The 57,671-nt window shown below is 73.6% G+C and carries 51 protein-coding genes (2 of these 51 running past the window's edge); 16 read left to right on the forward strand and 35 right to left on the reverse strand.

Annotated elements, in window-relative coordinates:
* A protein-coding gene (locus tag GNZ18_RS29605; protein ID WP_156219929.1) for a hypothetical protein crosses the window boundary here: on the reverse strand, positions 1-337 show its start. 704 nt of this gene lie to the left of the window's left edge; the window shows 337 of its 1,041 coding nt (coding positions 1-337); it begins with the start codon at positions 335-337; the stop codon falls past the left edge of the window.
* A gap of 202 nt (positions 338-539) precedes the next feature.
* Between GNZ18_RS29605 and GNZ18_RS29610 the strand changes: the two genes are divergently transcribed.
* Complete coding sequence (locus tag GNZ18_RS29610) at positions 540-791, forward strand: DUF2630 family protein (RefSeq protein WP_156219930.1); 252 nt, start codon at positions 540-542, stop codon at positions 789-791.
* A gap of 13 nt (positions 792-804) precedes the next feature.
* On the forward strand, positions 805-1,707 hold the full coding sequence (locus GNZ18_RS29615; RefSeq protein WP_312874823.1) for an LLM class flavin-dependent oxidoreductase: 903 nt from the start codon (positions 805-807) through the stop codon (positions 1,705-1,707).
* 4 nt (positions 1,708-1,711) lie between these two features.
* Here GNZ18_RS29615 and argS read toward each other — a convergent pair whose 3' ends face one another.
* From argS to GNZ18_RS29645, 6 genes are all read right to left on the reverse strand, one after another.
* Positions 1,712-3,457 carry an arginine--tRNA ligase gene (argS, locus tag GNZ18_RS29620; RefSeq protein WP_156219931.1) on the reverse strand — a complete coding sequence of 582 codons (1,746 nt, stop codon included), beginning with the start codon at positions 3,455-3,457 and terminating at the stop codon, positions 1,712-1,714.
* 46 nt (positions 3,458-3,503) lie between these two features.
* Positions 3,504-4,709, reverse strand: coding sequence for a phosphate acyltransferase PlsX (gene plsX / locus GNZ18_RS29625; protein WP_156219932.1), 1,206 nt, complete (start codon positions 4,707-4,709; stop codon positions 3,504-3,506).
* Positions 4,710-4,828: 119 nt separating this feature from the next.
* Positions 4,829-5,236: a hypothetical protein gene (locus GNZ18_RS29630; protein WP_308166398.1), complete on the reverse strand. Its 408-nt coding sequence runs from the start codon at positions 5,234-5,236 to the stop codon at positions 4,829-4,831.
* 69 nt (positions 5,237-5,305) lie between these two features.
* A complete protein-coding gene (locus GNZ18_RS29635; protein WP_312874824.1) occupies positions 5,306-5,692 on the reverse strand; it encodes a hypothetical protein in 387 nt (128 codons plus the stop codon).
* On the reverse strand, positions 5,689-6,555 hold the full coding sequence (locus GNZ18_RS29640; RefSeq protein WP_312874825.1) for an alpha/beta fold hydrolase: 867 nt from the start codon (positions 6,553-6,555) through the stop codon (positions 5,689-5,691). Before GNZ18_RS29640 ends, GNZ18_RS29635 begins: the two co-directional genes overlap by 4 nt.
* Positions 6,552-7,286, reverse strand: a complete 735-nt coding sequence (locus GNZ18_RS29645) for a DUF998 domain-containing protein (RefSeq protein ID WP_156219933.1) — start codon at positions 7,284-7,286, stop codon at positions 6,552-6,554. The genes GNZ18_RS29640 and GNZ18_RS29645 overlap by 4 nt, the downstream gene beginning before the upstream one ends.
* 394 nt (positions 7,287-7,680) lie before the next feature.
* Between GNZ18_RS29645 and GNZ18_RS29650 the strand changes: the two genes are divergently transcribed.
* Entirely contained in the window at positions 7,681-8,997 is a 1,317-nt protein-coding gene (locus GNZ18_RS29650) for a KamA family radical SAM protein (protein WP_214620240.1), read from the forward strand.
* A gap of 174 nt (positions 8,998-9,171) precedes the next feature.
* On the opposite strand, the gene GNZ18_RS29655 is transcribed toward GNZ18_RS29650, so the two are convergent.
* The 3 genes from GNZ18_RS29655 to GNZ18_RS29665 all read right to left on the reverse strand — a co-directional run bounded on the left by GNZ18_RS29655 (position 9,172) and on the right by GNZ18_RS29665 (position 11,559).
* Complete coding sequence (locus GNZ18_RS29655) at positions 9,172-9,678, reverse strand: YbhB/YbcL family Raf kinase inhibitor-like protein (protein ID WP_156219934.1); 507 nt, start codon at positions 9,676-9,678, stop codon at positions 9,172-9,174.
* Positions 9,679-9,806: 128 nt separating this feature from the next.
* Complete coding sequence (locus tag GNZ18_RS29660) at positions 9,807-10,598, reverse strand: ABC transporter ATP-binding protein (RefSeq protein WP_242891624.1); 792 nt, start codon at positions 10,596-10,598, stop codon at positions 9,807-9,809.
* Positions 10,591-11,559, reverse strand: a complete 969-nt coding sequence (locus tag GNZ18_RS29665; RefSeq protein WP_156219935.1) for an ABC transporter permease — start codon at positions 11,557-11,559, stop codon at positions 10,591-10,593. Before GNZ18_RS29665 ends, GNZ18_RS29660 begins: the two co-directional genes overlap by 8 nt.
* A 152-nt stretch (positions 11,560-11,711) precedes the next feature.
* Here GNZ18_RS29665 and GNZ18_RS29670 point away from each other — a divergent pair, with 152 nt between their 5' ends.
* Together GNZ18_RS29670 and GNZ18_RS29675 are read left to right on the forward strand one after the other, a co-directional pair.
* Positions 11,712-13,259 carry a bifunctional phosphatase PAP2/diacylglycerol kinase family protein gene (locus GNZ18_RS29670; protein ID WP_308166393.1) on the forward strand — a complete coding sequence of 516 codons (1,548 nt, stop codon included), beginning with the start codon at positions 11,712-11,714 and terminating at the stop codon, positions 13,257-13,259.
* Between the two features lie 158 nt (positions 13,260-13,417).
* Positions 13,418-13,642: a DUF6158 family protein gene (locus GNZ18_RS29675; protein WP_156219936.1), complete on the forward strand. Its 225-nt coding sequence runs from the start codon at positions 13,418-13,420 to the stop codon at positions 13,640-13,642.
* A 22-nt stretch (positions 13,643-13,664) separates the two neighbouring features.
* Here GNZ18_RS29675 and GNZ18_RS29680 read toward each other — a convergent pair whose 3' ends face one another.
* The 7 genes from GNZ18_RS29680 to GNZ18_RS29710 all read right to left on the reverse strand — a co-directional run bounded on the left by GNZ18_RS29680 (position 13,665) and on the right by GNZ18_RS29710 (position 20,655).
* Positions 13,665-14,447: a hypothetical protein gene (locus GNZ18_RS29680; protein WP_156219937.1), complete on the reverse strand. Its 783-nt coding sequence runs from the start codon at positions 14,445-14,447 to the stop codon at positions 13,665-13,667.
* Positions 14,444-15,592, reverse strand: coding sequence for a glycosyltransferase family 4 protein (locus GNZ18_RS29685; RefSeq protein WP_156219938.1), 1,149 nt, complete (start codon positions 15,590-15,592; stop codon positions 14,444-14,446). The genes GNZ18_RS29680 and GNZ18_RS29685 overlap by 4 nt, the downstream gene beginning before the upstream one ends.
* Positions 15,592-15,954 carry a hypothetical protein gene (locus GNZ18_RS29690; RefSeq protein WP_156219939.1) on the reverse strand — a complete coding sequence of 121 codons (363 nt, stop codon included), beginning with the start codon at positions 15,952-15,954 and terminating at the stop codon, positions 15,592-15,594. The genes GNZ18_RS29685 and GNZ18_RS29690 overlap by 1 nt, the downstream gene beginning before the upstream one ends.
* Positions 15,951-16,679 (reverse strand): hypothetical protein, encoded by a 729-nt coding sequence (locus GNZ18_RS29695; protein WP_156219940.1) that lies wholly within the window; start codon positions 16,677-16,679, stop codon positions 15,951-15,953. Before GNZ18_RS29695 ends, GNZ18_RS29690 begins: the two co-directional genes overlap by 4 nt.
* Before the next feature lie 10 nt (positions 16,680-16,689).
* Positions 16,690-17,862 carry a glycosyltransferase gene (locus GNZ18_RS29700; protein ID WP_312874826.1) on the reverse strand — a complete coding sequence of 391 codons (1,173 nt, stop codon included), beginning with the start codon at positions 17,860-17,862 and terminating at the stop codon, positions 16,690-16,692.
* Positions 17,859-18,905 (reverse strand): NAD-dependent epimerase/dehydratase family protein, encoded by a 1,047-nt coding sequence (locus GNZ18_RS29705; protein ID WP_312874827.1) that lies wholly within the window; start codon positions 18,903-18,905, stop codon positions 17,859-17,861. The genes GNZ18_RS29700 and GNZ18_RS29705 overlap by 4 nt, the downstream gene beginning before the upstream one ends.
* Before the next feature lie 106 nt (positions 18,906-19,011).
* Positions 19,012-20,655, reverse strand: a complete 1,644-nt coding sequence (locus GNZ18_RS29710; RefSeq protein ID WP_312874828.1) for an ABC-F family ATP-binding cassette domain-containing protein — start codon at positions 20,653-20,655, stop codon at positions 19,012-19,014.
* Between the two features lie 159 nt (positions 20,656-20,814).
* Here GNZ18_RS29710 and proS point away from each other — a divergent pair, with 159 nt between their 5' ends.
* Entirely contained in the window at positions 20,815-22,263 is a 1,449-nt protein-coding gene (gene proS / locus GNZ18_RS29715; protein WP_312874829.1) for a proline--tRNA ligase, read from the forward strand.
* 34 nt (positions 22,264-22,297) lie between these two features.
* Here the strand turns inward: proS and GNZ18_RS29720 are convergent, their stop codons facing one another.
* The 8 genes from GNZ18_RS29720 to GNZ18_RS29755 all read right to left on the reverse strand — a co-directional run bounded on the left by GNZ18_RS29720 (position 22,298) and on the right by GNZ18_RS29755 (position 32,369).
* Entirely contained in the window at positions 22,298-22,792 is a 495-nt protein-coding gene (locus GNZ18_RS29720; protein WP_156219942.1) for a DUF6328 family protein, read from the reverse strand.
* Between the two features lie 40 nt (positions 22,793-22,832).
* A complete protein-coding gene (locus GNZ18_RS29725) occupies positions 22,833-24,839 on the reverse strand; it encodes a SpoIIE family protein phosphatase (protein WP_156219943.1) in 2,007 nt (668 codons plus the stop codon).
* Positions 24,840-24,968: 129 nt separating this feature from the next.
* Positions 24,969-25,868: an ANTAR domain-containing protein gene (locus GNZ18_RS29730; RefSeq protein WP_308166389.1), complete on the reverse strand. Its 900-nt coding sequence runs from the start codon at positions 25,866-25,868 to the stop codon at positions 24,969-24,971.
* 64 nt (positions 25,869-25,932) lie between these two features.
* A complete protein-coding gene (locus GNZ18_RS29735; RefSeq protein WP_156219944.1) occupies positions 25,933-26,391 on the reverse strand; it encodes a CBS domain-containing protein in 459 nt (152 codons plus the stop codon).
* Positions 26,392-26,525: 134 nt separating this feature from the next.
* Entirely contained in the window at positions 26,526-26,936 is a 411-nt protein-coding gene (locus tag GNZ18_RS29740) for an SSI family serine proteinase inhibitor (RefSeq protein WP_156219945.1), read from the reverse strand.
* 154 nt (positions 26,937-27,090) lie between these two features.
* Positions 27,091-27,732, reverse strand: coding sequence for a sigma-70 family RNA polymerase sigma factor (locus GNZ18_RS29745; RefSeq protein ID WP_246250650.1), 642 nt, complete (start codon positions 27,730-27,732; stop codon positions 27,091-27,093).
* A gap of 509 nt (positions 27,733-28,241) precedes the next feature.
* Complete coding sequence (locus tag GNZ18_RS29750; protein ID WP_216651478.1) at positions 28,242-31,262, reverse strand: M14 family metallopeptidase; 3,021 nt, start codon at positions 31,260-31,262, stop codon at positions 28,242-28,244.
* 357 nt (positions 31,263-31,619) lie between these two features.
* On the reverse strand, positions 31,620-32,369 hold the full coding sequence (locus tag GNZ18_RS29755) for a TetR/AcrR family transcriptional regulator (protein WP_156219947.1): 750 nt from the start codon (positions 32,367-32,369) through the stop codon (positions 31,620-31,622).
* Between the two features lie 170 nt (positions 32,370-32,539).
* Here GNZ18_RS29755 and GNZ18_RS42610 point away from each other — a divergent pair, with 170 nt between their 5' ends.
* From GNZ18_RS42610 to GNZ18_RS29770, 3 genes are all read left to right on the forward strand, one after another.
* The gene (locus GNZ18_RS42610; RefSeq protein WP_173390919.1) at positions 32,540-35,047 is read left to right on the forward strand and encodes a SpoIIE family protein phosphatase; all 2,508 of its coding nucleotides are present in this window, start codon (positions 32,540-32,542) and stop codon (positions 35,045-35,047) included.
* A gap of 95 nt (positions 35,048-35,142) precedes the next feature.
* Entirely contained in the window at positions 35,143-35,973 is an 831-nt protein-coding gene (locus GNZ18_RS29765; RefSeq protein ID WP_156219949.1) for a hypothetical protein, read from the forward strand.
* A gap of 696 nt (positions 35,974-36,669) precedes the next feature.
* Positions 36,670-37,671 carry a hypothetical protein gene (locus GNZ18_RS29770; protein WP_156219950.1) on the forward strand — a complete coding sequence of 334 codons (1,002 nt, stop codon included), beginning with the start codon at positions 36,670-36,672 and terminating at the stop codon, positions 37,669-37,671.
* Positions 37,672-37,682: 11 nt separating this feature from the next.
* Here the strand turns inward: GNZ18_RS29770 and GNZ18_RS29775 are convergent, their stop codons facing one another.
* The 6 genes from GNZ18_RS29775 to GNZ18_RS29800 all read right to left on the reverse strand — a co-directional run bounded on the left by GNZ18_RS29775 (position 37,683) and on the right by GNZ18_RS29800 (position 44,544).
* Positions 37,683-38,570 (reverse strand): hypothetical protein, encoded by an 888-nt coding sequence (locus tag GNZ18_RS29775; protein ID WP_156219951.1) that lies wholly within the window; start codon positions 38,568-38,570, stop codon positions 37,683-37,685.
* Between the two features lie 180 nt (positions 38,571-38,750).
* A complete protein-coding gene (locus GNZ18_RS43320; protein WP_156219952.1) occupies positions 38,751-40,466 on the reverse strand; it encodes a sporulation protein in 1,716 nt (571 codons plus the stop codon).
* A 269-nt stretch (positions 40,467-40,735) separates the two neighbouring features.
* Positions 40,736-42,097 (reverse strand): M16 family metallopeptidase, encoded by a 1,362-nt coding sequence (locus tag GNZ18_RS29785; protein ID WP_312874830.1) that lies wholly within the window; start codon positions 42,095-42,097, stop codon positions 40,736-40,738.
* Positions 42,094-43,353 carry a M16 family metallopeptidase gene (locus GNZ18_RS29790; RefSeq protein ID WP_312874831.1) on the reverse strand — a complete coding sequence of 420 codons (1,260 nt, stop codon included), beginning with the start codon at positions 43,351-43,353 and terminating at the stop codon, positions 42,094-42,096. The genes GNZ18_RS29785 and GNZ18_RS29790 overlap by 4 nt, the downstream gene beginning before the upstream one ends.
* 191 nt (positions 43,354-43,544) lie before the next feature.
* Positions 43,545-43,898, reverse strand: coding sequence for an STAS domain-containing protein (locus GNZ18_RS29795; RefSeq protein WP_214620224.1), 354 nt, complete (start codon positions 43,896-43,898; stop codon positions 43,545-43,547).
* Between the two features lie 109 nt (positions 43,899-44,007).
* Positions 44,008-44,544: an ATP-binding protein gene (locus GNZ18_RS29800; RefSeq protein WP_312874832.1), complete on the reverse strand. Its 537-nt coding sequence runs from the start codon at positions 44,542-44,544 to the stop codon at positions 44,008-44,010.
* A gap of 306 nt (positions 44,545-44,850) precedes the next feature.
* Between GNZ18_RS29800 and GNZ18_RS29805 the strand changes: the two genes are divergently transcribed.
* Together GNZ18_RS29805 and GNZ18_RS29810 are read left to right on the forward strand one after the other, a co-directional pair.
* Positions 44,851-45,717: a Sco1979 family transcriptional regulator gene (locus tag GNZ18_RS29805; RefSeq protein ID WP_504919244.1), complete on the forward strand. Its 867-nt coding sequence runs from the start codon at positions 44,851-44,853 to the stop codon at positions 45,715-45,717.
* Positions 45,714-45,998 (forward strand): DUF397 domain-containing protein, encoded by a 285-nt coding sequence (locus GNZ18_RS29810; protein ID WP_242891589.1) that lies wholly within the window; start codon positions 45,714-45,716, stop codon positions 45,996-45,998. Before GNZ18_RS29805 ends, GNZ18_RS29810 begins: the two co-directional genes overlap by 4 nt.
* A gap of 148 nt (positions 45,999-46,146) precedes the next feature.
* Here the strand turns inward: GNZ18_RS29810 and GNZ18_RS29815 are convergent, their stop codons facing one another.
* Both GNZ18_RS29815 and GNZ18_RS29820 read right to left on the reverse strand, forming a co-directional pair.
* The gene (locus GNZ18_RS29815; RefSeq protein WP_156219954.1) at positions 46,147-47,853 is read right to left on the reverse strand and encodes a serine/threonine-protein kinase; all 1,707 of its coding nucleotides are present in this window, start codon (positions 47,851-47,853) and stop codon (positions 46,147-46,149) included.
* Positions 47,854-48,023: 170 nt separating this feature from the next.
* The gene (locus GNZ18_RS29820) at positions 48,024-48,350 is read right to left on the reverse strand and encodes a rhodanese-like domain-containing protein (protein WP_156219955.1); all 327 of its coding nucleotides are present in this window, start codon (positions 48,348-48,350) and stop codon (positions 48,024-48,026) included.
* A gap of 56 nt (positions 48,351-48,406) precedes the next feature.
* Between GNZ18_RS29820 and GNZ18_RS29825 the strand changes: the two genes are divergently transcribed.
* Complete coding sequence (locus GNZ18_RS29825) at positions 48,407-49,018, forward strand: TetR/AcrR family transcriptional regulator (RefSeq protein ID WP_156219956.1); 612 nt, start codon at positions 48,407-48,409, stop codon at positions 49,016-49,018.
* A gap of 46 nt (positions 49,019-49,064) precedes the next feature.
* On the opposite strand, the gene GNZ18_RS29830 is transcribed toward GNZ18_RS29825, so the two are convergent.
* Complete coding sequence (locus GNZ18_RS29830) at positions 49,065-49,247, reverse strand: hypothetical protein (RefSeq protein WP_156219957.1); 183 nt, start codon at positions 49,245-49,247, stop codon at positions 49,065-49,067.
* A gap of 178 nt (positions 49,248-49,425) precedes the next feature.
* Between GNZ18_RS29830 and GNZ18_RS29835 the strand changes: the two genes are divergently transcribed.
* Both GNZ18_RS29835 and GNZ18_RS29840 read left to right on the forward strand, forming a co-directional pair.
* A complete protein-coding gene (locus GNZ18_RS29835) occupies positions 49,426-49,734 on the forward strand; it encodes a hypothetical protein (RefSeq protein ID WP_156219958.1) in 309 nt (102 codons plus the stop codon).
* Positions 49,735-49,907: 173 nt separating this feature from the next.
* On the forward strand, positions 49,908-51,062 hold the full coding sequence (locus GNZ18_RS29840; RefSeq protein ID WP_173390920.1) for a S8 family serine peptidase: 1,155 nt from the start codon (positions 49,908-49,910) through the stop codon (positions 51,060-51,062).
* Between the two features lie 15 nt (positions 51,063-51,077).
* Here GNZ18_RS29840 and eccCa read toward each other — a convergent pair whose 3' ends face one another.
* The gene (gene eccCa / locus GNZ18_RS29845; protein ID WP_446678411.1) at positions 51,078-55,073 is read right to left on the reverse strand and encodes a type VII secretion protein EccCa; all 3,996 of its coding nucleotides are present in this window, start codon (positions 55,071-55,073) and stop codon (positions 51,078-51,080) included.
* A gap of 152 nt (positions 55,074-55,225) precedes the next feature.
* On the opposite strand from eccCa, the gene eccD reads away from it, so the two are divergent.
* A complete protein-coding gene (gene eccD, locus GNZ18_RS29850; protein ID WP_312874834.1) occupies positions 55,226-56,614 on the forward strand; it encodes a type VII secretion integral membrane protein EccD in 1,389 nt (462 codons plus the stop codon).
* Positions 56,590-57,671, forward strand: partial view of a type VII secretion protein EccB gene (eccB, locus tag GNZ18_RS29855; protein WP_156219960.1) — the 5' portion only. It continues 280 nt past the right edge of the window; 1,082 of the gene's 1,362 nt are visible here — the first part of the coding sequence; its start codon is at positions 56,590-56,592; its stop codon lies beyond the right edge, outside the window. Before eccD ends, eccB begins: the two co-directional genes overlap by 25 nt.

The raw sequence follows: 57,671 nt of genomic DNA on the forward strand, positions 1-57,671 counted from the left end.
CCTCGGCCGCGAGCCGGTCCCGGTCCACGACGTCCAGCCGGGTGGGCGCGTCGAAGTCGACGACCGCGCGCAAGCCGGCCTCGTCACGGGCGAAGGCGTCCACGGCGCGCAAGACGACGACGGCGGCGGCCAAGCCGAAGTCGTCCACCGCGAAGTCGTCCACCGCCAAGGCGTCCTCGCGGGCGAGCACCAGCCGGTCGGGGACCACCAGGTCGCGGACGGCGGCGGCCCGCTCCGGCACGTCCCGCGCGAGCACGGCGACCGCGCGGACGAGCGCCGCCAAGCCGAGGTCCACGGCGCGCCGGACACCGGCCCGCCGCACGTCCTCATCCGCCACCGCGTCCGCGACGGCGCCCGCGGCCGAGCCGAGGCCGAGCCCGGGGTCGCTCCAGCACTCGACGAGCAGCGACGGCGGGTTCCTGACCGGCCTGACCAGCGCCGCCGACCGGAGCCGCTGAGCCGAGCCCCCGCCCCGGCCCCGACCAGGGGATCGCGGGACGGGGCTCTGCCGGAGCCCGGCCACGCCCGGAGGGGGGCCGATGGAGGAGAAGGAGATCCTGGAGCGCATCACCGAGTACGTCGGCGAGGAGCAGCGGCTCCGCGACCGCTACCAGCGCGACGAGCTCGGGCGCGAGGAGGAGCACGCGCGGCTGGAGCGGCTGGAGGTCGCCCTCGACCAGTGCTGGGACCTGCTGCGCCGCCGCCGCGCGCGGCTGGAGGCGGGGCTGGACCCGGGCACCGAGGACGCCGGGCCCCGCCCGCCCGACGAGGTCGAAGGCTACCTGCAGTGACGGGCCGCCTCCGGTGACGGGCGCGGGGAGGCGGCTGCGCTTCGGCCTGTCGCTCACGCCCGACGCGTCCCGCCCGCTGCTGCGGATCGCGCAGGACGCCGACCGGTACGGGCTCGACCTCCTCGGGGTCGGCGACCAGCCGTACCGGCGCGGCACCGCCGACGCGCCCGCGCTGATGGCGACCGTGCTGGCCGCCACGTCACGGATCCGGGTGCTCCCGGCGGTGGCGTGCCTGCCGCTGCGCCCGCCCGCCGCGCTCGCCAAGGCCGTCGCCACGATGGACCGCACCAGCGGCGGCCGGGTCCTGCTCGGCCTCGGCGCCGGAGGGCACTGGGACGGCATCGAGTCCTACGGGGGCGCGCGGCTGTCCGCCACCGCGGCCCGCCGGGCGCTGGAGGAGGCCGTCCAGGTCATCCGGCTGCACTGGAGCGACCAGCAGGGCCTGCGGTTCCAGGGCGAGCACTACCGCTTCGCCGCCGGGCAGTCCGGGCCCGCGCCCGGGAACCAGATCCCGATCTGGCTCGGCGTCACCGGGCCGCACGGCCTCGCCCTCGCCGGACGCGTCGCCGACGGCTGGATCGCGCCGTCCTCGCTCGTGCCGCCCAAGCGGCTGGCCGACGGGCGGCGCCGCCTCGACGAGGCCGCCGCCGCCGCGGGCCGCGACCCCGCCGAGATCCGGCGCGTCTACGTCCTGGAGGGGGCGATCGACGGGCGCGGCGCACGCGGGTTCCTGCACGGCCCGCCCCGCCAGTGGGTGTACGAGCTGACCGAGCTCGCCGTCGGGCACGGCGTGGACGCGTTCCTGTACGCCGGGGACCCCGACCAGCTCGGCCCGTTCGCGCTGGAGATCGTCCCGGCCGTCCGGGAGAAGGTCGCGCAGGAGCGGACGGCGACGGCCGCCCCCGCGCACCCCTGACCCGCTACATGCGCTCCGGGGTCGGGACGCCGAGCAGGTCGAGGCCGGTGGCCAGCGTGCGCAGCGTCGCCGCGCACAGCGCCAGCCGCGACGCCCGGGTCGGCTCGTCCGGCGCCTTCAGCACCGGGCAGTTCTCGAAGAACCCGGTGTAGGCCTGGGCCAGCTCGAACAGGTAGCCCGCGAGCCGGTGCGGCTCGCAGGTCTCGCCCGCCTGCGCGACGACCGCCCCGAAGTCCAGCAGCTTCAGCGCCAGCGCCCGCTCGGCCTCGTGCCCGATCACGATGGGGCCCGTGGCCGACTCGGGGTCGACGCCGCCCTTCCGGAAGATCGACCGGATCCGGACCGTCGCGTACTGGAGGTAGGGCCCGGTCTTGCCGTGGAAGGAGATCATCCGGTCGAAGTCGAAGACGTACTCGCTGTCGAGCGCCACCGACAGGTCGGCGTACTTGACCGCGCCGACCCCGACCGCCTCGACGATCGCGGCGCGGGTCGCCGCGTCGAAGGACTCGTCGTGCGGGATCTCGTCGAAGGCGGCGCCCGCCCGCTCGACGGCCTCGTCGACCAGCTCCGACAGCTTGACCGTGCCGCCCGCCCGGGTCCGCAGGATCTTGCCGTCGGTGCCGAGGACGTTGCCGATCTGGGCGTGCACGGCCGCGACGTCGTCGCCGAGCCAGCCCGCCATCCGCGCGACCGCGAAGACCATCTGGAAGTGCAGCGACTGCGGCGCGCCGACGACGTAGACCATCCGGTCGACGTGCTCGGTGTCGACCCGGTACCGGATGGTCGCGAGGTCGGTGGTGGAGTAGTTGTAGCCGCCGTCGCTCTTGCGGATGATCACCGGGAGCGGCTCGCCCTCGCGGCCGGTGAACCCGGGCGGGAACGCGCACAGCGCCCCGTCGCTGACCACCGCGATGCCCTTGGACTCCAGCTCCGCCACGGTCGTCGCGAGCAGGTCGTTGTAGAAGCTCTCGCCCCTGATGTCGTCGTCGGTGAGCGTGACGCCGAGCCGCCTGTAGACGTGGTTGAAGTAGCGCTTGGAGACCTCCACGAGGATGCCCCACAGCCGCAGCGTCTCGGGGTCGCCCGCCTGGAGCGCGACGACCCGGGCCCGCGCCCGGTCGGCGAACGCGGCGTCCGCCTCGAACTTGCCCCGCGCCGCCTGGTAGAACGCGGTCAGGTCGCTGACGGAGGAGTCGTCCCGCGCGGCGGCGTCCTCGCCGAGGTCGAGCAGGTGCTCGATCAGCATGCCGAACGGCGTGCCCCAGTCGCCGACGTGGTTGTCGCGGATCACGTCGTGGCCGAGGAAGGCGAGGATCCGGGCGATCGCGTCGCCGACGATCGTGGTCCGCAGGTGCCCGACGTGCATCTCCTTGGCCACGTTGGGCGAGGAGTACTCCACGACGACCTTCTGCGGCTTGTCCGCGGCGGGGACGCCGAGCCGCTCGTCGCCGAGGGCCTGCTGCGTCCGCGCGGCGATCCACCCGTCGCTGAGCGTCAGGTTGATGAACCCGGGGCCGCTGACCTGGACCTCGGAGATCACGTCCGCGGTGTCGAGGTTGGCGACGATCTCCTCGGCCACCTCTCGCGGCTTGCGGCCCAGCTTCTTGGCCAGCGGCAGCGCCACGTTGGCCTGAAGGTCGGCGAACTGCGACGGCCGGATGACCGGGTCGGCGTCCGCGTACGACGGTCCGAAGGCGGCGCTGAGCGCGGCCTGGACCCGGGCGGCGATGACGAGTTGCGGAACGGACATGCCCCAAGGCTATCGGCGCCGCGCCCCCGACCAGGAACGCATTCGCTCATTCACCCGGGCGTCGCTGCTCGGACGGGGCCTCCCCGTCGGCGGCCCCGGGGGAGGGCTCCTCGGCGGCGCCCCCGTCCGGCGGCGGATCGGCGAGGGCGGGGGTCTCGCCGGTGTCGCGCTCGCCGTGCGTCCAGCGCCCGAAGCGGGACGTGCGGGTCGCGGCGACCTGCTCGCGGATCCGCTCGACGATGTGCCCGGCCGCGAGCCGGTGCGCCAGCTCGCACGCCGAGGTGATCGCGCGGGCGTGCGACCCGCCGTGCGCGATCACCACGGTCCCGTTCAGGCCGAGCAGGACGCCGCCGCCGTAGCTGTCGGGGTCGAGCCGGTCGCGCAGCTCCTGGAGCCTGCGGCGCTGGAGCAGCGCGCCCATCCGCGCGGCGGGGGAGGCGCCCATCGCGGCGCGGATCTCGGTGAACGCCGTCCGGATCGTGCCCTCCATCGTCTTCAGCGCGACGTTGCCGGTGAAGCCGTCGGTCACGATCACCTCGACCTCGCCGGCCAGCAGGTCGTGGCCCTCCACGTTCCCGGCGAACTCGACGCCGTGGTGGCCGCCCGCGAGCAGCTCGTGCGCCCGCTTGGCGACCTTGTCGCCCTTGCCGGGCTCGACGCCGATGGTCAGCAGCCCGACCCGGGGGCGCTCCACCTCCAGCAGGATCCGCGCGTAGGCGGTGCCGAGCGCCGCGAACTGCACGAGTCCCTCGGGCTTGACGTCCACGGTGGCGCCCGCGTCCAGCAGGATCGTCGGGCGCGGGCGGGTCGGCAGCGTCACCGCGATCGCGGGCCGCAGCACGCCCTGCTGGCCCTTCAGCCGCAGCCGCGAGGTCGCCACGACCCCGGCGGTGCTGCCCGCCGACACCAGCGCCGACGCGCGCCCCTGCCTGACCAGGTGGCAGGCGATCGCGACGGACGAGCGGGGCTTGCGCCAGCTCGCGAGCGCGCCCTCGTCCATGTCGAGCGCCTCGTCGGCGTGCACGATCGGGATCCGCCCGACGAAGCCGTGCCGCTCCAGCTCGCGGCGGATCCCCGGTGCCTGCCCCACCAGCACCAGCCGGACGCCGTGCGCGCGGACGGCCTCGACCGCCCCCGCGACGATCTCGCCGGGGGCGTGGTCGCCGCCCATCGTGTCGACCGCGACGGGCAGCGGCCGGACCGCCGCCCGGCGGGCCGCCTCCGGGCGCGACGGCCCGCCCTTGCCGGTCATGGCCGCTCCAGGAGGGTGAAAGGACGTGATGGGCCGCAAGAACGCAGCTCATCGAATGGTAGGACGTCCTGGCACCCGGCCCGCCATCATCCGCGGCGTCCGCGGGCCGACCGCGGTCCTCAGCCGGACTCGTGCGCGCAGTCGGCGCCCAGGCACGGCGCGTTCTGCACCAGCGGCCTGCCGCCCACGAGGATCGTGTAGTACGCCTTGCCGTTGCCGCTGTCGCCGCTGCCCAGCACCCGCACGTCCCGGGCGTCGGTGGTGGTGCCGGTGCAGGCCGCGCGCAGCCTGCTCTTCGTCCAGCCGGGCAGGTCCCCGCACTTCAGCGGGGACCGCAGCGTGACGCCGTGCGACCGGAGCTCGGCGGCGGCCGTGGTGGGCAGCGCCTCGCGCAGCGCCGCCTGCGTCTTGTACTTCAGCTCGTCCCCGCCGGCGAGCACCAGGTAGGCGATGCCCGCGCCCACCAGGGCGAGGACGAGCAGCGCGGCCGGGCCCAGCGTCAGGACTCTCTTGCGACTGATCTCCACACGCAGTAAGTCACCCTGCGTGCGGACTCATATGCGCGGAGTGTCGATCTTTTCCCGGATCATGCGCTCTCATGGGGATCGGCCGCAGCCGTCGCCGAGGCAGTGCTGGTTCAGCACCTGCCGCCCGGCGACGGTGACGACGTAGTTCTCGCGCGGACGGGCGGTGTCGGCGTCGGCCGCGACGCCCCTCACCGCCACCGGCTCGCCCGTGCTCGTCTCGGCCGTGCACTCGACGTGCACCACAGAGGAGCCCGAGTCGCGCGTCTCGCAGTGCGGCCGCGCCCTCAGCTCGATGCCCCGGTCCCGCAGCTCGGTGGCGACCCCGTCGGTGACGGCGTTGTTGTACGAGCCGTCGGAGATGCGCTGCATGACCTTGCAGCCGGGCAGGGCCAGTACCAGCACCGCGACCAGCGGCAGCACCGCGACCGGCGGCGGCCGCCGCGCACCACGGCTCACCCGGCCGCCTCCGCCGGGTGGCCCAGCACCGCCGCGACGGCGTCCGCGACCGCGTCGGGACGGTCGAGCTGCACCATGTGCCGCGCGTCCGGCAGCTCGACCTGGCTGCCGTGCGGGCTCATCTCGGCGAGCCGCCGGTGCCCCTCCGCCCACTCGCGGGCCTTGCCGCCCTCGACGTCGCCGAGCGCGGTCAGCACGACCATCGGGACGGGCGGGAACGGCCGCCGCTTCCGCACGTCCTCCAGGTCGGCGGCCATCTCCCGGTAGGCGGCCTCCTCCGCCACGACCGTGCCGAGGACCGTCCCGCGCCCGTAGACCGAGCGGACGACGTCGCCGGAGACCGGCTCGTCCCGGACGCTGGTGCGCTTCAGCACCAGCCGCCGCCCGAGCGGCCCGACGACCCGGGCGAGCCGCGTCACGCCGAGCAGCGCGCCCGCCGCGGTCGCGACCGGCGCCACCAGCGGCGAGATCCGCACCGGGACGCGGGGCTCGTGCTCGCAGCTCGGGTCGACCAGTACCAGCCCCTGGACGAGCTCCGGGCGCAGCCGGGCCAGCGCCTCGGCGTGGAAGGCGGCCATCGAGTGGGCGACCAGCGTCACCGGCCGCCGCTCCCGCTCGGCGAGCGCGGCGAGCACGCCGGTGTCGCGGCGCAGCGAGGGCGGCGCCTGCGCGGCCGGGCTCAGCCCGAGCCCCGGCCGGTCGAAGACGACCACCCGGTGCCGGTCGCGCAGCAGGTCGGTCGAGGGCCGCCAGTCGAACCAGGCCCCGCCGAGCCCGGAGCCGACCAGCAGCGGCGGGCCGCCGGGCGGGCCCTCCTCCACCACGTGGACCTGCTCCCGTCCGGCATTGACGATCTCGGTCACAGCACCGTCTTCTCTCGTTCGGACGCGGCGGAGGACGCGGCGCTCGCCGCGTCCCGCCGGTCGGTGTACAGGGCCCAGGCGATGGTCAGCAGGCCCAGGCACAGGATGCCGATCTGGATGCGCTGGATGATCCCGAGCCACTGCCCGAGGTACATCGCCAGCAGCGTGCCCAGCGCGAACACGGCCTCGGCGAGGGCGAGCGGCCAGCCCCAGCGGGCGAGGGCGGGCCACCACCCGTACCGGCGGGCGGCCATCGACAGCGTGAACAGCGCGATCACACCGCAGATGATCACCGCGCTGCTCGTCACCGAATGGAACTCGTGCGAGAACGACACGTTCTCCGAGCGCTCCTTGAGCGCGCACCACGTCTGGAGGCTGGGCGCGCAGTCGAGCGGGAACGCCGCGTCGCCGATCGCGCACACGCCGAACAGCCCGAGGAACACCCAGCCGGTCGTGGCGAGCCTCGGGCCGCGCAGCTTGCGCAGCGACCCGATCGACACCATGATCGTCAGTATTCCGGTGACGAGGTCGCCGCCGCCGTAGACCAGGTGGAAGGGCTGGTCGGACGCCGAGAGTTCGCTCACATAGCCGTTCACGACGTCGAGCTTCGGGCTGAGCAGGTGCTCCAGCAGGAACGTCCCGTAGGACACGGCGGCGATCACGGCGAGGACGATCACCCACATCGGGACGGTTCCCGGCCCGCGGCCCGCGGCCTTGTCAGCGTCGTCCATCCAGCCCCCTCACGCCGCCTGGCTCCGCCCGCCCCCTACCAGTAAATCCGAAACCACGCAGGGCCGGTGACCCGAGGCGAGCTTTCCGGAGTATCCCCTGGACGTGGCCCCGCAACAGCCGTACCAGAACCGCGAGGTGAACCGAGCACGGTCGGGGGCCGCGAGGTTGACGTCCCGTAGTCGTTGAACAACCGGCGCGCCGTCCACGATGATGTCGAGGCGATTTGTCGGGATCGTCGTGACCAGCTTCTTCGTACTCTGGAGGGGGTATCAACTCGGAACGAAACAATCCAAATCCGATCAAACGGGGTGCCCGTCGGTCTTGGGATCACCGTCCGTGACGACACGCCCCGGGGGTGCGTCTTCCCCCGCTGACTTCAAGGAGTACCAACACGTGACACTGGTGAACGACGCGGCTCCCGCAGTGCGATCCACAGGTCGCAAGTTCCGCGCCTTCACGGCGAAGCACCTCGACGAGCTCACCGCTCGCGCGGGGCTGTCGCCCGCACAGCAGCTCGCGACCCGGGCGGTGGCCACGGTCCTGCCGTTCCGGACGAACGCGTACGTCATTGAGGAGCTCATCGACTGGTCGGCCGCGCCCGACGATCCGATGTACCGGCTGGTCTTCCCCCAGGAGGACATGCTGCCCGCCGAGGACGTCGCGCACCTGTCCGACCTGCTGCGCCGGGAGGCCCCGAAGGCCGAGGTCGAGGCCGCCGCGCACGCCGTACGGATGCGGCTCAACCCCCATCCGGCCGGGCAGATGGAGCTCAACATCCCGAGCTTCGGGGACGGCAAGATCCCCGGGATGCAGCACAAGTACGACGAGACCGTCCTGTACTTCCCCAAGCAGGGCCAGACCTGCCACGCCTACTGCACCTACTGCTTCCGCTGGGCGCAGTTCGTCGGCGAGGCCGACCTGAAGATGGCGGGCGACGACGTCACCGCCCTGCGCAACTACCTGGTCTCGCATCCCGAGGTGACGAGCGTCCTGTTCACCGGCGGCGACGCCATGATCATGGGCGAGCCGGTGCTGCGCCGCTACATCGAGCCGCTGCTGGACCTGGAGCAGCTCGAATCCATCCGGATCGGGACCAAGTCGCTCGCGTACTGGCCCCAGAAGTTCGTCACCGACCCCGACGCCGACGACATGCTGCGGCTGTTCGAGCAGGTCGTCGAGTCGGGCAAGAACCTCGCGTTCATGGCGCACTTCACCCACCCGCGCGAGCTGGAGCCGCTGATGGTCGCCGAGGCGTGCCGCCGCATCCGCGACACCGGCGCGGTCATCCGCACCCAGGCCCCCCTCATCCGGACGATCAACGACGATCCCGGGGTCTGGGAGACCATGTGGCGAACGCAGACCCGCATGGGCCTCGTGCCCTACTACCTGTTCGTGGAGCGCGACACCGGCCCGCAGGACTACTTCGCCGTGCCGCTCGCCCGCGCCTACGAGATCTACCGGGACGCCTACAAGAACGTCTCGGGGCTGGCCCGCACCGTCCGGGGCCCGTCCATGTCCGCCACGCCCGGCAAGGTCTGCGTGGACGGCGTCGTGGACCTGTTCGGCGAGAAGGTGTTCGCGCTGCACTTCATCCAGGCGCGGGACTCCGAGCTGGTCGGCAAGCCGTTCTTCGCCCAGTACGACCCGGACGCCGTCTGGCTGGACGACCTCAAACCCGCGTTCGCCGACCGCTTCCCCTTCGAGCGGTGACCCCGTGTCCCTTTGAGTCCCGGCCCACGCCCCTCGCCTGGCGGCTCGGGGCGTGACCGTGCCCCGGCGGGCGCGGCATCGCTTCGCGATGTTCCCGGTGGGGCCTCGCCTCCGGCGTCGGCCCCACCGGTCGGCTACGCGCCCGCGCGGCGGTCGAGGTCGCCGGGGCCTGTCCTAGACGCCGTACTCGGGGACGATCGTCGCGCGGGCGAGCGTGTGCCCGGTGATGTTGAAGCCCACGGCGGCGGGGGAGGTGTCGGAGTCGACGCCGAGCGACTCCACGTCCAGCGCGTGGACGGTGAACACGTAGCGGTGCGGGTCGCCGGGCGGCGGGGCGGCCCCGCCGAACGCCTTGGCGCCGTAGTCGTTGCGGGCGTGCACGCCGACCGCGGAGTCCGCCGCGCCCGCGCCCGCGGGCAGTTCGGTGACGCTCGCGGGGATGTCGAACAGCGACCAGTGCCAGAACCCGCTGCCGGTGGGCGCGTCGGGGTCGAAGCAGGTCACCGCGAAGCTCTTGGTCCCGGGCGGGAAGCCCGTCCAGCGCAGGTGCGGGGAGGTGTTCCCGCCGGCGTAGACCTGCGCGTCGGGGAGGCGCTCCCCGTCGGTCACGTCGTCGCTGGCGACGGTGAACGACGGGACCTCGGGCAGGTACTCGTGCGGCAGCGGCGGCTTCGCGGCCATGGCGACCTCCTGGTGGGCGGGACGGCGCGCCGCCCCGACGGCTGGCGTGGTTTCAGCGGCCGAGTCTATTGACGACGGCCGGGCCGTCCTCCCGCAGGGGTGGACGGCCGGGGTCGGGCGCGGCGGGTCTACTTGCCGGTGGCGGCGGTGTAGGCGGCGATGACCTCGTTGGGCTCGCCGTCCATGTGCATGCGGCCCTCGTCGATCCAGATGACGCGGTCGCAGGTCTCCTTCACCACGTCGAGCTGGTGGGCGACCAGGAACACCGCGCCCGCCTCGCGGCGCAGCTCCTCGATCCGGCGCTTGCTCTTGACCTTGAACTTGGCGTCGCCGGTGGCGAGCGCCTCGTCGATCAGCAGCACGTCGTGGGTCTTGGCGGCGGCGATCGCGAACCGGAGCCGGGCGCCCATGCCGGAGGAGTACGTCCGCATGGGGTACTGGATGAAGCCCTCCTTGAGCCCGGCGAAGTCGACGATCTCCTTGTACTTGGCGCGGGTCTCCTGGGGGGACATGCCCATCGCCAGGCAGCCCAGCACGATGTTGCGCTCGCCGGTGAGGTCCTTCATCAGGGCGGCGTTGACGCCGAGCAGCGAGGGCTGGCCGTCGGTGTAGACGCCGCCGCTGTGCGGCGGCAGCAGCCCGGCGATGGCCTTCAGCAGCGTGGACTTGCCCGACCCGTTGGTGCCGATGATCCCGACGGCCTCGCCCCGGTAGACCACGAACGACAGGCCCTTGATCGCGTGCACCTCGGTCATCGAGGGGCGGCTCTCGCGCCGCAGGATGCGGGAGAACGCGCTGGCGGCGTTGCCCTTGCCGCCCGCGCCGAACACCCGGTAGATGATGTGCAGGTCGTCCACCACCACGATCGGCTCGCGGTTCGGGTCGATCCGGACGGCATCGCGGACCTTCGTGTCAGCCACGGCCGTAACGCTCCTCGGCACGGTAGAAGTACAGGAACCCGCCGACCAGCGCGATCACGGCCCAGGCGACCCCGTAGAGCCACATCTGCGACGTCGCCTCAAGGTTCAGCCCCTGGACGTGGTGGCGGTACTTGCCGAGCAGCGCGTTCCGGCTCAGCTCGACGTACACGTAGCCGGGGTTGGCCTTCAGCAGCTCCGCCGCCCACGGGTGGTGGGAGAGCTTGGAGCCGGGCTTCATCAGCGACGGCAGGCTGAAGATCACGCCGGACAGGTACAGCCAGGTCCGCATGATGAACGGCAGCAGCTGGGTGATGTCGCGGTTGAACGCGCCGATCCGCGCCACGACCAGGCTCGCCCCGATGTTGAACATCAGCTGGAGCATCAGCACGGGCACGAACAGCAGCATGTTGAGGGTGAACGGCTCGCCGAAGCACACCACGATGGCGAGCAGCACCACCAGCGACAGCAGCAGCTGCTGGAGCTCGACGACCGCGATCGCCAGCGGCAGCGTCGCGCGCGGGAAGTGCAGCGCGCGGATCAGCGACAGGTTGGTGCCGACCGACTTGGAGCCCGAGGTGATCGAGCGCTGCGTGAACCCGAACATGAACACGCCCGTCACCAGGAACGGAAGGTAGTCCGGGATGGCGCCGCGCCCGCTCAGCAGGACGCCGAAGATCAGGAAGTACACGGCGACGTTCAGAATCGGGGTCAGCAGCTGCCATAGCTGCCCGAGCCGCGATTCGGTGTACATCGAGATGTTCTTGGCCGACGCGAAGGCCCAGATGAAGTTGCGCCGGGCCCACACATCCTGGATGTACTTGCGCAACGTGGGGCGCGCCGCGCTCTGCTTCAGCCCATACCGTGCGGCGTAGGCGGCCAGCGTGTCGTTCACGTGAGGAGGCTCCGCGATCGTGCCGACCGACTCGCCACCCAGGGAACCGAGCCGTTCCGGGTGACTCATGCCGGGAAGCCTATTGCAGTCGACGATGTGTGAGTGACGTTCGCCCGCATGTGACCCCCGATTTGAGATCTTTACGGAATCATGTCGTCCTCACGGGGGATACCCCGGTCATGCGCGTCAACCATCATGGCTCCCCCCGCCGGTCACCGTCCGTGTCGAACAGGCGGGCCCCGCGCGCCGCGCGGCGCCGCCCGTCAGCGCGGAGCCTGCTGGACCGCCTCGGGCGCGCCGACCGGCAGGCCTTCGACCGGGTGGCCTCCGCGCGGCTGCCCGGGCTGGAGTACGTGCTGCCCCGGCTGTCCCGGCTCGCCGATCACGGAGTGTTGTGGTTCGGCACGGCCGGTGCGCTCGGCCTCGGCCGCCGGGCGCCGCACCGGCGGGCTGCGCTGCGCGGGGCGCTCGCGATCGCGGTGGCGAGCCCCGCCGTGAACATCGTCGGCAAGCAGGCGTTCCGCCGCAAGCGCCCGGTCGTCGACCTGGTGCCGCCGATCCGGATCCGCTGGAAGCCGCCGACCTCGCACGCGTTCCCCTCCGGGCACTCGGCGTCGGCCGCCGCGTTCGCGACCGGGATCGCGCTGGAGGCGTCGCCCCTGGTCGCCGCGCCGGTGGCGGTGCTGGCGGCGGCGGTGGCGTTCTCCCGCGTCTACACGGGGGCGCACTATCCGGGCGACGTGCTGGCCGGGGTGGGGATCGGCGTGCTGGCCGGGTTCGGGACGCGGCTGGTGTGGCCCGCCCGCCCCCCGGTGGCGCGGGTGAGCCGGTTCGGGAGCGAGCGGGCCCAGGTCAGCGAGGACGGGCGGGGGCTCGTCGCGGTCGTCAACCCGGGTTCGGGCGACGGCTCGGCCGGCCTCCTGCCCAGCAACGCCGAGATGGCGGTCTCGATGCTGGAGCTCGAACTGCCCGCGGCGGAGATCGTCCGGATCGGGCCCGACGAGGACGTCGACAAGGTCGTCGAGCGGGCGGCGGAGCGGGCGGCGGTGCTGGGCGTCGTCGGCGGGGACGGGACGGTCAACGTGGGCGCGCGGGCGGCGCTGAAGCACGACATCCCGCTCCTGGTCGTCCCGGGCGGGACGTTCAACCACTTCGCCAAGGCGCACGGGGTCATGAACCCCCGGGAGGCGGTCGCCGCCTACCGGGGCGGCCGGGTCGGACGGGTCGACGTCGCCTACGTGGTGCCCGCGTCCGCCCCCGACGAGGAGCAGATCTTCCTCAACACCGCGAGCTTCGGCGCCTACACCGAGCTGGTCGACCGCCGGGAGCGGCTGGAGCGGCGGCTCGGCAAGTGGCCCGCGACGGCGGTCGCGGCCGTCCGCACCCTGCGGCACTCCGAGCCGGTCGAGGTCGTCATGGACGGGCGCGAGCGCCGCGTCTGGCTGGCGTTCATCGGCAACTGCGCCTACGGCTCGCGCGGCGCCGCGCCGAGCTGGCGGAAGCGGCTCGACGACGGGCGGCTGGACGTCCGCGTGGTCGCCACCGGACGGCGCGTCCCGAGGGTCCGCGCGGTCGTGGCCGTGCTGGTCGGGCACCTGCCGCTGATCCCCGGCTACCGTGCGTGGCGGGCGGGCGGCCTGGAGCTGACCTCCCCGGACGGCGTGCTCCGCCTGGCCCGGGACGGCGAGGTCTCGTCACTCCCCGGAGCCGTCCGCCTCGGCAAGCACGCGCGGGCGCTGCGCGTCCTGCGCCCGGTCGCCGGCCCGTGACGTTCGCGCAGAGTTCAGGCCGCCGTCACCTCGCCCGCCGGGGGCGACGGCGGGTTCAGCCCTCCCGCTCCGGGTAAGTGCTGGACCGTATCGACCAGCCTTGTATCGACACGACGCGGAGCAGTACGGACCGCTCCGCCGGGAAGGGGCGCCCTTTCATGACCACGACGGGAATCGACCCTGGCGCGCTCAGCGACGACGACCTGTTCCGCGAGTTGAGCAGCCTGTACCAGACGCGCCTGGACGCCCTCAGGCACGCCGCCGACCAGGCCTACGGGGAGCACACCCGCCGGATGAACGAGCTGGAGGCCGAGTACCTGCGCCGGTATCCGGCCCGCGAGATCGACCCCGAGCGCCTACGTGAAGGCGCCCGCGCCCGCTGACCCCCGTGGTTCGGGGCGCGGCTCAGCGTGCGCGCCGCGCGTGCGCGGCGCGGGCGAACTGGTCGTCGAGGCTGCGGGGGAACGGCACCATCCGGTGCAGGTCCCGCCAGGGCGCGAACTGCCGGACGGCGTTGAACCCGGCCGCCGTGACGATCCGCGAGACGAGCGGGCCGGGCGGGCAGGCCGGGTAGATGTCCAGGTGCGCGACGCCGGGCGGCAGGCGGCGCGGACGGCGCGGCGAGACCAGCGTCATCGCCGGACGCCGGTTCTCCAGCCCGGCCATCTCCCGCGCGTAGGAGACGAGGTCCTGGACCTCCGCCTCCGGCCCGCCGTGGACGATCAGCCAGCCCTCCACGTCCACCGGCTCGGACGGCGGGTCGGTCAGCGTCAGCGGCGCGACCTCGTCCGAGACGGCCCGAAGGTGGGCCTCGTGCTCCGCCTCCAGCGGCTCCAGCACGTAGGTCCGGTGGAAGCGGGGCGGTGCGGCGGGCAGCCGCTCCCGGTAGGCGTCCCAGCGGAGCCGGCGCGCGAGGTGCGTGGCACGGACCCCCTCCGGGAGCCGCAGCTCGCCCTTGAGGCCGGCCGGGAAAGCGTCGACGACCAGCTCGCCCGCGTCGAGGCCGCCGAGCCCGTCGAGCCCGTCGAGTGACCCGCGCACCGTCCAGCCGCCCGCGATCCGGGGGTCGGCGGCATGCGGCGAGTCCGTCACCACGGTGATCTCGCCGTCCCACGCCAGCGTGTGCGCGGCGGCGCGCAACCGCGTCAGGTGGCCGAGCCCGTCCCCCCGCGCGTAGCAGACGATCAACGAACCTCCCGGAGCACCGCCAGGTACCCGGCGGTCTCCTTGGCGGGGGTGAAGTCGCGGCGGATCCGCTCCGCGCCCGCCGCGCCGAGCCTCGCCAGCTCCCCGGTGTCGGCCCGCGCGGCGCGGTCGATCGCCGCGCGGCAGGCGTGCGCGTCGCCCGCCGGGAACGTGTAGCCGATCGCGTCGTCGGCGACGTCGGCGAGGCCGCCCGCGTCCGAGGCCAGCAGCGGGATGCCGAGCGCCGCCGCCTCCAGCGCCACGTTCGGCATCCCGTCGTAGAAGGACGGCAGCGCCACCAGGTCGCAGCTCGCGTACACGCCGGGCAGGTCGTAGCGTTCGAGGAAGGGCAGGAACGAGTGCGGGACGGTGTCCTTGCGCTCGGTCAGCCACCGCGTGACGACGTCCTCGACCTCGCCGACCAGCAGCAGGTGGAAGGCGCCCGAATGGCCGGACGCGGCGAGCGCGTCCAGCAGGAAACCCACGCCCTTCTTGTTCTTGAGCTGGCCGATGACGCCGATCGTGCGGCGCCCCCGCTCGACGTTCTCGGCGCGCCAGGCGATGCCGCGCGCCCGCTCGGACGGCAGCACCCGCCACTGCGCGGTGTCCACGCTGTTGGCCACGAACGTGACCGGCGCGTCCGGCGCCAGCGCCGCCACCAGCGGCGCGTGCGAGCGGGCGACGACGCACACGCGGGCCGAGGAGCGCAGCGCGTCGGCGAGCACCCCGCGCCGCCGCAGCGAGAACACCCCGACGTCGATGTCGTTGCCGCGCAGCAGCGTGATGAGCGGCGCGTCCAGCAGCCGGGCGAGGACGGGCGCCGCGAGCATCGAGTACGTGCCGCCGAACCCGGCGACGTGGGTGTAGGCGCCGGTGAGGCCCTCGGCCGTGAGCGTCGTCCAGAGGCGGCGGAGCGCGTGCTCGGGGTCCTCGCCGAGCGGCGCGGTCAGCAGCCGCCCGCCGTTCTCCCGCGCCACCGCCCAGGGGCGCTCGCGCCGCGTCAGGCAGGCCACGTCCACCTCGACCCCCGCGGCGCGCAGCCCGCGGACGATCCGGTCGCAGGACTGCGCCATGCCGCCCTGGCTCGGCGGGTAGTGCTCGGTGACCCACAGGACGCGCACCGCCGCCGCCGTTCGCTCGTCCGCCATCAGCTGTCCACGAAGCCGGTGTCATGGCCCGGGTCGAAGTCGCCCTCGCCGTAGGAGTACCCGTCGCCGGGGTTGAACGCGCCGCGGTCGTACTCGTTGAACGAGGAGTACCAGGCGGGGTCGCTGTAGGCCCGCGAGCTGCTCTCGTAGTAGCGGCGCCGGTACCCGCTCGTCCAGGACGGGTCGTAGGGCCCGGCCTCCCCGCCGTACTCCTGCGCCGCCACGCATTCGGGGCAGTGCCCGCTCTGCCGCGCCGCGTGCCTGTCGCACACCGGCCGCGAGCACCGCGGGCAGGACGCGACGGCCGCGCGCCCGCAGTGGGCCAGCACGAAGAACCCCGTCGTGACGGTGCAGGGGGTCATGAGGTCCTCCTCTGGGCGGCCGGTGCCGTCCACCGGAACGGCTCGGTCGACAGCAGCAGGAGCCCCTCGGTCAGCTCGGCGCCGGTCCGCTCGCCGACGATCTTGGCGTCGGCGCGGATCACCACCCGCGCCCCGCCCTGCTTGACCCGCACCCGGATCCAGCCGGGCGGCGGCGTCGCCGGGCGGTACACGGCCGCGCCCTTGGGCAGCCGCCGCACCACCCGGACCAGGTGCGTCGACCGCGTCTTCCCCTTCATCTTGACCTTGCCGCGCGGGTTGCGCTTCCTGACCAGCCGCTTGCGGACCCGCTCGGTGGCGGCCAGCTCCAGGACGCTGCCGTCCCGCAGCTCGGCCCGCATCCGCAGCCACGGGTCGGTGACCCACGTCTGCTTGACCGACAGGACCGGGCGCTGTGCGGGCAGGTCCACGGTGGGCCCGTGCTTGTCCTTGGCGTCCGTGCCGCGCAGGTCGGCGGCGACCGACAGCACGCCGTCCGGACGCATGTCCGCCGCCATGATCCGCAGCAGCGGCACCACGACCTCGCGGGTCCGCTCGGGCGGCGCCCACCTGCGCCGCCTCACGTGCTCGTGGTGGGTGGCGAGGCTCGCGATCAGCGGCTCCCACTCGTCCCGCCGCAGCGAGACCGCGAAGCCCCGCTCCAGCACGAGCGCCCGGTGCAGCGGATGGAACCGCTCGATCGCCGCGCGCTGCTTACGCCAGAACATGACGAACCACCTACCGTTCCCCTCGCCGATCCGGCGCCGCGATCTCGCGGTAGACCTCGGCCAGCAGGGCGCGCGACCGCGCCCAGGTCAGCCCCTCCCCGACCCGCGCCCGGCCCCGCCGGCCCATCGCGGCGGCCTCCTCCGGGTACTCCAGCAGGATCCGGACGGCCCGGGCCAGCTCGGCCGGACGGTCCGCCGGGACGAGCCGCCCGTGCTCCCCGTCCGCCATCAGCTCGCGCACCGCCGGGAGGTCCGAGGCGACGACCGGCACGCCCGCCGCCATCGACTCGATCACCTTCAGCGGCGCGCAGCCCTGGTCGAGGTTGCGCGCGCACCCGGTCAGCGGCGCCACCGACGCCGCCGCGTGCGCGAGCCACGCCGCCACCTCGCGGTGCGGCAGCTCGAACCGCCACTCGGTCCGTCCGGCGACGCCGAGCCGCTCCGCCATCCGCCGCACCGGTTTCGCCCGCCGCTCCGGCACGGACGCGCACACCACCAGCCGCAGGTCCTCCAGGTCGGCGAGCCGGGCGAACGCGCGCATCAGCACGTCCAGGCCCTGCCACGGCTGGAGCGCGCCCACGTAGACGATGTAGCGCCCGGGGGCGTCCGCCGGCCTCGCCGCCGGCTCGGGCACCTCGGCGCCGTTCGGCACGAGCCGGATCCTGCCCTCGGGTATCCCGAGACCCCGCACGGCCGCGCCGATGATCCGCGACGGGACCACCACCGCGTCGCAGCGCGCCAGGCAGTACCGCTCCAGCTCGCGGACCTTGCTGAGCGTCTCCCGCGACGCCCACGGCCAGGTGTGCGCCATCTCGATCGACGGGAGCCCGTTGACCTCGTAGACGACGCGGTGGCGCCGCCCGTCCGCGACGGCGGGCAGCGCGCTCCACGGGTCCCGGACGTGGCAGACCTCCAGCGTCTCCCGGTGCGGCTCCAGATGGTCGGCCACCCACGCCGAGTACGCCTCGGCCCGGTCGATGAGGTTCGGCACCGCCGCGTCGAACCGCGCGATCTCCCGGTCACCCTCCCGCTGGTAGCGGGGCAGCCCGGGGTCGCCGAGGACGCCGAGCAGCCCGCCGCCGAAGCAGCCGAACAGCTCCTCGGCCATCTGCGCGATGTGCACCGCCGAGCCCTTGCTCGACGGGAAGCGGTCGAAGGCGAAGTACGCCGCGCGGTGCCTCACACCCGCACCTCCCGCGCCCGCAGCGCCCGGTGCCAGGCGATCTGGTCGGCGAGCCCTTCCGCCAGCCCGGTCCGGGCCGTCCAGCCGAGCAGCCGCTCGGCCCGCCCGGGATCGGCCCACGTGCGCGCCGCGTCCCCGGCCACCGGCGCCTCCCGCCGGATCTCCGGGCGCACCCCGAGCACCCCGGTCAGCATCCCGATCGCCGACCGCACCGCGACGGCCTCGGGGTGCCCGACGTTCACCGCGATCCCCGGCGGCAGGTCGGCCCCGGCCGCCGCGAGCGTCGCCGCCACCACGTCCTCGACGTGCGTGAACGACCGCGACCGGCGGCCGTCGCCGAACACCGGCAGCGGGCGCCCGTCCAGCGCCGCCTCCACGAACCGGTGGAAGGCCATGTCGGGCCGCTGCCGGGGCCCGTACACCGAGAAGTACCTGAGCAGGACGGTCCGCAGCCCGTCCCGCGCCGCGAGCCCCGCGAGCCGCTCGACCTCCACCTTGCTCACCGCGTAAGGGCTCGCCGGGTTCAGCGGGTCGTCCTCCCGGTGGGGCCGGTGCCCCGCCGACCCGTACACCGACGAGCTCGACGCCACGATCACGAGCGGCCGCGCCGGCCGCTTCCTGGTGGGGGTACGACCCCGTACACCCCTCGGACCAGACCGTTTCCCTGTGGGGGGACGATCCCCCACGCCCCGCAGAACAGAGCGTTCCATGCACGCCGCGAGCAGCCGCCCGGTCGCGAGGACGTTGTCGCGCTCGGCGGCGGCCCGCCCGGCGCCCCACGAGCTGCGCACCCCGGGCCGTCCCGCCAGGTGGACGACGACGTCGGCGGCGGCCACCGCGTCCAGCCCGTCCACCGCGAGGTCGACCTCCAGCCCGGTGACCCCGGGACGCGCGGTGACCTGCTCCCACGTGCGCCGCGCGAGCTCGGGCGCGGGCGAGCGCGCGAGCGCGTCCACGGCGAGCACCTCGTGCCCCGCGTCCGCGAACGCCTCCGCCACATGGCTGCCGACGAACCCCGCAGCCCCCGTCACCACGACCCGCACCCGGGCACCTTACACATCCCGCGCAACCCTTGAATACCCGCAGATCAGACCCAATCCCGCCGCCGACGCCCTTACCGACCGTCCGCACCCGTGCGCCGTGCGTGGGTCAGCGGGGGCGCGCCACCCGGGCCTCGGTCCAGACGGGGTCGGGGGACTCGCGGACGGAGCCGTCGGCGCCGAAGACCAGGAAGCGGTCGAAGGCGCGGGCGAACCAGCGGTCGTGGGTCACCGCGAGAACGGTGCCCTCGTAGGACTCCAGGCCCTCCTGGAGGGCTTCGGCGCTGGCCAGGTCCAGGTTGTCGGTCGGCTCGTCCAGCAGGAGGAGGGTGGCGCCGCCCAGCTCCAGCAGGAGGATCTGGAGGCGGGCCTGCTGGCCGCCCGACAGGGTCTCGAACGGCTGCTCGGCGCAGTACTGGAGCTCGTAGCGGGCGAGCGCGTTCATGGCGTCGTTGCGCAGCCGCGCGTGCTCGGTCATGACGATCTCGCACGGGGTGCGTCCGGCCAGGTCCGGCCGGGCGTGGGTCTGCGCGAACAGGCCCGGGACGACACGGGCGCCCAGGCGGGCCACGCCGGTGTGCGCGACCGGGTCCACCGGTACCGCGCCCCGGGGGAGGGCGTCGGCGACGGCCGCCAGCAGGCGCAGGAAGTGCGACTTGCCCGAGCCGTTGGAGCCGAGGACCGCGACGCGCTCGCCGTACCAGACCTCGGCCGACAGCGGCCTCATCAGCCCGGTCAGCTCCATGTCCTCGCAGATCACCGCGCGCTTGCCGGTGCGGCCGCCGCGCAGCCGCATCTTGATGCTCTGGTCGCGCGGCGGGACCTCGGGCGGCCCGGCCTCCTCGAACTTGCGCAGCCGGGTCTGGGCCGCCTGGTAGCGGGACGCGAGGCCGTCGTTGTAGGACGCCTTGTTCTTCAGCGTCAGCACGAGCTGCTTCAGCTTCGCGTGCTCCTCGTCCCAGCGGCGGCGCAGCTCCTCCAGGCGCTCGTTGCGGTCGCGGCGCGCCTCGGCGTAGGTCGCGAACCGGCCGCCGTGCACCCAGACCCGCCCGGCCTCCACCGTCACGATGCGCTCGGCGGCGCGGTCGAGCAGCTCGCGGTCGTGCGAGACCAGCAGCACGGTCTTGGGCGTCTCGCGCAGCCGCTCCTCCAGCCACTGCTTGCCCGGGACGTCGAGGTAGTTGTCGGGCTCGTCCAGCAGCAGCACCTCGTCGGGGCCGCGCAGCAGGGCCTCCAGGACGACCCGCTTCTGCTCGCCGCCCGACAGCGTCCGCACCTCCCGCCAGCGGCACCCGTCGTAGGGGACGCCGAGGGCCGCGACGCAGCACGCGTCCCACAGCACCTCGGCCTCGTAGCCGCCCGCGTCGCCCCACCCGGCGAGCGCCGTCGCGTAGCGGAGCTGGGTGGGCTCGTCGTCGCGCTCCATCATCGCAAGCTCGGCCGCCTCCACCGCCGCCGCGGCCTCCCGGACGCGGGGCGGCGCCGTCGACAGCAGCAGGTCGTGCACGGACGACCCGTCCCGCACGTTCCCCACGAACTGCCGCATCACGCCGAGGCCGCCGCTGTGCGCGACCGTCCCCTCCTGGGGCGCGAGGTCACCGGCGATCAGCCGGAGGAGAGTCGTCTTCCCGGCGCCGTTAGGGCCGACGAGCGCCGCCGTGACGCCCTCGCCCACCCGGAACGACACGTCGTCCAGCAGGACGCGGCCGTCCGGCAGCGCATGGCCGACATGGCCGACCTCCACGTGCCCCACGTTTCCTCCTGCCGCCTTGGACCGACCTGAACCGACCGACGCCGGCCATCGAGTCTCGGCAACGCGGCGTGACCCCGTCAAACGAGTTTCGCCCCGTGCCGGGCGGCCATAGGGCCAATGCGTTATTACGGGGTGCCGCCAGTCAGTACCCTGACTTCCGTGAGTCGAGAAGGTGTGACACCGCAGAGCGAGGATTTCTCCGCCTGGTACAACGAGCTGGTCGTGCGCGCCCAGCTCGTCGACCGCGGCCCGGTTCGCGGCACGATGGTCATCCGACCGTACGGGTACCGGGTCTGGGAGCTGCTCCAGGCCGACCTGGACCGGCGGATCAAGGACGCCGGGCACGACAACGCGTCCTTCCCGCTGTTCATCCCGGAGTCCTACCTCAAGCGCGAGGCCGAGCACGTCGAGGGCTTCTCCCCGGAGCTCGCGGTCGTGACCGTCGCGGGCGGCAAGGAGCTGGAGGAGCCGCTGGTCGTGCGGCCCACCTCCGAGACCGTCATCGGCGAGTACATGGCCAAGTGGATCGACTCGCACCGCGACCTTCCGCTGCTGCTCAACCAGTGGGCGAACGTCGTCCGCTGGGAGATGCGCCCCCGCATGTTCCTGCGCACCACCGAGTTCCTCTGGCAGGAGGGGCACACCGCGCACAACGGCGAGGACGACGCGATGCGCGAGACGATGTGGGCGCTGGACGCCTACGCGGGGGTGTCGCGCGAGCTGGCCGCGATCCCCGTGGTCGTGGGGGAGAAGACGCCCGGCGAGCGGTTCGCCGGGGCGGTCCGCACCTACACGATCGAGGGCATGATGCGGGACGGGCGGGCCCTCCAGTGCGGCACCTCCCACTACCTCGGCACGAACTTCGCCAAGGCGTTCGACATCTCCTACCAGGACGAGGACGGGCAGGTCCAGCTCGCCCACACCACCTCCTGGGGCATGACCACCCGTATGATCGGCGCCGTCGTCATGACGCACGGCGACGAGAAGGGGCTCGTGCTGCCGCCCCGGCTGGCCCCCTACCAGGTCGTGATCGTCCCGATCGGGCGCAAGGAGCAGGGCGAGCAGGCCGCCGCCGAGGCGCGCCGGCTGGGCGCGGCGATCAAGTCGATGGGCATCCGCGTCCACGTGGACGACAACCGCCCGCAGCTCTCGCCCGGGTTCAAGTTCAACGAGTGGGAGATGCGCGGCGTCCCCGTCCGGATCGAGCTGGGCAAGCGCGACATCGAGGCCGGCGTCGCGACGCTCGCCCGGCGGCTGCCGACCGTCGAGGGGCAGGGCAAGGAGCAGATCCCGCTGGAGAAGGTGCCCGAGGTGCTGCCCGGCATCCTCGCCGAGTTCCAGTCGTTCCTGGTCGCGCGGGCGGAGGCGTTCCGCGAGGAGCACACCGCCGAGGTCGGGGCCTGGGAGGAGTTCGGCGCGCAGGTCGAGGGCGGCTGGGCCCGCGCGTTCCACTGCGGCCGCACCGCCTGCGAGGATGACATCAAGGCCGAGACGGCCGCGACGCCCCGCGTGATCCCGGCGAACGCCCCTGAGGAGACGGGCGCGTGCGTGCGGTGCGGCGAGCCGTCCGCCTACGGCAAGCGCGTCATCTTCGGCAAGGCCTACTGATCAGGACCCTACTGATCAGGGCTCTGATCAGGGCCTACTGGTCCGTCTCGCGGTCCGCTGACAGCCGGGTCAGGTAGGGCTGGACGAACCACGCCCACGCGCACAGCGCCAGCACCGCCGCGGCCGTGACCACCGCCGCCGCCTCCGCCGCGAGGGTCCACACGATCAACGTGGTGGAGGCGGTGATCGACACCGCCAGCGCGAACCCGCCGAGGATCCCGAACCGGTTGGCGCGCCGGATCAGCAGGTCCTTCTGCCCCAGCTGGAACAGGATCCGGTGCTGGAACACCGGGGCGATGAAGCAGATGGACGCGAGCGCCGCCCCGAACAGCGCGACGTAGAACAGTGTCCTGCCGGTGCGGTCCACCTTGTCGAACCCCGCCGCGAACGGGACCGTCAGCAGGAACGCGAACAGCACCTGGACACCGGTGACCGCGACCCGGAAGCCCTGGAGCAGTTCCATCAGCTGCCGGTCGAGCCGTTCGTGCCGGGTCTCGCGCCGGGGCTTGGACTCGGGATCATCGCTCATGAAGATCCCTTTACCCGGCGGAACGCCGGTCAGTCGCCGGTCAGGCGAGTGTGGGCGGCTCCACACGCAGGGCGAGGATCGAGACGTCGTCGCGAAGGTCGCCGTCGCAGAACTCCAGCAGCGCCTGCTCGACCGCGCCGAGCATCGTCTCCAGCGGGGCGGCGGCGTGCGCCGCCAGCGCCTCCAGGAGCCGCTCCTGGCCGAACTCCGTCCGCATGAGGTCGCACGCCTCCAGCACCCCGTCGGAGTGCAGGACGATGGTGTCGCCGACGCCGAGGTCGAGCGTGTCGAGCCCGGCGTCGAAGTCCTCGAACAGGCCGAGCGGCACGCCGCCCTGCGCCGTCGTCCTGATCACCCCGTCCGCGCGCACGACGACCGCCGGGGGGTGCCCGGCGGTGCCGATCGAGACGCCGACGTGCTCGGTGCGCACCTCCAGCCCGGCCATGATCGCGGTGACGAAGCGGTCCTCGTCCAGCAGCGCCTCGTTCACCATGGCGAGGATCTCGCCCGGCCCGGTCTTCCACCGCGCCGCGAGCCGCACGCAGTGCCGCGCGGCCGAGGTCACGGCCGCGGCCTCCTCGCCCTTGCCGCACACGTCGCCGAGGACGAGGCCCCAGCCGCCGCCCTCGGTGCGGAACACGTCGTAGAAGTCGCCGCCGACCTCGGCGCCGCGCGTCGCGGTCATGTAGCGCGCCGCCACGCTCACGCCGGGGATCGCCGGCAGCGCCTTCGGCAGCAGCCCGGCCTGGAGCGTCTCGGCGACCTCGGCGCGGCGCCGGTACAGCCGCGCCGCCCGGATCACCAGCGCCAGGTACCGGCCGAGCCGCTGGACGACGCCGAGGTCCATCAGGTCGAACGGCCCGTACTCGCCGCTCGCCGCGAGCGTGATCGCGCCGATGCAGCGGTCGCCGTCCTCGATCGGGACGCACAGCAGCGACGTCGCGCCGATCATCGCGCAGACGGGCGTGCCGTCGGGGGAGGAGCCGAGCAGGTCGAGGTTCTCGATGTGCGGGCGCAACGCGCTCTGCCGGGTCGTGAACACGGTCTGGGGAAGCGTCCCGGCCGCCGGTTCGATGTCGCCCAGCATCTGCAGGGCCTCCGTCGACCGCTCGTCAGCCGGGCCCATCACGACCTGGCGGCGCAGCACGGCGGTGGCGCCGGAGGGCTGCACGCCGCCCGGCGGGCCCGCGGCCTGGCCGGCGCCGTTGGGGCCGGTCAGGTCGATGAACGCCCAGTCGGCCAGCTCGGTCGCCAGCAGCCGGGCGCAGCGCCGCACGGCGACGGTCTCGTTGAAGACCGGCTCGTCGAGCAGCAGCTCGCTGGCGGTGGCGAGGACGTCCATCCGGTGGACGATCGTCGCGACGGCCTCGTCGTCGCCCGGCCCCGCCATCGCCGCCCGGGGCGTCTTCGGCTGCTTGGGGGCGCCCAGGGCCGACTGCTGCGAGGCGTCCCGGGTGCCGGACGCGCCCTCGGCGGGGGTGTTCGTCGGGCCCGCGGCGACCACGACCATCGGGTCGGGCTCGCCGCGGATCCACACCCGCGCCAGCGTCACGACCGCGTCGATCGGGCGGTCGCGGCCGAGGAAGCGGACCGGGACGCGGCTGCGGCGCCCCGTCCGGACCACGGCCGCGAGCTGCGAGCGCACCGCCGCCCGGGTCGCCAGGTCGCAGAACGCCGTGAACTGCTTTCCGGACACGTAGCCGGAGGAGGTGCCGAGCAGCGCCGCCGCCTGCCGGTTGACGCGCCGCACGCTGGTGTTGCGGTCGAGCAGGAACAGCGGGACGGGCGCGTCCTGGAAGACCGTCCGCAGCACCCGCCGCTCGTTCTCGGCGGCCGCCGAGCCGCTCTGCTCGGCGCCCTGCTCCGCGCCCATCGTGCGCAGCGCGGTCAGCGCCAGCTCCAGTTCCACCAAGGCGGCGTCGAGCGTGGCCCGCAGATCGGGCTTGGGCATTCCGGCGGCTTGGCGCAGCTCGCCGATGCGCCCCTCCAGGTCGGAGATTTCCCTCAACAGGGTCTCCGGTTCCAACTGGTCGGGCTGGTCCTGCATCTGGCTCCCTCTAGTCCGCGAGGCACGGTGAAACCAGATCGGCACGTGCTCTGGTCGTGGCGACCCCACGATCTTGCGGGCCGTTGTGCGCAGCTTATTCCCGTCCAGCGTATGCGTCCTAGCGACGTGCTAAGAGAGGCCCTGGTCGCCGACGATCCGCTGCGCGAGCGCGGTGAGCTTCACGTGGCGGGTCTGGGAGATGCGCCTCATCTCGGCGAACGCCTCGTCGGCGTCGCAGCCGAGCGCGTGCATGAGGATGCCCTTGGCCTGGTCGACGACCGCGCGGGCATGGACCGCCTCCTGCAGCTGAGCCGCCGTGCGGTGCGCGTCCTCGTACTGGAGGGTGTTGGTCACCGCCGCGCTGCCCTGCGCCATCAGCAGCGCCGCCAGGGCGTGCCGCCCCGGGCCGAGCGCGCCCGGCGCCACCCCGTACAGCGTGAGCGTGACCAGGACGGGCGGGTTCAGATGCGGGGTGGTGGTGAAGCAGCGGACGCCGCGGCGCAGCATGTCGGCCATCGCCTCGGGCCAGCGGGTCTCGGCGAGGATGTCGTCGGAGCTGGCCGTGCGGCGGCCGAGCGCCACGTCGAAGATCGGGCCGCGGCCGCGCGCGAGCTGCCGGTCGGTGACCTCGGCGAGGTCGGGATGGCTGGCGGCGGCGGCCAGCGGCTCCAGCAGCTCGAACGGCCCGGGAGCCGCGGTCTCCGCGTCCGGCGCGGGCGGCGGGACGTGCGGCACGGCCAGGTCGACGCCCGCCGGTCCGGGCAGGCCGGGCGGCGGGACGGCCACGGCCGCGTCCGGTGGGAGTCCGGCGGCCTCGAACGGCAGGTCGGGGGCCGGGGACGGCCCGGCTCCGGGGGCGTTCGGCAGGGCCCAGCGCACGCTCGCGGCGCCCGCGCACCCCGGGACGGCCCGGGACGCCAGCTCGGTGACGCGGTGCAGGGTGCCCACGTCCGAGGACTCCCCGACCATGCCCAGCCGGGCGATCTCCAGCGCGAGCTGGTCGGTCAGGACGGTCTCGGTCGCTCTCACACTCTCGACCGTATCCTGCCCGATCGTCCTACCGCGCCGCCGCTCTCCACACTCCATGATCGCCTCAGTTGTTCGGTGGGGCCTTGCAGATCGCGGGCAGCGGCCCGCCGGCCCCGTCGACTCCCCCCGCCCCGTCCACCCCCCAGTCGCCGTCCACGAGGGCCAGGTCGCCGATGGAGACGATCCCGATCGGGCGGTGGAAGGTGTCCACGACCGGCAGCCGCCTGACCGCGCGCTCCCGCATGAGGCGGACCGCGGTCGCGGTGTCGTCCTCGGGGTGCAGGATGGCCAGTTCGGCGGTGCACACGTCACCGAGCGGCGTCAGCGCGGTGTCGCGGTGCTCCGCGACCGCGCGCACCACGATGTCGCGGTCGGTGACGACGCCGCAGAGCCGTCCGGCGTAGGTGACCAGGACGTCGCCGATCGCCTCGTCCCGCATGACGCGGGCGGCCTCGTCGAGTGTCGCGTCGAGGGGTAGAGCCATGGGAGCCACGGTCATGACGTCGCTCACTCGTCGTGGCATCGCGTGCTCATCCTCCCGGTAGCCGGCGGCTCGCGTTGGCCCGTGCCGCCCGTGTACCCACGGTCGGCACGCCTATGCGGACCGATGCGGCGGCGACCGGGTCGCGCCCCGGGGCGGCTGCGCGTCGCCGCTGGTCAGAAGCCGAAGACCGTCCCGGTACGGGAGTGCATGACGCAGTCGTTGCCGAACTGGGAGCGGAAGCTCACCGGTGTGCCCCGCCAGCTTCCGCGCGCCTGCGCGACGACGGGGGAGTACTGCGCGGTGCAGACGCGCCCGTCCGGGTCGTGGACGAGGCGGCCGCCCGCGCGGCGCAGTTCGGCGCAGGCCGGCGCCGCGCGGGGGTGGCTGCCGCCCGCCGGGTCGCAGCGCAGCGTCACGCTCCTGGTGCCGGACGCGTCGTGCCCCGGATACGTCAGCGTGAGCCTCAGCGACGTCCGCGGCGCCTCGGACGCGTCCGCCGGGACGGCGGGGCCGAGCGCCACGGCGGCGGACAGGGCGGTGGACAGGGCGGTGGACAGGGTGGCGAGGACGGCGATGCGCGGCATATCGGCACTCCCGGGTGTCGGACGAACTATCACTCACTGTATTCGTCGCGACACCCGGTGTGCCGGAAAATGGGCGACCCCGCAGTCACGGGGGAACTGCGGGATCGCGTCCAGGGGGAGGGGCGAAGAGGCGGGGTGTAGGGGGCGGGACTGGTCAGGCGGCGAGGATGTGGGCCCTGCGGTGGTCGGCGAGGGCCTCGCGGAGCTGCTTGCGGCCCCGGTGCAGGCGGGACATCACCGTGCCGATGGGGGTGCCCATCATCTCGGCGATCTCCTTGTAGGGGTAGCCCTCGACGTCGGCCAGGTACACCGCGTCCCGGAAGTCCTTCGGGAGGGCGCGCAGGGCGGCCACGACCCCGGAGTCGGGGATGTGGTCGAGCGCCTCGCTCTCGGCCGAGCGGAAGCCCGACGCGTCGGCCTGCGCCTGGGCGATCTGCCACTCCTCCAGCTCCTCGGAGCCGGCGCGCTGGGGCTCGCGCTGCTTCTTGCGGTAGGTGTTGATGAAGTTGTTGGTGAGGATGCGGTGCAGCCACGCCTTGAGGTTCGTGCCCTCCTGGAACTGGTGGAAGTTGACGTAGGCCTTGGCCAGCGTCTCCTGGACCAGGTCCTCGGCGTCGGCGCTGTTGCGGGTCATCCGCACGGCGCTCGCGTAGAGGGGGTCGGCCAGCGGCAGGACGTCGCGCTCGTAGCGCTCGGTCTTCTCGTGGCTCTGGGTCTTGTGGTCGTGGGTCCCGCGGTGCTCGGTCTTCGCGCCGTGCTCGGCCGGCCGGCGGACAGGCATGGTGACGGCGGTCATCATCACTCCCCGTTGGTCGTGACCCGTGAGGGCCGGTTGCTGGCGCGCGTTCGGGGGCGCGCGCGGTCCGGGCGGACGAGCCGCCCCCCGTGCTGGGTGGTACGTGCCACCGTTCCCGACGGGTTCGGAACCGGCCTGCGGACGCGGTGCAGCGACGAACTCTTCCTCGCGGCGCCGTGCCGTTCTCCTGGGGCCTCCTGGGAGGGCCGGCATCGTGTGGGGACCGGCCCCGCGTGAGCGGGCCGGGTGTTCGCGCGGGCCGGTGCCGCCAGGCGACCCCGGAGTCCGGGACGTCGCGGGCTTGGCCGGTCAGGCGCTTCCACTCGTCAGTGGTGGTTCCCGTCTTGTAAGACGCCCGGGGAGGGCTCAAGGGTTGCGTGTCGTCCATCACACCGCCCCACCGGATGGTAAAAGCGCTCCCAACCGGCGATATAGGGCGGCGTGGGATGGGAAGGCGAGGGCCCCGGCCGGTGGGGTGGTTCCCGGCCGGGGCCCTCGGTCTCTCCGGATCAGCCGAGCAGGTGATCCAGGGCCCGGCGCACGAGGGCCCGCTGCTCCTCCGGAGTCCCGGCCTGCTCGGCGCCGAAGCCGAGCAGGACGGAGTCCCTGGTCGCGACCGCCGCGACCGAGTCGATCAGCGCCTGCGACCGCCTGAACTCCGACGCGTTGCCGGGGCTCCCGGCCGGGGCGCCCTGGACGGTCCAGGGGCCGAGCCCGGTCTCGAAGCCCTCCGCGTCGAGCTGGCCGCCCACCGTGGTGACCTTGGTGTCGTCCACGAACAGCCCGGCGCCGCCGGTGCCGGGGTCGCTCACGTAGCTGAGGGAGACCTCGACCTTCTTGCCCGCGTAGGCGGACAGGTCGAACGAGGTCGGCACCCAGCCGTTGGAGTTGCCCGTGATGGCGTTCCAGCTACCGGAGGTCCCCGCGGCGCTGCAAGGCGTCCCTCCCGTGATGTAGTGCTTCAGGAACGGATGCAGGGTGAGCAGGTAACCCTGTTCGCACTCGGCGGGGACGGTGGCGCGCGTCCGGCCGTTGCGGTCGGGCAGCGTGGTCCAGTCGTCGGCGCCGACGGTGTGCGCCTCCAGCACGATGTTGTCGAAGCCCGTCTCGGTGCTGTAGGAGAGCTGGGCCTGGAGGGCGGGGGCCTGCGCCGCCGTGACGGACGTCAGGTCCACCGTGCGGGTGAGGCGCCGGTAGAGCGAGTCCTGGTGCGCGCCCGCCACGTACCACTGGCCCTCGACCGGCTCGCTGGGCGCGGCGGCGCCCAGGTAGTCCCCGGCCTTCCAGCTCCTGAACTGCGGGAAGTCCTTCTCCGGCAGGACCGTCGAGGTGACCTGGAATCCGCCCGCCTCGTTGAGGGGGTTCGTCGGGGTCCCGCTCAGGCCGGTCGTGAGGCCGTCGAACGGGCGCTTCGTGCCGGTGAACTGCTTCGGCGCTCCCACCAGCTGCCGATCGTAGGCGCCGAGGTAGTACTGGAAGAAGTCGTCCGACAGCAGTTCGCAGTCGTCGCGGTAGTTGCCGGAGACGACGCACGGCTTCTCTGGGTGGCCCTTCAAGCCGTAGTAGATGCCGCCGCCGTTCACCTTGCTGAGCTGCCCGAAGTAGCCGCTCGTCTCACCGGTGTGGAGCAGCTTTCCGCCCTCGTTGAGGTAGGAGCGGACCGACAGCACCAGATCCTTCGCGCGGTCGGCCACCTGGGCGTCGTGGGCGTCGCCCTGGTGGGTCCTGACCGGGTCGTCGGCCGCGTCCTGCGTCAGGCGGTTGTCGCCGAGGTACCAGACGACCGCCTTGAAGTGCTTCAGGACGCCGAGACTGCTCGGCGCGCCCTGCTTGTCGATGTCCCAGACGAGCGGCTTGTGCTCGGCGGACCTCACCAGCTCGGCGTACTGCCGCGCGTAGAGCGGCGCGTTCGTCCCGGCCGGGTAGGTCGGGTTGACGCCCCGGTAGTCCTCGTCCGCGATCACCAGGACGTCGGCGCCGTGCCGGGCCTGGACCGTGTAGGTGAAGTGCTTGCTCTCGACGCGCTTCCCGGCCTTCTCGCCGGTGAACCACACCTCGACCTTGTCGCCCGGCCTCTGCCCGGTGACCTTGCCCCGGTACTCGGCGTAGTAGTTGTCGTTCTCGTCCCCGAACCGCTCACCGCCGCGCCATTCGCGGGCGCCGTCCTGCCGGACGCGTCCGTCGTTGATCCGGTAGTTGAGGTCCCGGTTCCGCACGGACCGGCGGATGTAGGACGAGACCTCCTGGGTGGAGCCGAGGGACGTGGAGAACGGGCTGGTCTCGAAGTCGGGGGCGACGCGTCCGACGGAGGACACGGGGTTGTCGGGCGTCTGCGCAGACTTGCCCACGGAGAGGGCGAACGGCAGGTTCTTCTGGAACTCGTGCGCGATCAGCCGTTCGTCGTCGGGGAACTCGAAGATGCTGCCGCACTTGTCGGGCGTCCACTGGTCGTCGGGGAAGGTGTTGGCGGCCGTCCGGCACGTCGCCATCTCCGGGGTGATCGACAGCGAGCCGTACCTGTTGTCGGCCTCGCCGTCGGTGTCGCCGTTGGTGGTGTAGAGCTGCGCGCCGAGCTCCGGGGTGTACCCGGGGACGGCCGGGTGGTCGATGTCGCCCAGCAGGGCGTCGTGGATCACGTCGTCGGGGCTGCGGGTGAGCGCCTGCCAGCCGACGCCGTGCAGGAGCAGTTCCGCGGCCGAGTGGTAGTTGACGAGGTAGGTCGGGCGGACGCGCTCGTAGAGGCCCGTCTGCGCCCTCGTCTCCGGCTCGGACGCGGCGGAGGGCCCGCGGAAGGTCTCGCTGGTCGGCTGCGGGGACGAACCCTCGTTGTCGTAGCCCCAGTGGTAGGAGAAGTTGCGGTTCAGGTCGATTCCGTCACCGGTCGTTATCTTGCCGTCGCCGTTGTTGTCCCGGGCGTTCTTGCGCCAGAGCCGGAAACCGTCGGTGAAGGTCAGGTCGTACCCGTCCACGTTGACGACGGGCAGGAACCACAGCTCCGTCGTATCGACGATCTTGGTGAGTTCCGGGTCCTTGCCGTAGCCCTCGACGTAGTGGTGCAGAAGGCGGCGGACCATTTCCGGGGTTATCCACTCGCGCGCGTGCTGCGTCCCCTGGTAGACGACCACGGGGCGCGTGTGGTCCTTGAGCGTCGCGACGCCCTTGCTGACGCGGACGGCGGTGATGGGCTTGCCCTGGACGCTCGTCCCGAGGTCCACCGCTTTCGCGATGGAGGGGTGGTCGGCGGCGACCTTCACCAGCTCGTCGTGGATGTTCCCCGCGCCGCTGTAGGGGCGGAACACCTTCGGCGGGGCGGCCTTGAGGCGCTGCGCGACGTCCTTGCCCTGCACCTTCTTCACCGTGAGGGGCAGGCCCTGCCTGGCGAGCGCGGTCGCCTGGACGCCGTTCATGACGGCCTCCACGTGCAGGCGGCCGCCCTGGCCCTTGCCGATCGTGACGTCCTCCCGGTCGACGCCCGACCTGTCCAGCAGCTTGACCTGGTCGGCGGTCAGCTCGCCGGTGTAGACGTCCACGGGGCCCGCCGCGCGGGCGGCGGGCGAGGGGTTCGCGGGGGCCGCTTGGGCCGGGGCCGCCGCGAGCGTTCCGATCAGGAGCGCCGCCGCGGCCAGGAGGGGCGTGAGTCTTCCGCGCCTATATCGGGCGTGCCGGACAACCGTGCGCGTCATCGCGTCTCCCTGGCATGGATCACAACGGGGGTTGCGTGATCGTCTGCCGAGGCACGAAGGGTGTCAATGTGACATCAGTGCCATTTGCCGCATTCGGTCAGTTTGTGCGATCTGTGCACCTGACGTCCTGTTGGAACGTCCCCGCGCTTGTTGGAACGCGACAAAAAGGAGTGGTCCAGGAGATGTGCTTCAGGGGTGAGCGGTTCAGGACGGGACGTGACCGCTGAGGATCGCCGGAACCAGGCTCGCGGCGAACTCCTCCGGGCTCTCCGGGAGCCGCGCGCCGGCCTCCACCGTCTCGGGGCCGGCGAGCCGGATCAGGAAGGCGTGCTGCTGGCAGCCGCCCAGCAGGGCCGCGGCGAGGTAGGGGAGGGGGGCGCCGTCCCGGATGCGCCCGGCCCGCTGCTCGGCCTCCAGGTAGCCGATGAGGGCCGCGTGGCCGAGGACGGGCCCGGCCGTGGCGCCGCCGGGCGGGCCGGCCGGAGGGCCGCCGGGCGCGCCCGGAAGTCCCGTTCCGGGCTGGGTCGCGCCCTGGCCACTCCTGGCCCGCCCGCGGGGTTTGGCCTGCGCGGCCTCCTGCGCCCTCGCGGGGCCGTCGGCCCGCAGCCAGGCGATCAGCTCGGGGTCGGCGAGGACGGGCCCGGTCATCGGCAGCAGCTCGCCGTAGAAGCGGATCATCTCGGCCGCGAGCCGGACGAGGTTGCCCTCCACGCTGCCCTGCCCGGTCGCCCCCATGAGCGCCGCCATCGCGGTGCGCGCGGTGGCCGTGACCTCGCCCAACGCCGCCGCGAACAGCGCCGTCTTGTTGGCGAAGTGGTTGTAGAGGCTGCCCTCGGAGACGCCCGCGTTGCGCGCGATCTCCTTGGTCGTCGCGGCCGTGATCCCGCGGCCGCGGATCACCTCGATCGCCGCCGCGAGGATCCTGTCCCGCATCGGCTCCGTCACCGCTGCCACTCCGTCGCCACCTCCCGCGTGCCGCTGGACACTAGCACGGCCCTCGATCTGAGTGAGTGCTCACCCGAGCCAGTTTAGCGGAACGGCGATGCTGGATCTTCACCCGGGGTAATCTCTCGTTCACCATTGGTGGCCGAATGTGCCGCGCCCTCGCGCAGGGAGGGGTCCGCGTGAGCCTCATCGGAAGTCAGTCGCCCCCGCAGGCCGGAGGCGGCGCGCCCCTGGACGAACCGCCCGATCCGGACGCGCGGGACGCCCACGCGCCCCGCTTCCTGGAGCGGAGCCTGCTCGGCGTCGCCCACATGTCCGCCGTCACGCTGGACGGGCGCGGCCGCGTCACCCACTGGGACCGCACCGCCGCCGACCTGTTCGGCCTGGGGCGCGGCCAGGCGCTCGGCCGTCCGCTCACCACGGTGCTGAGGCTGCCGCAGGAGCACCGCGCCGCCTTCGAACCGGACGTGTACGGCTACGTCTGGTGCGGCGCGTGCTCGGTCCCCCGCGTCGACAACGGGGAGCTGGCGGAGGTGGGGTGGTGGGTCTACCCCATCGACCGTCCGGGCTCGGTCGAGGGCGACCCCGGCATCCGCGTCCTCGCGCTCGCCGCCGACCTGCGCCGGCTCCGCGCCGACGGCACCGGCCTGATGATGGACGACGTCCTCGTCGCCCAGCCCGACGGGTCCGCCCACCGCGCCGCGGGAGCGCGGCTCCTGCGCGTCGAACCGGCCCTGTCGCCCCCGTCCAGGGGCGGGCCCCGGGCGGCGCCGTTCACGCGCCACCTCGTCGAACTGCTCCCCGTGACGGGGACCGCCGCCGAGCCGATCACCTCCCGCGTGCTCGGCCTCGGCGGCCCCGCCGTCAACCTCAGCGTGCACGTCCGGCTCCCCGTCGCCCCCTACCGGGGCGACGTGCCGCGCGCGCTCCGGGTCCGACCCCGCGCCGCCGCCGCGGGGCCGCCCCTCCCCGATCCGCGCCCCGAACAGGGAATGGAGGCGATGGCCGTGATGGAGCCACTGACCTTCCTCAGCGAGGCCGGGCAGCAGATCGGCAGCTCGCTGGACCATCTGCAGGCCGCCCGCGCGCTCGCGGAGGTGCTGGTGCCCCGGCTCGCCGACTTCGCCGCCGTCGACCTCCTCGAAGGCGTCGTCGCCGACTCGGCGCCGCCCGCCGGCGAGATCGGCGAGACCACGCGGATGCGCCGCGTCGCCGTCGCCCACAACGACGATCCCGGCCGCTGGGAGGGCACCGTGCCCCCCCACGCGAAGCTGCCCTTCCAGCTGCGCTCGCCGTTCGTCCAGGCCATGCGCACCGGACAACCCGTGCACATCCCCCGGGTCGGCCCGGAGAGCTCCGCGCGGATCTGCGCCTCGCTCGGCCTCGACCTGCGGGCCCTGTACGCCGACCGCGCGCTGCTGATCGCCCCGCTCATCGCGCGCGGGCGCGTCCTCGGCACGTGCGAGCTGCTCCGCAAGCCCGACCGCCCCGGCTTCGACGAGCTCGACCTCGCGATGGTCGACGAGCTGTCCCGCAGGGCCGCGCTCTGCATCGACAGCGGGCGGCTCTACCGGCGCGAGGTCCAGGTCGCGCAGGAGCTCCAGCGCAGCATGCTCCCGGACGACCCGCCGGAGGTCGCGGGCGCGCGCGTGTGCTACCGCTACCGCCCCGCCGGGCAGGCCGCGCAGGTCGGCGGCGACTGGTTCGACGCCATCCCGCTGCCCGGCTGCCGGCTCGGCATCGTGGTCGGCGACGTGATGGGGCACGGGCTCACCTCCGCCGCGATCATGGGCCAGCTGCGGACGACCGTCCGCACCCTCGCCGCCCAGGACATGCGGCCCGACATCCTGCTGCGCCAGCTCGACGTCCTCGCCCGGCGGCTCGGCGAGGACTACCTCGCCACCTGCCTGTACGCCGTGTACGACCCGATCGCGCGGTGCTGCCGCCTCGCCAACGCCGGGCACGTCCCGCCGGTGCTGGTGGCGCCGGGCGGCGACGCGCGGGTGCTGCCGGTGCCGCCCGGCGTCCCGATCGGCGTCGGCGGCGAGCCGTTCGAGACCGTCGAGATCCACGTCGAGGACGGGTCGCGGCTCGTCCTGTGCACCGACGGGCTGCTCGAACGCCGCGACCGCGACATCGACCAGGGGCTGGAGGAGATGCGCGCCGAACTCGCGGGCGACACCCGCCCGCTCGACGGCGCCTGCGACGCCCTCCTGGCCACCCTGGGCGCCGCCACGCCCGCCGACGACATCGCCATCGTCGCCGTCGGGCTGGACGGCATCCCCGGCGCCGACGTCGCGACCTGGGAGCTGAAGCCCGAGGCCGGCATGGTGCCGCTGGCGCGCGCGCGGGTCGCGGGCCGCCTGGCCGACTGGCGGATGGAGCAGATCACCGACAACGTCCAGCTGCTCGTCAGCGAACTCGTCACCAACGCGCTCGTCCACGGGGCCGGGTCGATCGGGCTGCGGCTCATCAAGGGCAGGACCCTGCTCGGCGAGGTCCACGACGACGGCCAGGAGATGCCCCAGCTCTGCCACGCCGAGGCCACCGACGAGTCCGGGCGCGGCCTCCAGCTCGTCAGCCACCTGGCCGAACGCTGGGGGACGCACCGCACCGACCAGGGCAAGGTGGTCTGGTTCGAGCACCACCTCCCGCGCGCGGCCGACCCCCAGGAGGCCGGGAGGTAGCCGGGAGGTAACTGTCCCCCCGGCGACACCTACTCTCGCGCGCCCCCGTCGGCTCTGATCGAGGGGGACGACCCGAGGACCCACCGGGGGACGAGTTGGGTGACACGCTGACGCTGCCCGTGCCGGAGACCCTCTACGCCACCTACGCCGTCGCGCTCGCCCGACCCGTCCCCGACCCTGCCGCGCTGGCGCACGAGCAGGTCACCCGCCGCGTCGACCCGCCCCTCCGCGACCTCGTGCTCGGCATGCTCGACAGCCCGATGCTCACCCTCGACCAGCGTCCCGCCGGCGACTTCCCGCCGCTGCCCGCCCCCTACCACGCCGCCCCGGGCGACCTCGGGGCGATCGGCGCCGCGTCCCACCTGCTCGCCGTGCGCGCCGCGTACCGCCCCGGCTGGCCGCCCGCCCACGAGTGGTCGGCGCGCGCCGTGGCCGGTGCCGTCGCCGCCTCCGCCGCGGCGCCGGTGGTGGACGTGTTCACTCCCCGGATCCTCTCCCAGGAGGCCCTCCAGCGGTCCCTGCCCGGGCCCGACGGCACCATCCGGCTCGTCGACTGGATGCTCCTTCCGCATACGTCCGGGCCCGGCGGCTTCTGGTTCTCCACCCTGGGCCTGGCCCGGTTCGGGCTCCCCGAGGTCGAGGCGGACAACGTCCCCGCCCGGCTCGTCGAACCGTGGGGGCGGCTGCTGAACGGCCTGGCCCGCAACGTCCTCGACCTGTGGGTCGACCAGTTGCGCACCGGCGAGCACCCCGCCGCCGTGGACCTCCCCGACACCGTCTCCGTCGGCCTGCGGGACATCGCCGCCGCGCAGGGCGGCCGCGAGCCGATGCACCGCGAGGTCCCCGTCCGGCTCCGCCTCGACCCGGCGGCCCTCACCGTCGTGGACGCCGCCGAACCCCTGTGCGCCGCGCTGTTCGGCCCGTGATCCGCTTGCCGATGATCTTGTTATCGGCGCAGGATCGTGACCGTGACAATCGACCCCGAGGACGAACCCGAGCACCCGGCCCCTCGCCCCGGCCCCTATCCCGGCGACGTCCACGTGGCGGGCGGCCGCGAACCGGCGGGCGAGCGCGGGCGGCCGGCGGGCGGACGCGAACCGGAAGACCCCTGGACGCCCTACACATCTCCCCAGGACACCTCTCCGCAGGAACCGTCACAGCAGGAACCGTCACAGCAGGAACCGTCACAGCAGGAAACGCCGCCGCCGACCGGACCGCCCCCCGCATCGGAGTCCCCGCGACCGCCTGTCACACCGCCTTTCGGTACGGCGCCGCCCCCGGAGGGCGCGTCGGTCACCCGCGAGGACTACCTCCCCCAGCCGCCTCCGCCCGGCCCTCCGCCTCCGTCCCGGCCCGAACCGTGGTCCACGCCCACGAGCGCGCCCTGGACGCCGAGTCCGCCGGCCTCCTCCGAGGAGCGCGAGGACCCCCTCTGGCAGGACGTCCCGTACCCGGCCTCCTCGCGGGAGGAGCCGCCCGGCGGGCCCCCGCGTGAGGACCCGCCGCCGTCGCCCTCCCCATGGACGTCGCGTCCCGCCGAGCCGCCGGCCACGGACACCGACAAGCCCCGGTGGGCCCCCTCCAGCGCCGCCGTGCCTCCCCCCAGGGGCCCGGGGGACGCGGTGCCGTTCGCTGAGCCGTCGGCCACCCGGGAGGAGCCGTCCCCGCTGAGCGGAGGCCCCCTGGAGGACGAGCCCTACACGGAGTGGAAGGGCGGACGGCACGAGCGGACCGGCGATTCCGGCGAGGAGCGGGGCGGCGGGTCGGGGCGCACCGTCCCGGACGTCCCGTCCCTGCCTCCGAAGGGGCTGTCGGCCGAGCCGCCCGCGGGACGCGAGGTCCAGTGGGCCCCGAGGCCGCCCGAACCCCCGGCGGAGCCGCCGGCCGGCCCGCAGGGGCCCATGGCCGACCCGGCGCGGCGCGAGGCGCTCGCCGACGCGTTCGTGGCGGAGTTCGCCGGGAGCTCCACGTGGCGGGCGATGCTCGCCGTGCTGGAGGGCGCGTTCCCCGGGCTCGGCATGGCGGCGACGCTGACGCGCCGCACCGACGAGATCTGGCAGACGATGGAGGGGCTCGACCGTCCCGCCGCGGCGCGCCTCGGCCTGCCCGCATGGCTGGACGACTCGGGAATGGTGTTCGACCTCAGCGCGCACCTGGACGAGCGGAGGAAGTCCAGGGGGGGTTCCGGGCCGCCCCGGGCGTCCCGGCCCTATGTCGGCGCGTTCGTCATCGACACGCTGGATCCGCTGCGCTACCACCGCGCCGTCGGCGGTCCCCTGGCGCCGGGCGACGGGACGCTCCCGCCGCCGGACGCGCGGGAGGACGACGACACGGGTGTCGTGATCGTGGCGAACCTGACGTCCGCCGGGGTGCGGGTGCTGGACTCGGTGGCGCTGTGGCGCTACGCGGGCCGCGTGGTCACCGGCACGCTCCGCGAGGGCGGGCGGGCGGACTCGGGCGCGCGGACGCGGCGGGCGCTGCGGGCGCTGCGGCGCGTCGTGTTCGTCGACCCCGACCTCGGCCTCGGGCTGGCGCTGCGGATCGACGCCGCGCGGACGCCCCGGTGCCTGCTGGCCTTCCGGGTGGACGACGCGGCGGCGGCGCCCCGCTTCGTCCGCCCCTGATCAGGTAGGGCTCAGGTCTGGGGGCGGAGCCAGGACAGGTCGCACTGGAGGTCGTCGGGGAGTTCGCGGATGTAGCCCGCGAGCTCCCACGGCTCGGACGGCACCGGGCGCTCGCCCGCGTCCCTGAGCAGGCCGCAGACGAGCGCGCTCGTCGTGCGGACGACCGTGAACGCGCCGAGCCGCGCGACGCCGCCACCGCTCAGATGGGCGAGCTCGGTCAGCAGCGCGCTGACGCCGGACGGGTCCTGCGGGTCGTACAGGCCGCGCGCGTAGGCGAGCAGCTCCTCGGCGAGCGGGTCGGCGCGGCGGCCGGACAGGTAGTACACCGTGCCCCAGTAGGAGCCGCTCGCGGCCTGCCCGGACCGCTGGTCGCGGATGCGGACGCGCAGCCCGTACTCGGCGGCGCAGCGCTCGTAGGCCTCCGCCAGCAGCGCCTCCGCCTCGCCCTCCTCGCTGAGGACGATGCCGGTGACGACGCCCTCCTCGTGGTCGAGGCGGTCGAGCATCTCCCGGTGCAGCTCGGTGATGTCCTGCTCCACGGCGTCCAGCGAGCGGGCGAGCGCGCGCTGCGCGTCGCGGTCGAGGTCGAGGCCCGCCAGCTCGGCGGAGATCTCGCCCACGTCCTTCTCCAGGCGCTCCACGCGGGTGGCGACGGACTCCACCCGGGACTCCACCGCCTCGGACACCTCGGCGGCCGGCTGCGGGATCGGGATGCCGGACGGCCCGGCGCTCGCGGCGACCTCGCTCCGCAGCGCCTCGTGGCGCTTGGACAGCTCGGCCACCTGCGTGCGCAGGTCGCGCAGGTCCGCTTGCGCGCGGGGGAGCCGCTTGTCGGAGGCGATGTAGAACTCGCGTCCGGCGATCGCAAGGCACAGCAGGACCAGGATCACGGTGGTCATGTGGCTCCTCGGGAGGCGGTCTGCGCTTCCGACCTTAACCAGCGGGCGGCCCGTTGGCCCTGGGTGCGGCAGATCTCGTCCGAAAGGCCCGGCATTTCTGTGGAACGGCCGTGCCCCGTGGGGTTCCAGGAGCCCGCCGGGCCCCCTGGATCAGGGGGGATCGCGCGGGATCGCGCGGGATCAGCCGAACAGACCGCCGAGGAGCCCGCCGAGGATCTCGCCGACGCCGCCCGCGATCTCACCGGCGACATCGCCCGCGACGTCCCCCATGACGTTGCCCGCGACCTGGCCCGCGACATGGCCGGCCACCTGCCCGGCGTAGCCGCCGATGGCGTTCCCGAACGCGTCCACGGGGACGCCGGCCGCGTACCCCGCCACGTTCTGCGCGAAGCCCGCGGCGCCTATCGCGGCGTCCCCCATGGCGCCGACCGCCATGCCTCCCGCGATGCCCGCCGCCGCGGCGCCTCCGACCAGCCCCGCCGCCGCGACACCGCGGCCGTGGTGGCCCCGGTATCCGTGGTGGCCGGGCGGGCCGTGGTGCATGGGGACGGGAGGCGGCCCCGGATGTCCATGCGCGGGCGGATAGGGCGCCGCGCCGGGGCCCGGAGGAGCGGGCGGGGGCGGCCCCGGAGGCGCGTACGGAACCGCGCCGCCCGGCGCCGGCGGCGGAACGGCCCCCGGCATCGGCGCATGCCCTGGCGCGGCGGGAGGCGGAAAGCCGGGGCCGGACGGAGCGTGCCCAGGGGCGGGCGGATATCCGGGCGCGTTCCCGAAACCGGGCCCGGGAGCCGGCGGGGCACCGTGCGGTGGCGCGTGCCCCGGCGGGGGCGCGAGTCCTGGGGGAGGGGCGTGCCCCGGTGTCGGGCCGGGCGGAGGAGCGTGGCCGGGCGTGTGCATGGGGGCCGGGGACTGCCCGGGGGCGGGCGCGGGAGGCGGGAACTGGGCGTTGCCCGGCTGCCCGTACTCGGCCGGGCCGCCATAGGCCGCCGCGGGCTGCTGCCGTCCAGGCTGCCCAGGAGGAGGCGGGAAATGGCCTCCGGGGGGCGGAAGAGGCGCCTGCCCATGGGCGGCCTGCCCCGGAGGCGGCCCGCCGTATGCGCCACCCGCCCCTCTGGGGGCATGCGACGACGCGGCGCGCGGCAGAGCGGCGGCGGCCTCAAGCCACCGGCCTATCTTGGCGTTCCAGTCCGTCTCGGCGGCCTCGGCGTGCCCCACCTGGAACACGCCGAACGACTCGTCCGAGGGGGCGGAGCGCTCCTCCGCGCGCAGCACGAAGGCCATGCTGCGCGGGCTGGCGACGAAGCTCAGCCCGACGCTGTCGAGCCGCCCCTGGTAGGCGGGCGGCGGCGCGAGGTGGATCTCCTGGTGGAACGGCAGCTGCTGGGAGACCCCGCGCAGCTTGGACGACTCGAACGTCACGTTCGAGATCTGGAACCCGAGCCGCGCGATGGAGGCGAGCACCCACTGCTGGGACTCCAGCGGCTCCACCGAGATCGGGTCGACGTCCCCCGGGTCGGGCTGGCCCTTGGCGTCCACCTCGGTGCACATCCCGATGGTGAACCCCGGCAGCTCGTGCCCGAGGACGGTCGTGAACGGCAGTTCGTAGGGCAGCGGGATCGAGAACGCCATGTCGCGCTGCCGCCCGGCCTCCAGGGTGAAGCCGCGGGTGAGCGCGCCCCGGTAGACCTCGGGCCCGGCGGTCTCGCCGCCGTAGCCGTTCTGCATGCGCGGCATCAGCGCCAGCGTCACGTGGCGGATCTCCACGGGACGGTCGCCGCCGCGCAGGTGCACCTTCCCCGCCACGACACCGCCGGGCCGGCAGTTCGGCTCGGAGAGGATCGTGTCGACGGAGGGTCCCCCGGCTCCGTACCCGCCTGCCATCCGCCCGTAGGACACCGGCTGTTCCTCTCTCCGAACCGCGGGGGCCGTCCCCCGCACATGTCAGACGGAATCCACCATGCCATCGGTTCGCATGGTGTTTCACCATCCGGGCCAAGGCACTTCCCGGCGGCTCGCGTCTCGCGCCCGCCCGGCGGGTGCGGTGTCGCCCCGCCGCCCTTCCGGCGGGGCTCGCCTCCGGCGCCGCCCCACCGGTCAGGGCACGCGCCCGCGCGGCGGTCGAGGCCGCCGCGGAGGACACCCCGAGCGCGGCGGACGCGCGGCGGTCACTCCTCCTTGGCGGTGACGGTGACCGGCGCGTATCCGAGCTTCTCCAGCGGCTCGCGGATCTGCGCGGCGTCGCCCACGGCGATGACGGTCAGCGCGTCGGTGTCGACGTGCTTGCGGTAGGCGCGGGCCACGCCGTCGGGGGTGGAGGCGCGGACGGCGGCCAGGTAGGCGCTGGGGTACTCCTGGCCGAGCCCGTTGGCGGCCGCGTCGGCGAGTTCTGCCGCGACGGCGCGCGACGTCTCGTACTCGGCGGGCGCGCGGTCGGCCAGGGCGCGCACGGACGCGCCGTGCTCCTCGGCGTCGATGCCGCGCGACACCACGCCGCGCAGCTCGGTGAGCGCGTCGGTGACGGCGTCGGCGGTCACCTCGGTGTGGACGGCGCCCTGCGCGATGAACAGCCCGCAGTGCCGCATGCGCAGCAGCCCGGCCCGCATCCCGTAGGTGTAGCCCTTCTCCTCGCGCAGCACCGCGTTGAGGCGCGAGGTGAGGCCGCCGCCCAGCACGTGCGAGGCGACCATCAGCGACGGCCAGTCGTGGTGGGAGCGGTCGGGGACGCCGTGGCCGATGCTCAGGTAGGTCTGCACGGAACCGGGGCGGTCGACCACGACGATCCGGGCGGCCGACTCGGGCATGATCCTGTCGGCGGTGCGGAGCGGGCCGCCGGTGCCCGCCCAGCCCGTGAGCGCGCCGGAGAGCGCCGCGTCGGCGTCGACCCCGGCCAGGTCCCCGGCGACGACGGCGGTGGCCTCGGCGGGCACCACGGCCTCGTAGAACGCCCGGACGTCGGCGCCCTCGATCCGGCCGACGGACTCGCGCGAGCCGCCGGTCGGGCGGGACGCGCGGGCCTCCGCGGGGAACATGACCGCGCGCAGCTCGCGGGCCGCCCGCGAACCGGGGTCGGCGTCCTCCTGCGCGATCTCCTCCAGCCGCTCGCGGACGAGGCGGCGGACGTCGGCGTCGTCCAGCGCGGGCCGCCGCACGACCGAGGAGAACAGCTCCAGCGCCTCGGCCAGCCGCGTCACCGGGACGTCCAGCGCGATCCGCAGGGCCGTGAGGTCGGCGGCGGCGTACAGGCTCGCGCCGAGGCGCTCGAACGCCGCGGTCAGCGCGGTGCCGCCGCCCGGCTCGGTGCCCTCCAGCAGGGCGCGCGCGGCGAGCGTCGCGACGCCGTCGGAGCCCTCCGGCTCGCGTCCCGCACCCGAGTGCAGGACGAGCCGGACCGCCGCCAGCCGGCGTCCGGGCAGGTCGACGCGGAGGGTCGCCGGACCCGCGGGCACCCGTCCCGCCTCGCCGGCCGGGAACGCCCACGCGGGGACCGGCCCCGGGACGGGGCGGGGCTGCAAGGACAGAGCGCTCACGACGACGTACCTCCGTAGGTCAGGGCGGTGCGGGCGCCGGGCGCGAGCCAGCGGGACGCCATCTCCTGGATGGCCTCGCCCCTGACGGCGGCGGCGCGTCCGGGGGCGGTGAAGACCCGGGCCGGGTCGCCGAACTGGGTGGCGTTCTGGGAGAGCGCGTTGGCGAGCCCGGTGACGGTCTCGGTCTGCTCCAGGAAGCCGCGCTCGGCCTGCGCGGTCGCCCGCGCGGTCTCGTCGGCGTCGGGGCCGGACGCGGCGAACCGCTCCAGCTCCTCGTCCAGCACGGCGGCGATCTTGTCCGGTTCCGGCCCGACCGCGTCGACGATCGCGAGGGACTGCCCGGACGCCAGCCGGGTCACCCCCGCCCACACCTCGGTGGCGATCTGGTCGCGGCGCACCATGCGGTCGTAGAGGCGCGACCCGGAGCCGCCGCCCAGGATCTCCACCGCGAGCTCCGCCGCCTCGATGTCGTCCCCGCCGTCGGTGGGGAGCGTGAACATCGCGAAGTAGGCGGGGGAGGGGACCTCCTCGTCGAGCGCCTCCCCGCGGATGCCCGTCAGCGGCCCGAGCGTCCCCGGACGCGCGGGCGGCTTCTCCGGCCCCGCCGGGATGCCGCCGAAGTACCGCTCCACCGCCGCCAGCGTCGCGTCGGCGTCGACGTCCCCGACGACCGACAGCACGGCGTTCCCCGGCGCGTACCAGGTGGTGAAGAAGTCGATGCAGTCCTGCAGCGTGGTCGCGTCCAGGTCGTCCATGGAGCCGATGGGGGTGTGCGCGTAGGGGTGGCCCTCGGGGAAGGTCAGCGCGCACAGCCGCTCGAACGCGGTTCCGTAGGGCTGGTTGTCGTAGCGCTGGCGCCGCTCGTTCTTCACCACGTCGCGCTGGTTGTCGAGGTTGGCCTGGGTGAGCGCGGCGGGCAGCGTGCCCATGCGGTCGGCCTCCAGCCACAGGGCCAGTTCCAGGTGGCTGACGGGGACGGTCTCGTAGTAGTTGGTGCGCTCGAAGGAGGTGCTGGCGTTGAACGCCGCACCCGCGCTCTCCAGCAGCGCGGCGTGCTCGCCCTCGGCGACGTTCGCCGAGCCCTGGAACATCAGGTGCTCGAAGAGGTGGGCGAGCCCGGTCCGGCCGGCGTGTTCATGCCGTGAGCCGACGCCGTACCAGAGGTTCACGGCGGCCAGCGGTACGACATGGTCCTCGCAGACCACCACGCGCATGCCATTGCCGAGCGTGTGCTCATGCAGCGGCTGTTCTGCCACGGAGCGCTCCCGTCCAATCGATGGGTCGGCTGGTGCACAGCTCCGCGCGCTTCGGTGGGACTTGGGTGGCAGGGCCCCAGGCGGCGGGCTTGATCTCTGTCTCACCGTACCGGGTGCGCGGCCCTCGACGGGGCGGGGAGTGGCGGCTCGGGAGGGCTCGGAACGGCTCGGCGCGCGCCCCGGAGGGAAGATCAGTGCGCGGCGGACTCGTGCGCCGCGATCGCCTCGTCCAGCGAGTTGTGCAGAACGAAGATCTTGGTGAGCTGGGTGACGTGGAAGACCCGGCGCACCCGGTCGTTCACCCCCATGAACGACATCGAGCCGTCACGCGCCCGCAACCGGTGGTACACGCCCACGAGCACGCCGAGGCCGGTGGAGTCGAGGAACGTCACCTCGCCGAGGTCGACGACCAGGTGCACCCCGCCGTCGTCGATGATGCCGAGCAGCGCCTCCCGCAGCCGGGGGCTCGTGAAGACGTCGATCTCGCCGCTGATCTTCACGACCGTGACGCCCTTCTCGACGCGGTGTCCGACGGCGAAGTCCACCGTTGCTCCTTCTCTGCGGTCGTCCGGGGGAAGGCCCCCATACCCGATGGGCCCCTGGTTACTCCCGCGTGGCTCCTGCCCCAAGGACGGCGGGCGCCGCCTCGATGTCTCAGGGACAGCGGAACAGCGCCCAGACCACCTTCCCCTGGGGCAGCGTCCGCCAGCCCCAGCGGACGCTGAAGGACTCGACCAGGTGGAGGCCGCGTCCGGTCTCGGCGATGTAGTCGGGCTCCTTGCGCCGGGGCGCGGCCTGGCTGGAGTCCATGATCCCGCACAGCAGCCAGGGGCGCTCGTGGCGGAGGCGCAGCCGGATGGCCGGCGGCGCCGAGCCCAGCGGGTCGGCCGGGTCGTCGCACACGCCCTCGCGGTGTACGTCGTCGCCCGGCCGCCCGCAGGCCGTCCTGCCGCTGTGCCTGAGCGCGTTGGTGACGAGCTCCGAGACGACGAGCCCCACGTCGTCCGACAGGACGCGCGCTCCCCACTCGACGAGCCGGGAGACGGCGAAATGACGTGCTTCGGTGACCGACTCCGGGTCGGGCTGGACGGTGAAGGAGACCGTGGGACGTGCCAATTCCGTCAGCGTCGTGAGCGCCCTGTCCAGTTCGGGAGGCAGGTCGCTCGACTCCGGCACGGGTGTCGAGCGCACGGCGATGTCCCGTGGCTCGGCCGGCCCCACGAGGGGGCCGAGCTCCCACCGCGTGTCGTCGTGCGCGTGACGTGACGTCATTCCCCGGACCCCGCAGAGTGATCTCGTTGTGCAGCCGTGGCTCGGAAGTCTCGTGCGTTATCCTGCGCATCGTAGCGTGCGAATGCAAGGCCCAATGCACGTGCATCTGAGTTCGGAAGGGTGTGGGGCGGCGCGGATGCACGCGGGCGATCGGAGGTAACCGCAGGACACGGAGGCCAGTGGCACACTAGGTTCGCTGTCCGCCGAATAGCCGGGAGGTTGGGCGTGACTCCAGAGACGCCGGGAAGCGGGTCGACGGTCCGTCGGATCCTGCTCGGGTCGCAGCTTCGCCGTTTGCGCGAGGAGAAGGGCGTGACCCGTCAGGACGCCGGCTACGTCATCCGCGCGTCGGAGTCGAAGATCAGCCGTCTGGAGCTCGGGCGGGTCAGCTTCAAAGAACGAGACGTGGACGACCTGCTCACGCTGTACGGCGTCGGCGACAAGACCGAGCGCGAGGCGCTGCTGCAGCTGGCGCGGGAGGCCAACACCCCCGGCTGGTGGCACCGGTACAACGACGTTCTGCCCAACTGGTTCCAGACCTACGTCGGTCTGGAGGAGTCGGCGGCACTGATCCGCACGTACGAGCTTCAGTTCGTCCCAGGACTGCTGCAGTCGGAGGGGTACGCGCGGGCGGTGATCCGCCTGGGCAACGCCGGGGCCGCCGAACACGAGATAGACCAGCGCGTCGAGTTGCGCCTGCAACGCCAGGAACGCCTCACGGGCCCGGACGCTCCGCGCCTGTGGGCGGTACTGGACGAAGGGGCGCTCCGGCGTCCCATCGGCGGACCGGAGGTGATGCGCGGTCAGTTCGAGCACCTCATCGAGATGTCCAAGCTGCCCAACGTCACCATCCAGATCATGCCGTTCAGGTTCGGTGGGCACGCCGCCGAGGGAGGGGCCTTCACGATCCTGCGCTTCCCCGAGCAGGACCTGCCGGACGTGGTTTACGTCGAGAACCTCACCGGCGCGATGTACCTGGACAAGCGCGACGACGTCGACACCTACCTGCAGGCGATGGAACGCCTCTGTGTCGACAGTGCGACCCCGGAGCGCACGGTCGAGCTTCTCGGTGATCTTCTCAGAGAGACATGATGCTCCAGACCCAGCACGGCCAGACCAGGGCCGGTCACGACGACTACGACAACGGGATGCCCGCCACCAAGCTCCAAGGCGCGCGGTGGCTGAAGTCCCGGCGAAGCAACTCCCAGGGGAACTGCGTCGAGATAGCGGAGCTGCCCGGCGGGCAGGTCGCGATGCGCAACTCCCGCCATCCCGAGGGCCCCGCCCTCATCTACACCCGCCCTGAGATAGAGGCGCTCATCCTTGGAGCCAAGGACGGCGACTTCGACCATCTCATCGCCTCCCGTAACTGACACCCGGAAAACCGCCAACGGAACGCCGCCACAGCGCGGCTCGTCGCACGCGGCGGGTCGACTCCGGTCCACCGAACGTCGACCCGTCCGCTCCGCAGAAACAGAGGCCACCCCGGCGCGAGGGTGGCCTTTTTCCGTTCCCTCCGAGTCAGCCGCAGTTGCCGTAGGGGGCGGTGCCGCCGTTGCCGCCGAACCGGACGCACTTCCCGGCCGCCGACACGAACACCGGGCCCGCGTACCACTCGAAGGACCCGCCGTCGGCGACCCGGCCGCCTCCGCTGCGCTGGATCCAGACCGACACCGAGGACGCCTTGCCGACGCTCCGGGTCTTCATCGTGACGGCGCAGTTGTAGTGCGAGCTGTTGTAGAGCAGGTAGACGGTCCCGCCGGACGCGGCGATGGAGCGCTGCACGTAGTAGCCGCCGCCGTGCCCGCCGCTGTTGCACACGGCCTGCGGCGTGTACTTGTTCGCGGGCTCGCGGACGGGCCCGGACCCGCCGCCGCCCTTGGTGGGGTCGGGGCTGCCGGGCCGGCCGCCCGGCTTCTTCGACCCGTTCGGGCTCGCCGCCCCGGGGCTCTCAGAACCCGCTGGACGGCCGCGCTTGTCCTTCGGGCCCTTGGACACGCCGCCCGCGCCGCTCGTCCCCGCGGCGCCGTCCTGGGCGCCGTGCTCCTGGGCGGGCGCGGCGGCGGGGCGGTCCTCGGCGGGCGCGCCGCCGTCCGACCGGGTCGCGGCCCAGACCGCGCCGCCCGCGACGACCACCGCGACGGCCGCCGCCGCCGCGATCGGGATCATGAGGCCGCGCTTCCGGCCGCCCCGCCGTCCCGGCGGCGGGGGAGGCCCCTGCGGGGCGCCGAGGCCGGACGGCTCGGGCGCGGGGGCGGGCCGGGGCGGCGTCGCGTCGCCGAACGGCGGCGGCTGCGGCGCCGTCGTGTGCCGTCGCCCGGACGGATCGGTCACCTGGTCGGGCGACGCGGCGGGGACGGCGGGGAGCGGCGGTACGGGGGACGGCGCCGCGGGGGAGGTCCCGCTGGCGGCGCCGACGAAGCGCTCCTGCGCCTCGCGCGCGGTGGGCCGCCGCGAGGGGTCCTTGTCCAGGCACGCCACCACCAGCTCCCGCAGCGGGCTGGGCAGGTCGCCGAGCTCGGGCTCGGCGGTCAGGATCCGGTGCATGACCATGGCCATCTCGTCGTTCCCGAACGCGGGCCGCCCGGTCGCGGCGAACACCATCGTCGTGCCCCACGCGAACATGTCCGACGCCGGGCCCACGGCGCCGCCGGTGAAGTGCTCGGGGGCCATGTAGGCGGGGGTGCCGACGTTCTGCGTCTCCCCGGCCGCGCCCAGCGCGCGCGCCACCCCGAAGTCGATGACGCGGGGGCCGTCCGGACCCAGCATCACGTTGTGGGGCTTGAAGTCGCGGTGGATGATCCCGGCCTGGTGGATCGCCGTGAGCGCCGTCAGGGTGCTGATGGCGAGCCGTTCCAGCGTCCCGCCGGTGCGCGGGCCCTCCACGCGCACCACGTTGTGCAGGGACTGGCCCGGGACGTACTCGCTGACGATGTAGGGCTGGTCGCCCGCGACGTCGGCGTCCAGGACCTGCGCGGTGCAGAACCGCGCCACCCGCTTGGCGACCTCCAGCTCGCGGACGAACCGGGCCCGCGCGGACTCGTCCCCGGAGAGCCCGCCGTGCAGGAGCTTGATCGCGACGTGGTCGGTGGTGGGGGCCGGCCCGTCCCCGCCGGCGGGACGGCCGAGGAAGACCGCCCCCTGCCCGCCCTCGCCGAGTCGGCCCAGGATCTCGTAGCCGCCCAGCCGGGCCGGGTCACCCGACCGCAGCGGGTGGGAATCCGGCATCGTCCTGTCCGTCACACCACTCGCTCCCCGTCGCTCCAGATCCGTCCAGCAAGACTATTGGCCACACGAGGGTACGCGCTGGGCGAACCGGATGATCAATAGCGGGACCTGCGGCGTTGGGACGCACGGCATGACGACCGCCCCTTGGGGCGGTCGTCGGACCGGTTGTTTCAGGCGCTCTCGGTGGGCAGGCCCGCCTCCGTCCAGTCCTCGATACCCTCCCGGTATACGCGCACGTCGGTGTAGCCCAGCTTCTCCAGGCGCGCCGCCACGGCCTTGCTGTTGTTGCATGCGAGGTTGGAGCAGTAGGTGACGATCGCCGCGTCCTTGTCGGGGAGCAGGCTCCCGGCTCGTTCCGCGACCTCGTCCTCCACGAGGTTGAGGGCGCCGGGCAGGTGCTGCTTGGCGTAGTAGGACGCGGGCAGGGCGTCGACGACGGTGGCGGTGCCATCCTCGATGGCGGTACGCAGGCCGGCGCGGTCGATCACGGCGGACATTGATCCTCCCGACTGAACTGGACTATAGTCCGTTTGATCCATCGAGAGGAACGGTAATGGACCACGGTCCGGTTGGCAAGGCGGATCTCGAACTCGCGCGCACGCCGCCGCCCCGGGAGCGCGCGGACGCCGCCAGGAACCGCGCGAAGGTGCTCGCCGCCGCCGCCGACCTCTTCGCCCGCCAGGGGGTGGAGTCGGTGTCGATGGACGCGGTGGCGGCCGCCGCGGGGGTCGGCAAGGGGACCCTCTTCCGCCGCTTCGGCGACAAGGCGGGCCTGGCCGCGGCCCTCCTCGACGAACGCGAGCGCGAACTCCAGGACGCGATCCTCGCCGGACCGTCCCCCCTGGGGCCGGGCAAGCCCGGCGAGACCGCCGAACCGTCCGCGCGCATACGCGCCTTCGTCGACGCCTACCTGGACTACGTCCTGGACCACCTGTCCCTGGTGCGCATGTCGGAGACCGCGTCACCCGGGGCGCGCTACCGCATCGGCGCCTACCGGTTCTGGCACCGCCACCTGACCATCCTCCTGGACGCCCCGGACGGCGAGGCCGTGGCGCACACCCTCATGGCCGCGCTCGGCGCGGAACACCTCACCGCCATGGTCGAGGCCGTGGGCGTGGACCGCACGCGCGCAGCCGTCCACACCCTCTTCGCCCTGCGCGCATAGCGGAGCCCCCGTGCGCTCCTGGAAGCACACGGGGGCTCGCGGGTCGTCAGGCCGGGTCGGGCGTCAGCCGCTCGGGGCCGCCGTCCGCCCGGCCGCTCCGGTGGCCCGGCGGGCCCTCCGGGGCGTGCTCGCGTTCCAGCCGTGCGGCGACCGCGAGTGCGCGCAGCGACGTCGTCTTCACGTGTGCGCGCCCGTTGCCGGCTCGGGGCCTGAGGATGCTGCTGGGCATGGTCGCCTCCGCGGGGGTCGTGGGTGGACGTGATGTGCCGCCCATCACACTGGACGGCACAACTAGTTGCAACCGCAAAGGTTGCCCCGGTATTCCGAGTGATCGTTCCGTTTAGCGCTGGTTTGCGCCTACCCCGGGACTCGCCTTCAATGCCCCCGTGCCCGCCAAGGAGAGACCGATGACCGACGACCTCGCGCGCCACCCCGCCCCCGAGGACGAGGCGCCCCCCGGCCTCATCACGTCCCTCCCCGACGAGGACCACGACGACCCCGCCGACCGCCCGCCCCGCCGCTTCCCCCCCAGCAAACGCCTCTACGTCTTCGCGACCTGCTACACCCTGTTCGTCATCGCCGTCTGCACAGGCTGGATCATCCATTCCCCCGGCCACTCCCCATCCAACTTCCTGACCGGCTTCCTGGCAGGCGCGACCCTCGCGACAGCCCTCCTGGCATACCGCCTGTGGCAAACCCGCCGCCCCCGCCCCTAACAATCGGTGCGCCCCCTGTAAAGCTCCCCTACAGTCGGTCGGGCCCACGAGTGCCCGGGGAGCGGACGATGCGCGCGATCGAACTGAAGGCCACCGGATTACTCCTCGCGATGCCCTTGCTCGCACCGCCCCCCTCTCCGTCCGGCACCCCGCGCCCCCCATCGCCATCCCCCGTGACGCAGGCCCCCTGCGACCCGCCGCGCGGGAACCGGGCCCCCTTCTCCGAGCCGTGGGCGCAGAGGCGCCTGGCCTTCCAGCGGGCCTGGCCGTTCACGCGCGGCGAGGGCGTGACCGTCGCCGTGATCGACAGCGGCGCGGACGCGACCCATCCGATGCTCGCGGGACGCGTCGCCCGCTCCACCGACCTCACCGGCACCGGCGACCGCGACTGCGCGGGCCACGGCACCGGTGTGGCCGCGCTGATCGCGGGCCGGGACCTCTCCGCGCGCGGATTACCGCTCACCGGCGTGGCCCCGGCGTCCCGGCTCCTCGTCTACAAACAGCAGAACGGCGACCATGAGGAGAAGGGCGGCGAACGGCTCCCCAGGGCGATCCGTGAGGCGGCCGACGCGGGAGCGGACGTCATCAACATCTCGATAGCGGCGGGCGACTCACCGGCGCTCGAACAGGCCGTCCGCTACGCGCAGGGAAGAAACGCCGTGATCGTCGCCGCCGCGGGCAACACAACGACCCCGGACGGCGCCGAAGGCCCTTCCTATCCGGCGAGTTACCCGGGCGTGGTCTCCGTGGCCTCGCTCGGCGAGGACGGTCAGAGGGTGGAGAGCTCCGGCCTCCGATCCCGCGTGGACGTCGGCGCGCCCGGCGAGGGGATCACCGTTCCCTGGCCGAACGGCGGCTTCAACCCGCAGGCCCAGGGCACCAGCTATGCCGCCGCATATGTGTCGGGCACCGCGGCGCTGGTGCGCGCACGCCATCCGCTGCTCCGCCAGGACCAGGTCGTCCACCGGATCCTCACGACGGCGGACGGGAACACGGGAACGGCCACCGGCAGCGGAATGGTGAACCCCGTGCAGGCGGTGACCGCGCTCATCCCTGAAGAGGCGGCCGGCACCGCGCTCCGGCAGCCCTCCCCGCGCCCGGCCAGGCTCGTGGCGTCCCCACCCGAGGACGGCAGGACGCATGACCGGGCCGTCGTGCTCGCGGCGGGCGCACTGGGCCTGGCCGCGCTGGCGGCGCTCTGCGGCGTGGTCCTCCCGCTCGGGCGGCGCCGCGGCTGGCGGCCGGGGAAGGCCGTCATCTCCGTCCCGCGAGACGAGGACGAGCCCGTTCCCCCACCCTCCGGGCGCGGCGGCATCGGCGCGTCCTGACCGGGCGGCCGGCCGTCAGGAGTCCAGCGCGGCCGTCTGGACGAGGCGAGCGCCGTTGCGCCTGTCGGCCAGCGTGCCCCGCCCCGGTGGCAGGGGCGCGGGACGGACCTCGCCGAACAGCGGCCCCTCCTCCTTGCTCCCCGACATGACGAGCGCGGGCGCCGCCATGTCCTTCAGCCGCTGGATGACCGGCTCGTAGAGGGCGCGGCCCATACCGCCCATGGTCCGGGCCAAGATGAGGTGGAGGCCGATGTCCCGCGCCTGGGGGAGCAGGTCCAGCAGCGGTAGGACGGGGTTGCCGGCCGTGGCGACGAGTTCGTAGTCGTCGACGATCAGGAAGATGTCCGAGCCCTTCCACCACGACCGGGCCCGGAGCTGCTCGGGGGCGAGATCGGGCGGCGGAAGCCGGTCGTTCAGCGCGTCGACCAGATCCTCCACCAGGTCGGACGCCGCCGAGGCGGACGCCGCGTAGCCGACCCGGTGCGCGGTGTCGGCCGTGTCCAGCAGCGTCCGCCGGTAGTCGATGAAGATCAGCTTGGCCTCCGCGGGCGGGTGGCCCGCGACGATCCCCTCGGCCACCAGCCGCAGCAGGTTGGACTTCCCGCACTCGGTGTCGCCGACGACCGCGAAGTGCGGGTCCGCGCCGAAGTCGAGCCACACCGGGGCGAGGGCCGCCTCGTCGATGCCGATCGGGACGCGCCATCCGGCCCGCGGCTCCCCGCCGACACCCGGCATGCTCGCGAGATCTTCCGCCGCCAGGACGGCGGGCAGCAGCCGCACCGGGGGCGCGGGCGGCCCCTGCCAGGCGGCGTCGACGGCCCTCACCATCCCCGCGACGCCCTCGGCGAGGTCGTCGGTGCCGCCGCGGCCGTCCAGCCTCGGCAGCGCCGCCAGGAAATGCAGGCCGTCCCGGGTCAGGCCGCGCCCCGGCCGTCCCTCCGGCACGTTCTCGGCCAGCCGCCGGTCGATCTCGGACTCGTAGGAATCGCCGAGCCGCAGTTCCAACCGGGTGCCGAACACGTCCCGGATGCCCATCCGGAACTCCGACCACTTCCCGGCGGTCGCCACGACGTGCACGCCGAATCCGAGCCCCCGCGCCGCGAGGTCGGTGACGACGTCCTCAAGCGCCTCGTATTCCTGGCGCAGCGTCATCCAGCCGTCCACCACGAGGAAGACGTCGCCGTATCCGTCCCCGCGAATCCGCTCGGTCGCCCGGAGCCGCCGGTACATGGCGATGGAGTCGATCCCCTGGTCGCCGAACTCGCGCTCCCGCCGTTCGAGAAGCGCGGTCACCTCGGCGACCGTCCGGCGCACCCGGTCGCCGTCGAGCCGGTTGGTCACCCCGCCCACATGGGGCAGACCGGCGAGGCCGCCCAGCGTCCCCCCGCCGAAGTCCAGGCAGTAGAACTGCACGTCCTCCGGCGTGTGCAACAAGGCCAGGGACGCGATGAGCGAACGCAGCATCGTCGACTTGCCGGTCTGCGGCGCGCCCGTGATGGCGACATGCCCGGCCGCGGCCGACAGATCGACCCAGAACGGATCGCGCTGCTGGTCGAACGGCCGGTCGATGACCCCGACCACGGCGGCGAGGCGCCGCCGCCCCGTCCACCCGGGCGGTGTCAGGCCGTGTTCGGGCGTCGGCGCCAACGCGGGCAGCAGCCGGTCGAGCGTCGGGGGCACGTCCAACGGGGGCAGCCAGATCCGCCGCGCCGCGGGGCCGTGGTCGGCGAGCCGGTCGATGACCGCCTTGAAAAGGGTCTCGCCGGAATCCCGCTCGACGCGGGTCTCCCTCGGGCCCGGGTGGGCGGGGCCTGGTGAAGGGATGAAGGCGGTGCTGTACGGAAGGATCCGCCGGGGCGCCCCATGGGCGTTCCCATGGAACCGCGATTCGCTTTCCTCTTCCACCGCCCCCGAGACATAGGCGGCCTTGAACCGGACCATCTCGTTGACGTCCACTTTCAGATAGCCGTTCCCCGGCTGGGGAGGCAGCTCGTAGGCGTTCGGGACGCCCAGCACCGCCCGGGACTCCATCGCGGAGAACGTGCGCAGGCCGATCCGGTACGACAGGTGCGAGTCGAGCCCGCGCAGCTTCCCCTCCTCCAGCCGCTGGGACGCCAGGAGCAGGTGCACCCCCAACGACCTGCCCAGCCGTCCCATCATGACGAACAGCTCGGCGAACTCCGGCTTGGCCGCGAGCAGCTCGGAGAACTCGTCCAGCACCACGAACAAGGTCGGAAGCGGCTCCAGCGCGGCGCCCTGTTCCCGCGCCCGCTCGTAATCGCGCAGCGACGCGTGATTGCCCGCCGAACGCAGCAGCTCCTGCCTCCGCACCATTTCGCCGTGCAGCGCGTCGTACATCCGGTCGACGAGCGAAAGCTCCTCCTCCAGATTCGTGATCACGGCGGACACGTGCCGCAAGCGCTCCAGTCCGAGGAAGGTGGCGCCGCCCTTGAAGTCGACCAGCACGAAGTTGAGCGTCTCCGGCGAATGGGTCACCGCCAGCGCCAGCACCAGCGTGCGCAGCAGTTCCGACTTTCCGGAACCGGTGGCGCCGATCAGCAGCCCGTGCGGTCCCATTCCGCCCTGGGCCGACTCCTTGATGTCCAGTTCGACGGGGTGGCCGGCGGAGTCGACGCCGATCGGAACGCGGAGCCGGTTGCGCGGCGCCCGCGGCTGCCAGGTGAACCGCGGATCGACGTCGTCGGGGCCGCCCAGCCCGAGCAGCGAGGTGAGCGTGAGATTTCCCGCCAGCGCGTTCTGCTCGGGCTCTTCCGCCGCCCCGACCCGCAGCGGCGCGAGCCTCAACGCGAGCCCTTCGGCCTGGACGGGATCGAACCGGTCGGCTTCACCGAGAACGCTGGGCACGTCCTTTCCGGTGTGGTCCCGCTCCAGCATTTCCAGCCCGTTGTCCGTCACATGCAGGCGGAGCATCGTCGCGCTGGACGTGGGCGCGACCGAACCGCTCAGGTCCATGACGCACAAGCCCTTGATGCCGTCCGCGCCGATCTGCGAGTCGCCCGTGACGGTCCCGTCGTCGACGACCACCACGTAGAACGGCATGTGCTGTGTGTCGGCGCCGGGGGAGAAGCGCGGACGGTCCTTGAGCTCCTCCTGCAGCAGTGATTCCAGCGCCCCGAGCGAGTGACCGGCCAACCGCACCGGGCCCGCCGCGTCCTGCATGCTCGGATGCAGGCAATGCGGCAACCATTTCGTCCATTCCCATTGCGGCATCCGCTCGCGTGAGGCGCAGATGACGAGGCGCACGTCGTCCGGGGTGTGCAGCGTGACGAGTTGCGCGACGGCCGCCCGCGCCATCGCCCGCGCGGCCTCCTGCCCACCGGTCACCACGACCCTCGCGAACGCCGGAAGGGACACGGCCACCGGCAGGTCGGGAACGGTCGAGTGCGCCCGCAGGAAACGCCGCAAGGCGCCCGCGCACATCGGCTCCAGGTCCTCGACGGGCTTGGTGTCGGGGGCGACGAGCTCCAGCGCCAGCCGCTGCCGGCCGCGCCCGATCCGGACCTGCCCGAAGTCCTCGTCCGCCGGGCGGCGCTCCCACAGCCGGTGGCTCATCGCCAGCGACCACAGCGACCGGGGGTCGGGCCCGCTCCACTCCAGCGCCTCCCGCTGCTGGGCGGCCGCCCTGCGCACCCGCCCCCGCACATGGTCGAGGTAGCGGTAGTAGTCGCGCCGCGCGCCGTTCAGCCGCTGCCTGCGCTCACCCGCGCCCTGCCCGGCATGCCCGAAACCCATGCCGACCATCGACAGGACGAACAGCCCGCCGGCCACCCACATGAGCGGGTTGCCGCCACCGGTCCCACCGGCGCCTCCCATGAACATGAGGCCCATGGCGCCGCCGCCGGCCGCCATTGGCAGGTACATCAGGGCGTTCATAAAACCCTGGTTAATGGTCTCCGGAACTTCGGGCGGCGGCTCCAACATGATCTCGCCCTCGGGTATCCGCGGCGGCGGCCGCCTTTCCGGCCGCCGCACGAGAACGGTTCCCACCACCGCTTCCCTTCGTCCCTCACGACCACGGGTCAACGACGGGCCATCCTAGTGCGGAGGCCCGGAGGCGGCGCGGATCAATTGTCCTCTGGCGAGTGGCGGACAACGCTTCTTACTGGTAGTGAGTGATCGGTCAACGAACGATCGGAGGTCGCGTGAATAACACGACGGGGGCCGACCTATGCCGCGTGATCATCATCGCGCCGCACCGGCGCCTGGATCTGTCCCTGCCCGCCGACGTCCCGCTCTCGCACATGCTCCCCACGTTGTTGCAGGTCGCGGGGCAGCGGCTGGCCGACGCCGGGGTCGCCCACTCCGGTTGGGTGCTCCAGCGGCTGGAGGAGGCGCCCCTCGACGAGTCGCAGTCCCTGGCGGCCCAGACCGTCCGTGACGGCGAGATCCTCTATCTGCGGCCAGGGCTGGCCCAGTTGCCCGAGGTCACCTTCGACGACGTGGCCGACGTCGTCGCGACCGGCATCAACGAGCGCCCCGACCGCTGGCGCCCCGAGACCACCCGCGCTTTCGGCCTGCCGGCGGGCGCGGCCGTGCTCCTCGTCGGCGCGGCGGCCCTCACCCTCGCGGGCCCGCCGTGGGGGCTGCCGGCCGCGGCGTCCGGCGTCATCGCCGTGGTGCTCGTCGTCTCGGGGGTGGTCCTGTCACGTGCCATGGGCGACTCGTCCGCGGGCGCCGCACTCGGCTACAGCGCCCTTCCGTATGCGTTTCTGGGCGGGCTGCTGGCGCCGGCCCGCCCTGTGGACCTCGCGGACCTGGGGGCCCCGCATCTCCTCTCGGCCTTCGGCGCGGTGACCCTCACCGCCGTCCTCGCCGCCTTCGGCATCATCGAGGGCCTTCCCCTGTTCCTGGGCGTGGCCCTCACCGCGCTCTTAGGGCTGGTCTCCGCCGCCCTCGTCGAAGGCGCCGGCCTGGCCCCGTCCGGGATGGCCGCCCTGGCCTCGTCCCTCTGCCTCATGATGACCGCCTTCATCCCGTCGCTCGCCTTCCGGCTGGCCCGGCTCCCGCTCCCGCCCGTCCCGGAGAACGCCGACGAGCTGCGCAACGCCCAGACGTTCGACGGCCCCTCCCTCCTCCGCCGGACCCGCGAGGCCGACCGCTTCACCACGGCCCTGGTCGCCGCCGTGGCGATCGTCGGCATCGCCCCCCAGCTCCTGCTCACCACCGGCGGATGGCTCCCGAGGACGACGGGCCTCTGCGTCTCGCTCGTGCTCCTCCTGCGCGCCCGGGTCTTCCACAGCCTTCCGCAGCGCCTGTGGATGCTCGGGTCGGGGCTGGCGGGCCTCGCGGTCCTCGCCCTCCGCGAGGCCGGCGCGGCGTCACCGGCCAGGACGCTCCTGACGGTGATCGTGCCGATCGCCCTGGCGGCGACGGTCATCATCGTGATGGCGCTCCGGCTTCCCGTCCGCAAGCCGTCGCCGTTCTGGGGGCGCGCGGCCGACATCACCGACATGATGCTGATCATCAGCCTGCTCCCCCTGGCCGTGGGGGAGCTCGGCCTCTACGCGTGGCTGCGCGGGCTGGCCGGCTGATGCAGACCCGCAAGGACCTCTACCAGGCCCACCGCCTGATGACCCAGCGCGTCGCGCTGGCGCTCCTGCAGGGCAGCCCGAGCGCCGCCGAGTCCCCGCTCCGCCGCACCGGCGTGGGCGCGCTCTGCGGCGTCATGGTCGTCGTCCTCGTCGCGGCCGGGTTCGGCATCGCGGGGCTCCTGTTCAAGGGCGGGGCCCGCAACCTGGAACGGCCGGGCGTCCTCATCATCGAGAAGGAGACCGGGGCGACCTACGCCTACAACCCCGAGACGCGCAAACTCGTCCCGTTCCTCAACTACGCCTCCGCCCGCCTCGCCATGCCCACCACGGAGATCCATCGCAAGCTCGTCTCCTCCCGGTCACTCGCCGAATACGCGAGGGGGCCGCTCGCCGGCATACCGGATGCCCCGGAGTCACTGCCCGACCCCGGGAAACGGCCGAAGACCTGGTCCCTCTGCGTCCGCGGCGGGACCGTGTCCCTCGTCGGCGGCCACGACGTGGGCGGACGCCCCCTGGACGACACGCAGGGCGTGGTCGTGCGAGGCGGCACCCAGAACTGGCTGGTCTGGCACAACACCCGCATGCGGCTGACGCCGGAGACGGCCCGCGTCCTCAGCGCCGACCCGCCGGTGCCCGTCAGCGAGCGCTGGCTGAACGGCCTCCCGCAGGGGCTCGACCTCACGGCCCCGTCGATCCCCCGACGGGGACAGCGCTTCCCCGGGCCGGACGGCGCCCTGACGCCCGCGGGGCAGATCTTCCGGGTGCCTTCCGTGGCGGGCACCCCCGAACGCTGGTACGCGCAACTCCCAGACGGCCTTTCGGATATCTCTGCCACCCAGGCCCGGCTCCTGCTGGACGTGCCCGGCGCCGCCGCGCCCCGCGATCTCACCCCGGCCGCCGCCGCGTCCAGGCCGTCCCGGACCAACCTCCACAACCGCGCGTTGCCGGAGTCTCCGCCGCGTATAGCGGCGTACGAGGCTCAGCAGCCGCTCTGTGCCATCTACAAGGACGCGGCGAGGCTGTCCACCGAGGCCCGTTTCACCGTCGGCGGCGCCCT

This window comes from Actinomadura litoris, assembly GCF_009733595.1.
GTDB classification, from domain to species: Bacteria; Actinomycetota; Actinomycetes; order Streptosporangiales; family Streptosporangiaceae; genus Spirillospora; species Spirillospora litoris.

Bases quoted from the DNA above. Each gene is read 5' to 3' on its own strand.
- GNZ18_RS29610 (WP_156219930.1), top strand. From the start codon at position 540: ATGGAGGAGAAGGAGATCCTGGAGCGCATCACCGAGTACGTCGGCGAG.
- argS (WP_156219931.1), bottom strand. From the start codon at position 3,457: ATGTCCGTTCCGCAACTCGTCATCGCCGCCCGGGTCCAGGCCGCGCTC.
- plsX (WP_156219932.1), bottom strand. From the start codon at position 4,709: ATGACCGGCAAGGGCGGGCCGTCGCGCCCGGAGGCGGCCCGCCGGGCG.
- GNZ18_RS29645 (WP_156219933.1), bottom strand. From the start codon at position 7,286: ATGGACGACGCTGACAAGGCCGCGGGCCGCGGGCCGGGAACCGTCCCG.
- GNZ18_RS29655 (WP_156219934.1), bottom strand. From the start codon at position 9,678: ATGGCCGCGAAGCCGCCGCTGCCGCACGAGTACCTGCCCGAGGTCCCG.
- GNZ18_RS29665 (WP_156219935.1), bottom strand. From the start codon at position 11,559: ATGAGTCACCCGGAACGGCTCGGTTCCCTGGGTGGCGAGTCGGTCGGC.
- GNZ18_RS29675 (WP_156219936.1), top strand. From the start codon at position 13,418: ATGACCACGACGGGAATCGACCCTGGCGCGCTCAGCGACGACGACCTG.
- GNZ18_RS29685 (WP_156219938.1), bottom strand. From the start codon at position 15,592: ATGGCGGACGAGCGAACGGCGGCGGCGGTGCGCGTCCTGTGGGTCACC.
- GNZ18_RS29690 (WP_156219939.1), bottom strand. From the start codon at position 15,954: ATGACCCCCTGCACCGTCACGACGGGGTTCTTCGTGCTGGCCCACTGC.
- GNZ18_RS29695 (WP_156219940.1), bottom strand. From the start codon at position 16,679: ATGTTCTGGCGTAAGCAGCGCGCGGCGATCGAGCGGTTCCATCCGCTG.
- GNZ18_RS29720 (WP_156219942.1), bottom strand. From the start codon at position 22,792: ATGAGCGATGATCCCGAGTCCAAGCCCCGGCGCGAGACCCGGCACGAA.
- GNZ18_RS29725 (WP_156219943.1), bottom strand. From the start codon at position 24,839: ATGCAGGACCAGCCCGACCAGTTGGAACCGGAGACCCTGTTGAGGGAA.
- GNZ18_RS29735 (WP_156219944.1), bottom strand. From the start codon at position 26,391: ATGCCACGACGAGTGAGCGACGTCATGACCGTGGCTCCCATGGCTCTA.
- GNZ18_RS29740 (WP_156219945.1), bottom strand. From the start codon at position 26,936: ATGCCGCGCATCGCCGTCCTCGCCACCCTGTCCACCGCCCTGTCCACC.
- GNZ18_RS29745 (WP_246250650.1), bottom strand. From the start codon at position 27,732: ATGACCGCCGTCACCATGCCTGTCCGCCGGCCGGCCGAGCACGGCGCG.
- GNZ18_RS29775 (WP_156219951.1), bottom strand. From the start codon at position 38,570: ATGACCACCGTGATCCTGGTCCTGCTGTGCCTTGCGATCGCCGGACGC.
- GNZ18_RS29810 (WP_242891589.1), top strand. From the start codon at position 45,714: ATGATGCTCCAGACCCAGCACGGCCAGACCAGGGCCGGTCACGACGAC.
- GNZ18_RS29815 (WP_156219954.1), bottom strand. From the start codon at position 47,853: ATGCCGGATTCCCACCCGCTGCGGTCGGGTGACCCGGCCCGGCTGGGC.
- GNZ18_RS29820 (WP_156219955.1), bottom strand. From the start codon at position 48,350: ATGTCCGCCGTGATCGACCGCGCCGGCCTGCGTACCGCCATCGAGGAT.
- GNZ18_RS29825 (WP_156219956.1), top strand. From the start codon at position 48,407: ATGGACCACGGTCCGGTTGGCAAGGCGGATCTCGAACTCGCGCGCACG.
- GNZ18_RS29830 (WP_156219957.1), bottom strand. From the start codon at position 49,247: ATGCCCAGCAGCATCCTCAGGCCCCGAGCCGGCAACGGGCGCGCACAC.
- GNZ18_RS29835 (WP_156219958.1), top strand. From the start codon at position 49,426: ATGACCGACGACCTCGCGCGCCACCCCGCCCCCGAGGACGAGGCGCCC.